General features: G+C 59.5%; 56 protein-coding genes, 6 tRNA genes and 2 pseudogenes (2 of these 64 cut by a window edge). 37 read left to right on the top strand and 27 right to left on the bottom strand.

Annotation, left to right across the window (positions count from 1 at the left end):
* The 11 genes from FHT84_RS19415 to FHT84_RS19365 all read left to right on the top strand — a co-directional run.
* A protein-coding gene (locus FHT84_RS19415) for an SPOR domain-containing protein (protein WP_183763485.1) crosses the window boundary here: on the top strand, positions 1–1,355 show its 3' portion. 1,357 nt of this gene lie to the left of the window's left edge; 1,355 of the gene's 2,712 nt are visible here — the last part of the coding sequence; its start codon lies beyond the left edge, outside the window; its stop codon occupies positions 1,353–1,355.
* A 126-nt stretch (positions 1,356–1,481) separates the two neighbouring features.
* On the top strand, positions 1,482–2,495 hold the full coding sequence (gene nagZ, locus FHT84_RS19410; protein ID WP_113249862.1) for a beta-N-acetylhexosaminidase: 1,014 nt from the start codon (positions 1,482–1,484) through the stop codon (positions 2,493–2,495).
* Positions 2,496–2,569: 74 nt separating this feature from the next.
* Positions 2,570–3,367 carry a ScpA family protein gene (locus tag FHT84_RS19405; RefSeq protein WP_113249950.1) on the top strand — a complete coding sequence of 266 codons (798 nt, stop codon included), beginning with the start codon at positions 2,570–2,572 and terminating at the stop codon, positions 3,365–3,367.
* A gap of 37 nt (positions 3,368–3,404) precedes the next feature.
* Entirely contained in the window at positions 3,405–4,097 is a 693-nt protein-coding gene (gene scpB, locus FHT84_RS19400; RefSeq protein ID WP_112341072.1) for an SMC-Scp complex subunit ScpB, read from the top strand.
* A gap of 245 nt (positions 4,098–4,342) precedes the next feature.
* Positions 4,343–4,543, top strand: coding sequence for a twin-arginine translocase TatA/TatE family subunit (locus FHT84_RS19395; protein WP_113249863.1), 201 nt, complete (start codon positions 4,343–4,345; stop codon positions 4,541–4,543).
* A 55-nt stretch (positions 4,544–4,598) separates the two neighbouring features.
* A complete protein-coding gene (gene tatB, locus FHT84_RS19390; RefSeq protein ID WP_113249864.1) occupies positions 4,599–5,309 on the top strand; it encodes a Sec-independent protein translocase protein TatB in 711 nt (236 codons plus the stop codon).
* Positions 5,306–6,133 (top strand): twin-arginine translocase subunit TatC, encoded by an 828-nt coding sequence (gene tatC, locus FHT84_RS19385; RefSeq protein WP_112340953.1) that lies wholly within the window; start codon positions 5,306–5,308, stop codon positions 6,131–6,133. The genes tatB and tatC overlap by 4 nt, the downstream gene beginning before the upstream one ends.
* A 100-nt stretch (positions 6,134–6,233) precedes the next feature.
* Entirely contained in the window at positions 6,234–7,517 is a 1,284-nt protein-coding gene (gene serS, locus FHT84_RS19380) for a serine--tRNA ligase (RefSeq protein WP_113249865.1), read from the top strand.
* A gap of 15 nt (positions 7,518–7,532) precedes the next feature.
* Entirely contained in the window at positions 7,533–8,297 is a 765-nt protein-coding gene (gene surE, locus FHT84_RS19375) for a 5'/3'-nucleotidase SurE (protein WP_113249866.1), read from the top strand.
* A gap of 4 nt (positions 8,298–8,301) precedes the next feature.
* Positions 8,302–8,955 carry a protein-L-isoaspartate(D-aspartate) O-methyltransferase gene (locus FHT84_RS19370; RefSeq protein ID WP_112340950.1) on the top strand — a complete coding sequence of 218 codons (654 nt, stop codon included), beginning with the start codon at positions 8,302–8,304 and terminating at the stop codon, positions 8,953–8,955.
* A gap of 169 nt (positions 8,956–9,124) precedes the next feature.
* Entirely contained in the window at positions 9,125–10,828 is a 1,704-nt protein-coding gene (locus tag FHT84_RS19365; protein WP_183763483.1) for a LysM peptidoglycan-binding domain-containing M23 family metallopeptidase, read from the top strand.
* A 78-nt stretch (positions 10,829–10,906) separates the two neighbouring features.
* Here FHT84_RS19365 and FHT84_RS19360 read toward each other — a convergent pair whose 3' ends face one another.
* A complete protein-coding gene (locus tag FHT84_RS19360) occupies positions 10,907–11,779 on the bottom strand; it encodes an ATP-binding protein (protein ID WP_113249951.1) in 873 nt (290 codons plus the stop codon).
* A 204-nt stretch (positions 11,780–11,983) separates the two neighbouring features.
* Here FHT84_RS19360 and yajC point away from each other — a divergent pair, with 204 nt between their 5' ends.
* The 5 genes from yajC (at position 11,984) to FHT84_RS19335 (ending at position 16,838) form a co-directional block, all read left to right on the top strand.
* Positions 11,984–12,331 carry a preprotein translocase subunit YajC gene (gene yajC, locus FHT84_RS19355; RefSeq protein ID WP_047634659.1) on the top strand — a complete coding sequence of 116 codons (348 nt, stop codon included), beginning with the start codon at positions 11,984–11,986 and terminating at the stop codon, positions 12,329–12,331.
* 157 nt (positions 12,332–12,488) lie between these two features.
* Positions 12,489–15,032, top strand: coding sequence for a protein translocase subunit SecDF (gene secDF / locus FHT84_RS19350; protein WP_113249868.1), 2,544 nt, complete (start codon positions 12,489–12,491; stop codon positions 15,030–15,032).
* A gap of 4 nt (positions 15,033–15,036) precedes the next feature.
* Entirely contained in the window at positions 15,037–15,423 is a 387-nt protein-coding gene (locus tag FHT84_RS19345) for an Mth938-like domain-containing protein (RefSeq protein ID WP_069611981.1), read from the top strand.
* A 15-nt stretch (positions 15,424–15,438) separates the two neighbouring features.
* Entirely contained in the window at positions 15,439–16,299 is an 861-nt protein-coding gene (locus tag FHT84_RS19340) for a phytoene/squalene synthase family protein (RefSeq protein ID WP_113249869.1), read from the top strand.
* Between the two features lie 77 nt (positions 16,300–16,376).
* Positions 16,377–16,838, top strand: coding sequence for a hypothetical protein (locus tag FHT84_RS19335; RefSeq protein WP_112340945.1), 462 nt, complete (start codon positions 16,377–16,379; stop codon positions 16,836–16,838).
* A 33-nt stretch (positions 16,839–16,871) separates the two neighbouring features.
* Here FHT84_RS19335 and trmFO read toward each other — a convergent pair whose 3' ends face one another.
* The 4 genes from trmFO to FHT84_RS19315 form a co-directional block, all read right to left on the bottom strand.
* The gene (gene trmFO / locus FHT84_RS19330) at positions 16,872–18,308 is read right to left on the bottom strand and encodes a methylenetetrahydrofolate--tRNA-(uracil(54)-C(5))-methyltransferase (FADH(2)-oxidizing) TrmFO (protein ID WP_113249871.1); all 1,437 of its coding nucleotides are present in this window, start codon (positions 18,306–18,308) and stop codon (positions 16,872–16,874) included.
* Between the two features lie 113 nt (positions 18,309–18,421).
* Entirely contained in the window at positions 18,422–18,958 is a 537-nt protein-coding gene (locus FHT84_RS19325) for a VOC family protein (RefSeq protein ID WP_246698563.1), read from the bottom strand.
* A gap of 100 nt (positions 18,959–19,058) precedes the next feature.
* Complete coding sequence (locus tag FHT84_RS19320; protein ID WP_069611985.1) at positions 19,059–19,202, bottom strand: DUF1127 domain-containing protein; 144 nt, start codon at positions 19,200–19,202, stop codon at positions 19,059–19,061.
* 304 nt (positions 19,203–19,506) lie between these two features.
* The gene (locus tag FHT84_RS19315) at positions 19,507–19,653 is read right to left on the bottom strand and encodes a DUF1127 domain-containing protein (RefSeq protein ID WP_081615319.1); all 147 of its coding nucleotides are present in this window, start codon (positions 19,651–19,653) and stop codon (positions 19,507–19,509) included.
* Between the two features lie 875 nt (positions 19,654–20,528).
* Between FHT84_RS19315 and FHT84_RS19310 the strand changes: the two genes are divergently transcribed.
* From FHT84_RS19310 to tig, 4 genes are all read left to right on the top strand, one after another.
* The gene (locus FHT84_RS19310) at positions 20,529–21,668 is read left to right on the top strand and encodes a DUF2157 domain-containing protein (RefSeq protein ID WP_113249874.1); all 1,140 of its coding nucleotides are present in this window, start codon (positions 20,529–20,531) and stop codon (positions 21,666–21,668) included.
* Positions 21,665–22,279 (top strand): GDYXXLXY domain-containing protein, encoded by a 615-nt coding sequence (locus FHT84_RS19305; protein ID WP_113249875.1) that lies wholly within the window; start codon positions 21,665–21,667, stop codon positions 22,277–22,279. The genes FHT84_RS19310 and FHT84_RS19305 overlap by 4 nt, the downstream gene beginning before the upstream one ends.
* A gap of 144 nt (positions 22,280–22,423) precedes the next feature.
* Positions 22,424–22,508: transfer RNA gene (locus FHT84_RS19300), tRNA-Leu, on the top strand.
* Between the two features lie 279 nt (positions 22,509–22,787).
* On the top strand, positions 22,788–24,275 hold the full coding sequence (gene tig, locus FHT84_RS19295) for a trigger factor (protein ID WP_113249952.1): 1,488 nt from the start codon (positions 22,788–22,790) through the stop codon (positions 24,273–24,275).
* A gap of 143 nt (positions 24,276–24,418) precedes the next feature.
* On the opposite strand, the gene FHT84_RS19290 is transcribed toward tig, so the two are convergent.
* The 5 genes and pseudogenes from FHT84_RS19290 to FHT84_RS19270 all read right to left on the bottom strand — a co-directional run bounded on the left by FHT84_RS19290 (position 24,419) and on the right by FHT84_RS19270 (position 28,410).
* Positions 24,419–25,228 (bottom strand): phytanoyl-CoA dioxygenase family protein, encoded by an 810-nt coding sequence (locus FHT84_RS19290; protein WP_113249876.1) that lies wholly within the window; start codon positions 25,226–25,228, stop codon positions 24,419–24,421.
* 220 nt (positions 25,229–25,448) lie between these two features.
* On the bottom strand, positions 25,449–26,855 hold the full coding sequence (gene sthA, locus FHT84_RS19285; RefSeq protein WP_113249877.1) for a Si-specific NAD(P)(+) transhydrogenase: 1,407 nt from the start codon (positions 26,853–26,855) through the stop codon (positions 25,449–25,451).
* A gap of 109 nt (positions 26,856–26,964) precedes the next feature.
* Entirely contained in the window at positions 26,965–27,561 is a 597-nt protein-coding gene (locus FHT84_RS19280) for a dual specificity protein phosphatase family protein (RefSeq protein ID WP_113249878.1), read from the bottom strand.
* Positions 27,562–27,823: 262 nt separating this feature from the next.
* Positions 27,824–27,988: pseudogene (locus FHT84_RS19275) on the bottom strand (JAB domain-containing protein); the annotation flags it as partial.
* Positions 27,989–28,170: 182 nt separating this feature from the next.
* Positions 28,171–28,410, bottom strand: coding sequence for a helix-turn-helix transcriptional regulator (locus tag FHT84_RS19270; RefSeq protein ID WP_113249953.1), 240 nt, complete (start codon positions 28,408–28,410; stop codon positions 28,171–28,173).
* 286 nt (positions 28,411–28,696) lie between these two features.
* On the opposite strand from FHT84_RS19270, the gene FHT84_RS19265 reads away from it, so the two are divergent.
* Positions 28,697–28,888, top strand: coding sequence for a hypothetical protein (locus FHT84_RS19265; RefSeq protein ID WP_113249954.1), 192 nt, complete (start codon positions 28,697–28,699; stop codon positions 28,886–28,888).
* 702 nt (positions 28,889–29,590) lie between these two features.
* On the opposite strand, the pseudogene radC reads toward FHT84_RS19265, so the two are convergent.
* The 4 genes and pseudogenes from radC to phaC form a co-directional block, all read right to left on the bottom strand.
* Positions 29,591–30,304, bottom strand: a pseudogene (gene radC / locus FHT84_RS19260) (DNA repair protein RadC); the annotation flags it as partial.
* A gap of 3 nt (positions 30,305–30,307) precedes the next feature.
* Positions 30,308–31,144 (bottom strand): type I methionyl aminopeptidase, encoded by an 837-nt coding sequence (gene map / locus FHT84_RS19255; RefSeq protein ID WP_113249893.1) that lies wholly within the window; start codon positions 31,142–31,144, stop codon positions 30,308–30,310.
* Between the two features lie 2 nt (positions 31,145–31,146).
* Positions 31,147–31,893: a DNA/RNA nuclease SfsA gene (gene sfsA / locus FHT84_RS19250; RefSeq protein WP_113249894.1), complete on the bottom strand. Its 747-nt coding sequence runs from the start codon at positions 31,891–31,893 to the stop codon at positions 31,147–31,149.
* Positions 31,894–31,907: 14 nt separating this feature from the next.
* The gene (gene phaC, locus FHT84_RS19245) at positions 31,908–33,761 is read right to left on the bottom strand and encodes a class I poly(R)-hydroxyalkanoic acid synthase (protein ID WP_113249895.1); all 1,854 of its coding nucleotides are present in this window, start codon (positions 33,759–33,761) and stop codon (positions 31,908–31,910) included.
* A gap of 160 nt (positions 33,762–33,921) precedes the next feature.
* Between phaC and FHT84_RS19240 the strand changes: the two genes are divergently transcribed.
* The 4 genes from FHT84_RS19240 (at position 33,922) to recJ (ending at position 39,054) form a co-directional block, all read left to right on the top strand.
* A complete protein-coding gene (locus tag FHT84_RS19240) occupies positions 33,922–34,374 on the top strand; it encodes a hypothetical protein (RefSeq protein ID WP_112340933.1) in 453 nt (150 codons plus the stop codon).
* 222 nt (positions 34,375–34,596) lie between these two features.
* Positions 34,597–35,817, top strand: coding sequence for an LL-diaminopimelate aminotransferase (locus FHT84_RS19235; protein WP_112340932.1), 1,221 nt, complete (start codon positions 34,597–34,599; stop codon positions 35,815–35,817).
* Between the two features lie 57 nt (positions 35,818–35,874).
* Entirely contained in the window at positions 35,875–37,194 is a 1,320-nt protein-coding gene (locus tag FHT84_RS19230; protein ID WP_113249896.1) for a homoserine dehydrogenase, read from the top strand.
* Between the two features lie 57 nt (positions 37,195–37,251).
* A complete protein-coding gene (recJ, locus tag FHT84_RS19225) occupies positions 37,252–39,054 on the top strand; it encodes a single-stranded-DNA-specific exonuclease RecJ (protein WP_113249958.1) in 1,803 nt (600 codons plus the stop codon).
* A gap of 74 nt (positions 39,055–39,128) precedes the next feature.
* On the opposite strand, the gene FHT84_RS19220 is transcribed toward recJ, so the two are convergent.
* From FHT84_RS19220 to FHT84_RS19200, 5 genes are all read right to left on the bottom strand, one after another.
* Positions 39,129–39,203: transfer RNA gene (locus FHT84_RS19220), tRNA-Glu, on the bottom strand.
* A 138-nt stretch (positions 39,204–39,341) separates the two neighbouring features.
* Positions 39,342–39,416: transfer RNA gene (locus FHT84_RS19215), tRNA-Glu, on the bottom strand.
* 82 nt (positions 39,417–39,498) lie between these two features.
* Positions 39,499–39,573: transfer RNA gene (locus FHT84_RS19210), tRNA-Glu, on the bottom strand.
* Between the two features lie 173 nt (positions 39,574–39,746).
* Positions 39,747–40,535 carry a hypothetical protein gene (locus tag FHT84_RS19205; RefSeq protein ID WP_113249897.1) on the bottom strand — a complete coding sequence of 263 codons (789 nt, stop codon included), beginning with the start codon at positions 40,533–40,535 and terminating at the stop codon, positions 39,747–39,749.
* A 205-nt stretch (positions 40,536–40,740) separates the two neighbouring features.
* On the bottom strand, positions 40,741–41,181 hold the full coding sequence (locus tag FHT84_RS19200; RefSeq protein ID WP_113249898.1) for a VOC family protein: 441 nt from the start codon (positions 41,179–41,181) through the stop codon (positions 40,741–40,743).
* A 197-nt stretch (positions 41,182–41,378) separates the two neighbouring features.
* Between FHT84_RS19200 and FHT84_RS19195 the strand changes: the two genes are divergently transcribed.
* The 5 genes from FHT84_RS19195 (at position 41,379) to FHT84_RS19175 (ending at position 43,352) form a co-directional block, all read left to right on the top strand.
* Positions 41,379–41,957, top strand: a complete 579-nt coding sequence (locus FHT84_RS19195; RefSeq protein WP_015339721.1) for a cold-shock protein — start codon at positions 41,379–41,381, stop codon at positions 41,955–41,957.
* A gap of 1 nt (position 41,958) precedes the next feature.
* A complete protein-coding gene (locus tag FHT84_RS19190; protein WP_113249899.1) occupies positions 41,959–42,471 on the top strand; it encodes a DUF192 domain-containing protein in 513 nt (170 codons plus the stop codon).
* A 149-nt stretch (positions 42,472–42,620) separates the two neighbouring features.
* A tRNA-Pro gene (locus tag FHT84_RS19185) sits at positions 42,621–42,697 on the top strand.
* A 180-nt stretch (positions 42,698–42,877) separates the two neighbouring features.
* Positions 42,878–43,183, top strand: a complete 306-nt coding sequence (locus tag FHT84_RS19180; RefSeq protein WP_183763477.1) for an ETC complex I subunit — start codon at positions 42,878–42,880, stop codon at positions 43,181–43,183.
* A gap of 92 nt (positions 43,184–43,275) precedes the next feature.
* Positions 43,276–43,352: transfer RNA gene (locus FHT84_RS19175), tRNA-Arg, on the top strand.
* Positions 43,353–43,479: 127 nt separating this feature from the next.
* Here FHT84_RS19175 and FHT84_RS19170 read toward each other — a convergent pair.
* From FHT84_RS19170 to FHT84_RS19150, 5 genes are all read right to left on the bottom strand, one after another.
* Positions 43,480–43,641: a hypothetical protein gene (locus FHT84_RS19170; protein WP_169645987.1), complete on the bottom strand. Its 162-nt coding sequence runs from the start codon at positions 43,639–43,641 to the stop codon at positions 43,480–43,482.
* 225 nt (positions 43,642–43,866) lie between these two features.
* Positions 43,867–44,640, bottom strand: a complete 774-nt coding sequence (locus FHT84_RS19165) for an amino acid ABC transporter ATP-binding protein (RefSeq protein ID WP_095434785.1) — start codon at positions 44,638–44,640, stop codon at positions 43,867–43,869.
* A gap of 18 nt (positions 44,641–44,658) precedes the next feature.
* On the bottom strand, positions 44,659–45,813 hold the full coding sequence (locus FHT84_RS19160; protein ID WP_112340861.1) for an amino acid ABC transporter permease: 1,155 nt from the start codon (positions 45,811–45,813) through the stop codon (positions 44,659–44,661).
* Between the two features lies 1 nt (position 45,814).
* Positions 45,815–47,008, bottom strand: a complete 1,194-nt coding sequence (locus FHT84_RS19155; protein WP_113249901.1) for an amino acid ABC transporter permease — start codon at positions 47,006–47,008, stop codon at positions 45,815–45,817.
* A gap of 95 nt (positions 47,009–47,103) precedes the next feature.
* Positions 47,104–48,129, bottom strand: a complete 1,026-nt coding sequence (locus FHT84_RS19150; RefSeq protein WP_112340859.1) for an amino acid ABC transporter substrate-binding protein — start codon at positions 48,127–48,129, stop codon at positions 47,104–47,106.
* 371 nt (positions 48,130–48,500) lie between these two features.
* Here FHT84_RS19150 and FHT84_RS19145 point away from each other — a divergent pair, with 371 nt between their 5' ends.
* On the top strand, positions 48,501–49,688 hold the full coding sequence (locus tag FHT84_RS19145) for a cystathionine beta-lyase (protein ID WP_113249902.1): 1,188 nt from the start codon (positions 48,501–48,503) through the stop codon (positions 49,686–49,688).
* A 103-nt stretch (positions 49,689–49,791) separates the two neighbouring features.
* Here FHT84_RS19145 and FHT84_RS19140 read toward each other — a convergent pair whose 3' ends face one another.
* Positions 49,792–50,955, bottom strand: a complete 1,164-nt coding sequence (locus FHT84_RS19140) for an FAD-dependent monooxygenase (protein WP_113249903.1) — start codon at positions 50,953–50,955, stop codon at positions 49,792–49,794.
* 28 nt (positions 50,956–50,983) lie between these two features.
* Complete coding sequence (locus FHT84_RS19135) at positions 50,984–51,229, bottom strand: zinc-finger domain-containing protein (RefSeq protein WP_112340856.1); 246 nt, start codon at positions 51,227–51,229, stop codon at positions 50,984–50,986.
* A gap of 201 nt (positions 51,230–51,430) precedes the next feature.
* Here FHT84_RS19135 and FHT84_RS19130 point away from each other — a divergent pair, with 201 nt between their 5' ends.
* On the top strand, positions 51,431–52,216 hold the full coding sequence (locus tag FHT84_RS19130) for an alpha/beta hydrolase (protein ID WP_113249904.1): 786 nt from the start codon (positions 51,431–51,433) through the stop codon (positions 52,214–52,216).
* An 8-nt stretch (positions 52,217–52,224) separates the two neighbouring features.
* Here the strand turns inward: FHT84_RS19130 and FHT84_RS19125 are convergent, their stop codons facing one another.
* Complete coding sequence (locus FHT84_RS19125; protein ID WP_113249905.1) at positions 52,225–53,025, bottom strand: enoyl-CoA hydratase-related protein; 801 nt, start codon at positions 53,023–53,025, stop codon at positions 52,225–52,227.
* A 77-nt stretch (positions 53,026–53,102) separates the two neighbouring features.
* On the opposite strand from FHT84_RS19125, the gene cysE reads away from it, so the two are divergent.
* The 5 genes from cysE to clpA form a co-directional block, all read left to right on the top strand.
* The gene (gene cysE, locus FHT84_RS19120) at positions 53,103–53,966 is read left to right on the top strand and encodes a serine O-acetyltransferase (protein WP_112340853.1); all 864 of its coding nucleotides are present in this window, start codon (positions 53,103–53,105) and stop codon (positions 53,964–53,966) included.
* A 125-nt stretch (positions 53,967–54,091) separates the two neighbouring features.
* The gene (locus FHT84_RS19115) at positions 54,092–54,295 is read left to right on the top strand and encodes a DUF3126 family protein (protein ID WP_112340852.1); all 204 of its coding nucleotides are present in this window, start codon (positions 54,092–54,094) and stop codon (positions 54,293–54,295) included.
* A 350-nt stretch (positions 54,296–54,645) separates the two neighbouring features.
* A complete protein-coding gene (locus FHT84_RS19110) occupies positions 54,646–55,011 on the top strand; it encodes a phasin family protein (protein WP_113249906.1) in 366 nt (121 codons plus the stop codon).
* Positions 55,012–55,297: 286 nt separating this feature from the next.
* Positions 55,298–55,651: an ATP-dependent Clp protease adapter ClpS gene (gene clpS, locus FHT84_RS19105; RefSeq protein WP_069612294.1), complete on the top strand. Its 354-nt coding sequence runs from the start codon at positions 55,298–55,300 to the stop codon at positions 55,649–55,651.
* A gap of 10 nt (positions 55,652–55,661) precedes the next feature.
* Positions 55,662–55,933, top strand: the start of a protein-coding gene (gene clpA / locus FHT84_RS19100; protein ID WP_112340850.1) for an ATP-dependent Clp protease ATP-binding subunit ClpA. Its footprint extends 2,263 nt past the window's final position; only the first 272 of its 2,535 coding nucleotides appear in the window; its start codon is at positions 55,662–55,664; its stop codon lies off the right edge, out of view.

Genomic DNA, 55,933 nt, shown 5'->3' with positions numbered 1-55,933 from the left:
TTCTGGGGACGCCTGCCAAGGAAGCCGCATCCGAGCCGATCAAGCCGGCTGCCGCTGCCATGCTCGGCGGTGCCGCCGCTGCGGCCTCGTGGTCGAAGAACGCGGCTGCCCAACCCGCTGCACCCGTTGCCAAGCAGCCCATCGAGGAGTTCGACGAATTCGAGCGTGCGCTGGAAGAAGATTTCCGCCGCAGCTACCGCGAAGCGTCCAGCCCCGTCGAGAACGTCGCCAGAATGACGCTGAACCCGGCCGCAGGCGGCCGCCGCCCTGTGCGCTCCATGCGGGGCATGGCGACCGCCGCTGCCGTCATCGTGGTTCTCGGTGTCGGCGCCTATGGCGCCTATAGCTGGATCCGCCACGGTGCGCCGATCTCCAGCTTCTCCGGCGAGCCGCGCGTGATCACCGCCGATAGCGACCCGGTAAAGGTCGCCCCGGAAAATCCGGGCGGTACCGTGGTCCCGAATCAGGACAAGGCCGTGTACGACCGCGTGGCGGGCGACAGCACTGCAGCGCCGAAGCAGAAGGCTCTCGTCTCCTCCAACGAGCAGCCTGTCGATGTCGTGCAGAAGACCCTGATCCCGGAGGCGGTTTCTCCGGATGACGGCAGCGCCGATCAGGTCACGTCGACGCCGGTCGGCGAAACCGAGGATCCGCGCCTGTTGCCCAACCAGAACGGCGGAAACACCAATGTCGCCGCCAATGGCGACGATCAGGTGCCGGCTATTTCGCCGCGCAAGGTCCGCACGATGATCGTCAAGCCGGATGGCTCGCTGGTTCCGCGTGACGAGCCGGCCGTTGATACGACGACGACCGCTGTTGCGAAGCCCGCGAACAATCAGGTCGCGTCGGCCAATCCGCGCCCGTCTCAGGCAAACCCGCCGGCCGCAGCCCAGCCCGATAGCGGCGATGCCGCCAGCGCCGAAAGCACGCCGATCCGCGTCGTCAAGACGAACCCGGTTCCGACGGCACGTCCCGAGCCCGCCGCCAAGGCCAATACCGCTGCTCCGGCCCAGGAAGCCCAAGTTCAAGCTCAGCCCAAGGCTCAGCCGAAGCAGGTTGCATCGGCAAGTCCTGCTGCGGCAGCTCCGGCTGCGGCCTCTGCCGCGGGTGGCGGTGCTTACGGCGTCCAGATCGCATCCCTGCCGACCGAGGCCGATGCGCAGAAGTCGCAGGCGAACCTCAAGGTCAAGTTCGCCAGCGTCATCGGCAACCATCCGCTTGAGATCCGCAAGGCCGATATCGCCGGCAAGGGCACCTACTATCGCGTCCGCGTCGTCGCCGGCTCCAAGGATGAGGCCGCAGCCATCTGCACGCGCTATCGCGCCGCCGGCGGCACCTGCCTGATCTCGAAGTAAGGATCGGATACGGAACTGATAAAAACGGCGGGCCTCGGCTCGCCGTTTTCGTTTGAAATATGCTGTTCCTGTGTATCTCGGCTTGACGTCACTCGCATTTCCCGGCGCAAGCCTTATGATTCGGATATGACCGAATCGAAATCCATGATCCTCGGCTGTAGCGGCCACTCCATCACGCCCGAAGAGCGTTCCTTCTATCAGGGGGAGCAGCCATGGGGCTTTATCCTGTTCGGGCGCAATATTTCCGAGCCGGCGCAGATCGCCGATCTCGTTGCGTCCCTGCGTGACAGCGTCGGGCGCGATGCTCCTGTTTTCATTGATCAGGAGGGCGGCAGGGTGCAGCGCATCCGTCCGCCGATCCTGCCGCATTACCCCTCGGGGCAGGCGCTTGGCGATATCTACCGTCAGGATCGTGAACGCGGCCTGCGGGCCGCTTGGCTCATGTCGAGGCTGCATGCCTTCGATTTGCTGAAGTTCGGGATCAATGTCGATTGCCTGCCGGTGCTGGACGTGCCGGTGGAGGGATCGAGCAATGTCATCGGCAATCGCGCCTATGGCTCCGATCCGGTGACGGTGACGGAGATGGGGCGTGCTGCGGCGGAAGGTCTGAAAGCCGGTGGCGTACTGCCCGTGATGAAGCACATGCCCGGCCACGGCCGCGGCTTTGCCGATTCGCATCACGAACTGCCCGTCGTCTCGGTGCCGCGTGCGGAGTTGGAGGCGCATGATTTCGCCCCCTTCGTGGCCCTCAAGGACGAGCTGATGGCAATGACATGCCACGTTGTCTTCACCGATATCGATCCGGAAAACCCGGCCACAACCTCGCGCAAGGTGAATGAGGAGATCATTCGCGGGCATATCGGTTTCCAGGGGTTGCTCCTGTCGGACGATACCTCGATGAATGCGCTGAAGGGCACGATCGGCGAACGTGCAGCAAATATTATTGCGGGCGGATGCGATATCGTGCTGCATTGCAATGGCGTCATGGACGAAATGCAGCAGGTCGTTCGCAATGTTCCCGCTTTGGCGGGTGCGTCGCTGACAAGGGCCAAGGCGGTCGAAACGGCATTCGGCAGAAATGATGGCGCCGATGAAGCCTCTATTCGGGCGGAATTCGACGCGATGTTCGCAGTGGCGTAAAACCGGACTTCGAGGAACGGACGGGTGACAGAGTGAGCGGCAGCACGGACAAGCTTCAGCAGGCGGCAACGCCGATGGACAAGCTCTGGCAGGAGGGCGAGGCGCAGCGCGGCTCGCACGAGCCGTCGCTTGTCGTCGATCTTGCCGGCTTCGAAGGACCGCTCGATCTGCTGCTGCATCTGGCGCGCATCCAGAAGGTCGATCTGTCCCGCATCTCCGTTCTGGCGCTTGCTGAGCAATATCTTCAGTTCATCGAAAGCGCCCGGCGCATTCGAATCGAACTCGCGGCCGATTATCTCGTCATGGCCGCATGGCTCGCCTATCTGAAATCCAAGCTGCTGATCCCGCAGCAGAGCAAGGAAGACGGCCCGACCGGCGAGGAGATGGCGGCGACGCTCGCCTTCCGCTTGAAGCGCCTGGAGGCCATGCGCGATGCGGCCACCGACCTCGTCAATCGCAATCGTCTCGGCCGGGATATCTTTGCGCGCGGCGCACCGGAACATATTCCCGATCGACGTCAATCCGCCTTCGACGCCAGCCTCTATGATCTGCTCACCGCCTATGCGAGCCTGCGTCAGCGCCAGGCCGTGACCCAGGTGACGATCGAGAAGCGCCGTGTCTGGTCGCTCGCCGATGCTCGCGTCATTCTCGATCGCATGATCGGCGAGATCACCGATTGGACAGCATTGGAACATTACCTGCTGAGCTATATGACGACCGCCAGCGATCGCGTAACAGCCATCGCCAGCGCATTTGCGGCTTCGCTCGAACTGGTGCGCGAGGGGCAGCTGGAAATTCGCCAGGAAGGCGCGTTTCAGCCGCTCTATATGCGGCGCGGGCCGAAGCATTCGTCGCTGGAAGCAGCGGAATAGGGCAGGGACAGGCGTGAACGAACCGGACGACGAGCATATGGAAGCGGAGGCGGAAACGCTTGAGATCGACGAGCGCCGGTTGAGCGAGGCCGAGCGGATCGCCGAAGCGCTGGTTTTCGCCTCGGCGCAACCGGTTTCCGAGGCCTTCATCGCCGAGCGCGTGGCGCGCGGCGTCGATATTGCCGCCGTCATGCAGAAGCTCAAGGCCGATTATGCCTCGCGCGGCGTCAATCTCGTGCAGGTGGATGGAGCCTGGGCCTTCCGCACCGCCGCGGATCTCTCCTTCGTGATCCGGCGTGACGAGAGCGAGGTGCGAAAATTGTCCCGCGCCGCGCTCGAAGTGCTGGCCATCATTGCCTATCACCAGCCGGTGACGCGTGCGGAGATCGAAGACATCAGAGGCGTGCAGACCTCCAAGGGCACACTTGACGTGCTGATGGAGTCCGGCTGGGTTCGCTTTCGCGGCCGCCGCCGCACGCCGGGGCGGCCGGTCACGCTTGGCACGACGCGCGATTTCCTCGATCACTTCGGCCTCGAAGAGCTGCGCGACCTGCCTGGCCTCGAAGAGTTGAAGGGGGCAGGGCTACTATCCGGCCGCATTCCCGCCAATTTCAACATCCCGTCGCCCTTGATGAACGACGAGCTGACCGAAGACGAGGATCCGATTACCCAGATGGATCTGGAAGAGCTTGGCATCCTGCCGCCGACTGGCGCAAATTCCAGCGATTGAGCCGTTTGGTGACCGTTGGAACGGGTTGCTGCGCTCTCCGTAAATTTTCACGAAACCACCGGCAAAGTCTCTCTTTCGCCATCAGCGGATGCGAATATACAAATCATCCTCTCGACTTGGAGACGCTTGATCGCCCGCATGGGCGTTCATCATCCCGATATGCGTGGATGCAGTAAATTTTGGTGTTTGAAAAACATCCGCAAACGTCTTACATCGGAAAGACACTGTAATTGGGAGTTAAAGTAATGGGTTCTCTAAGCATATGGCACTGGCTCATCGTCCTGGCCATCGCGCTTTTGTTGTTCGGCCGTGGAAAGATCCCGGAGCTGATGGGTGATGTCGCCAAGGGCATCAAAAGCTTCAAGAAGGGCATGAACGACGACGAGGATACGTCGACGCAGACGACGTCCCGCACTGTCGAGCATAAGGCTGACGAAACGAAGTAATCATGTCGGGCGGGCGCCAAGCTGAGAGGCTTGCCGTTGGCCCAGGAGCCTTTGCATGTTCGATATAGGCTGGTCCGAGCTCGTGATTATTGCCGTCGTAGCCTTGGTGGTGATCGGCCCCAAGGAATTGCCGGCGACCTTGCGGACAATTGGCAAGATGACGGCCCGGGCAAGGAAGGTCGCTGGCGAATTCCGCGCCCAGTTTGACGAGGCCATGCGCGAAGCGGAGCTGGACGACGTGCGCCAGACGATCGCCGATGCGCAGAAGCTCAATCCGGTCAACACGTTGCGGGAAGCCATGAACCCGCTGCGCGAGATGGGCAATGAGATAAAGGCCGATCTGCAGCGCGCGACCAGCACTGACAAGGTTGCACCCGCTGCAACGCCCTTGCCATCCGAGCCGGTTCCGGGCGTTTCGTCCGGCTTGCCGGAGGCGCTCTCGGCCACATCGGCGCGGGGCGATCCTGCCCCACTTGTCGCGCCCGCTGCCCAGCCATCCGCTGCCGCGAGCGAAGCGGCGGCAAGTGCAGCCGTCGAAAAGCCGAAGGCCGTTCGCAAGCCGCGCCCGAAGCCGGTCGCCAAGGTCGACGATGTTGCGGCCGCCGCCGTCCAGACGCCCGTCGTAACGGAAAAGCCGAAACGAGCCGCAAGCAAAGTCGCGACCGCCGCTGCCGCAGAGAAGGCGCCTCCCGCTCCCAGGAAGCGCCCGACCGCTACCGCCAGCAAGGCGACGCCTAAAACGCCCAAGAAGAAGGACCAGGCATGACGGGTGATATCGATGATAAGCCGCAGCCGCTTATCGAACACCTTATGGAATTGCGCACGCGGCTCATCTGGTCGATCGTAGCCTTCTTCATTGCCTTCATCGGATGCTTTGCCGTGGCAAAGCATCTCTTCAACTATCTGGTCTATCCCTATAAATGGGCGGTCGAATGGGCGCATCTAGACCTCTCCAAGGCCGAGCTGATCTACACGGCCCCGCAGGAATTCTTCTTCACGCAGGTGAAGGTCGCCATGTTCGGCGCCCTGGTGATTTCATTTCCGATCATCGCCGCGCAAATCTACAAGTTCGTGGCGCCGGGTCTCTATAAGAACGAGCGTTCCGCCTTCTTGCCATTCCTGATCGCGTCGCCGATCCTGTTCCTGATGGGTGCCGCGCTCGTCTACTTCTTCTTCACGCCCATGGTCATGTGGTTCTTCCTGAAGATGCAGCAGGCGCCAGCCGATGGTCAGGTCGGCATCGCGCTGTTGCCGAAGGTCTCGGAATATCTGAGCCTCATCATGACGCTGGTCTTTTCCTTCGGCCTCGTCTTCCAGCTTCCAGTCATCACGACGCTGCTTGCGCGCGTCGGCCTGCTGACGTCGACTTGGCTGGCGGAAAAGCGCAAATTCGCGATCGTTTTCGCTTTCATCGTTGCCGCTGTGCTGACGCCGCCGGATCCGATGTCCCAGATCGGCCTTGCACTGCCGACGATCCTTCTCTACGAGATTTCCATCTACGCGGCGCGACTCGTGGAACGCCAGCGTACCCGGCAAGCGCTTGAAGAGACTGGCGGGACTTCCGAGATCACCAAGACGGATAACGTCTAGGCGAGGAAGTCTTCGCTTCGTTTCCCAGGTATTTGCCGTTTCGACCTCCGACCGAGACCTCGGTCGGAGCTGTACTCATGTCAAACGACCTGGAACGAAGATGCTTGATATCAGATGGATTCGTGAGAATGCCGAGGCTTTCGATGCGGCGCTTGCCAAGCGCGGTGTGGAGCCTCTGTCGCAAAGCCTCATTGCGCTCGACGAGAAGCGCCGCTCCGTCATTCAGTCCGTCCAGGATATGCAGTCCCGCCGTAACGCCGCCTCCAAGGAAATCGGCGCGGCTATGGCGCAGAAGAACAGCGAGCTTGCCGAGAAGCTGAAGGCCGAAGTCGCTGACATCAAGACCACGCTCCCGGCTGCGGAAGAGGAAGAGCGCGCGCTGACGGCGGAGCTCAACGACGCGCTGTCGCGCATCCCGAACATCCCGCTCGAGGACGTGCCCGTCGGCAAGGATGAACACGACAACGTCGTCAAGCGCGTCTGGGGCGCCAAGCCGACCTGGAACCATGAGCCGAAAGAGCATTTCGATATTGGCGAAACGCTGGGCTACATGGATTTCGAGCGTGCCGCCAAGCTTTCCGGTTCGCGCTTCACGGTGCTGACCTCGCAGCTCGCACGCCTGGAACGGGCGCTTGGCCAGTTCATGCTCGATCTGCACACCAGCGAGCACGGCTATACCGAAGTCAGTGCGCCGCTGATGGTGCGTGACGAGGCAATGTTCGGAACAGGTCAGCTGCCGAAATTCGCAGAGGATTCCTTCAAGACCACGGACGGCCGCTGGCTGATACCGACGGCAGAGGTATCGCTGACCAATCTCGTTTCTGGTGAAATTCTCGATCAGGAGAAGCTGCCGCTGCGCTTCACCGCACTCACGCCGTCCTTCCGTTCGGAAGCAGGCTCCGCCGGTCGCGATACGCGCGGCATGCTGCGCCAGCATCAGTTCTGGAAGTGCGAGCTGGTGTCGATCACCGATGCCGAAAGCTCCATTGCCGAACACGAACGGATGACGGCCTGCGCGGAAGAAGTGCTGAAGCGCCTCGGCCTACATTATCGCGTCATGACGCTCTCGACCGGCGACATGGGCTTCGGCGCGCGCAAGACTTATGACCTCGAAGTCTGGCTGCCGGGGCAGGATACCTATCGCGAGATTTCGTCCTGCTCGGTCTGCGGCGATTTCCAGGCGCGGCGCATGAGTGCACGCTATCGCGGCAAGGACGACAAGAACACCAAGTTCGTTCACACGCTGAACGGCTCCGGCACGGCAGTCGGCCGGTGTCTGATTGCCGTTCTCGAGAATTATCTCAATGCCGATGGTTCCGTCACTGTTCCGGACGCACTGCTGCCATATATGGGTGGTGTGAAGAGGATCGAAAAAGCAGCATGATCGAGCGGTGGGGCGATGCGTATTCTTCTGACCAACGATGACGGCATTCATGCCGAAGGATTGGCTGCGTTGGAGCGCATCGCCCGCACCTTGTCTGATGATGTCTGGGTTGTCGCGCCCGAGACGGATCAGAGCGGTCTCGCACATTCGCTGAGCCTTTCCGAGCCGCTGCGCATGCGCAAGGTTTCCGACAAGCACTTTGCGCTCCGGGGAACGCCGACCGATTGCGTCATCATGGCCATCCGCCAGGTTATGGACGGCAAGCCGGATCTGGTGCTTTCGGGCGTCAATTCCGGCTCGAATGTCGCCGACGACGTGACCTATTCCGGAACCATAGCCGGCGCGATCGAAGGTACGCTGCAAGGTGTGCGCTCCTTTGCGCTGAGCCAGGCCTATCTCTATGAAAACGGCGCGCGCGTCGTGCCCTGGGACGTGGCCGAGGCGCATGCACCGGCCCTGCTCGGCAAGCTCATGGATGTCGACCTGCCCGAAGGTACCTTTCTCAATCTCAATTTTCCGAATTGTCGTCCCGGCGAGGTCGATGGGACGGAAGTGACGGCGCAGGGCAATCTCGCTTTCAACGTGCAGGTGGAGGAGCGGGCTGACGGTCGCGGCTTCCCTTATTATTGGCTTCGCTTCGGCGAACGCAGTGGTATCTTCCGTCCGGGAACCGATATTCAGGCGTTGAAACAAAATCGTATTTCGGTAACGCCTTTGAAACTCGATCTGACGGATTATTCGGCGCAGGACCGCGTGGCGCGGGCGCTCGGTATGGAGTAGCGGATTGACACCTCGTTTGGTGGAAAAGGAAGGCTTTGCGGCCGTGGTTCTGCGGCTGCGGGCGGAAGGCATATTGGATATCGATCTGATGACGGCGGTCGAGCAGACGCCGCGCCTGCCTTTCGTGCCGCCGCAATTTACCGATGATGCCTATTCCAGCCGCACGATCCCGATCGATTGTGGTTCCTTCATGGAGGGCATCGATCTGGTCGTGCGCATTCTTCACAGTCTGAAGATCAAGCCGGGACACCGTGTTCTCGAAATCGGGACGGGGAGCGGTTTCACCGCTGCGGTCATGGGGCGAATCGTCGAGCGTGTCCTGACGATCGACCGCTACAAGACGCTGACCACCTCGGCGCAGCAGCGCATGGATACGCTCGGGCTGCGCAATGTCGTCATCCGCCAGGCAGATGGCAGCGCCGGCCTGCCGGGCGAGGGCACCTTCGACCGCATTCTGGTCACCGCCGCATTTCCGACCATGCCGCGCTTTTATGCCGAGCAGCTGGTATCGGGTGGATCGATGATCGCGCCGCTGATGGTATCGGACGATGTCTGCCGGTTGGTGCGGCTGACAAAGACGGGCAGCCGCTTCGAGCGTGAAGAGCTGTTCGATGTTCCCTATCAGCCGATCGTGCCGATGCTCGCCTCTTATCTTTGAGGCTCAATTCGGGATAATGCCTGTGAAACATGGCGTCTCGGCGCCGTTTCATCTTCTATGGTTAGCAATTCCTCAAAAAAACACATGCCGCACCAGTGCTTTAACCGCATGGTAAGATTAACGCGCTTTAATCGACCCATAATCGGTTGCGTCTCAAGTGGGTCGAGTCATGGGTTTCAGTCTTTCTTCGAATTTCGGTAAATCGGCAGGGAAAGTCCTGGTGGCCATTCTTCTGGCGAGCACCGCGACGGCTTGTAGCTCAGACACGACCCGGTTCAGCGGGCTCTTCAACAAGACGGACAATGTGACGACCGGTTCGATCAACCGGCGCGGCTTGAATGGTCCGAATGGCGATCCGGTGCCGCGCGCCGATGTCGCGCAGGCCGGCGGTTACGGTCAGCAGGATTATTCGCAGCAGAGTGCACCGGTGTCGCAACCCTATCCGAATTCGCCGGCTCGCTATAACCCGTCCTACTCCAGCGCTCGTGCATCAACTGCACCTGTCGCAATTCAGCGCACCGAACTTGCTCCTCCCAGCGCTTCCGCCAGTGCCGCTCGTCCCCGCGGTGGTTCGCGCGCCGAAACCGAGGCGCTTGCTCAGCCGTTCCCGGCATCGCGCAGCAATAACGGCTCGCGCGCGGCGCCGGCTCTCGCACCCGATGCGATGTCGACCGGCACGATCAAGACGGCGGCGACACCTGAGATGTCTCCCGGCTGGACGACGGTCAACGCGCCAAGCGTAACGCTGCGCCAGGGCGAAAACATCGCGCTTCTGTCGCGCCGCTACGGCGTTCCGGAAAAGGAAATCCTGCGCGCCAACGGCCTGCGTAACGGCGCCGGTGCTCAGCCGGGTCAGCAGATCATCATCCCGACGATGAATGGCGCCGGTGCCTCAAGTCCAGCGAAGATGGCGTCTGAAGCAACGGACCTTTCCAAGGGCGGCAAGATGCCGGCCCCGGTCAAGGCGCCGCAGCAGGAAGCCCTCGCGCTGCCTTCCGGCAATCAGATGCGCGGCAAATCCCAGGCGGGTCTCGCCGATCCTAACAAGCTTGCAGCCGGCAACGGCAAGGGTCCGACGCCGAAAGGCGCTGGCACTTACGTCGTCAAGCCGGGCGATTCGCTTGCTCGCATCGCCAAGGAGAGCGGGGTTACCGTCGCCGAGTTGAAGCGCGCGAATAACATGCAGGCCGGCGACGGCATCCGCATCGGCCAGGCGCTGGCATTGCCGCACGGCGCCGTTGCCGCCGCGGACCCGGTCAAGACCGCTTCCATCGAGCCGCAGAAGGTTTCGGCCAAGCCCACCGCTACGCCGGTTGCAGAGCCGAAGCAGGCGGCCGCCGAACCGATCGCAAAGCAGGCTCCGAAGGTTGTCGCTCATGCGGATACCACAAGCGATGCATCTGCCAAGCCGAAGGAAGTTGCCTCCGCTTCTCCGAGCCAATCCATCAATGATGCCGCCAAATCGGATGCGCAGGCCGATGCGCCGGAAGCAACCGGCATCGGCAAGTACCGCTGGCCGGTTCGCGGTGCCGTGGTTGCCGGCTATGGCTCCAACGTCAACGGCAGCCGCAACGATGGTATCGACATCTCCGTTCCCGAGGGCACGCCGGTCAAGGCTGCTGAAAACGGTGTCGTTATCTATGCCGGCAACGGCTTGAAGGAGCTCGGCAACACGGTTCTCGTCCGTCACGACGACGGCACCGTTACGGTCTACGGCCATGCCGATGCGCTCAACGTAACCCGCGGCCAGAAGGTTCAGCGCGGCCAGACGCTGGCAACGTCCGGTATGAGCGGCAATGTCAGCCAGCCGCAGCTGCACTTCGAAGTCCGCAAGAATTCGGCTCCGGTCAACCCAATGACGTTCCTTGAATAGGTAGTGCGTCTCAAGGACTCTGCAAAAAGCCCGGTCAATGCCGGGCTTTTTGTCGTTCAGGGCCTTATTGGTCGAAGATCAATCCCGTTCCAGCACGATGCGCTGCCGTCCGGCGAGATCCTGGATATATTGCCAGGCGACACGACCGGAGCGGGCGCCACGGGTCGTCGCCCATTCGAGTGCCTCGTGATGCATTTGTGCACGATCGAGCTCTAGCTTGAAGTGATCGGCATAGGCATCGATCATCTGCAGATAATCTTCCTGGCTGCATTTGTGGAAGCCGAGCCAAAGGCCGAAGCGGTCGGAGAGCGAAACCTTCTCTTCCACGGCTTCCGAAGGATTGATGGCTGTCGACTGTTCGTTTTCCATCATATGACGTGGCAGCAGGTGGCGCCGATTGGAGGTCGCATAGAACAGCACATTGTCCGGCCGGCCCTCGACGCCGCCATCCAGCGCCGCCTTCAGCGACTTATAGGCCGTATCGTCGTGATCGAAGGAGAGATCATCACAGAAGATGATGATGCGGTGCGGAACGGCTTTCAGGATATCAAGCAGCACCGGCAGCGAGGAAATGTCTTCGCGATGGACTTCGATCAATTTCAGCGAAACGCCGGTCGTCCGACGTACGTCTTCATGCACGGACTTGACGAGAGACGATTTGCCCATACCGCGCGCGCCCCAGAGCAGGACGTTGTTGGCGGCGAAACCTTCGGCAAAGCGAAGCGTGTTTTCATGCAGAATGTCGCGCACATGATCGACGCCTCGAATGAGGGTCAGCGCCACACGGTTCGGTCGTGGCACCGGCTGCAGATGAAGCCGGGCGGGGGCCCAGACGAAACAATCGGCGGCGTTCCAGTCATTGATGGCCGGAGCCGGCCCGGCAAGGCGTTCAAGCGCATCGGCAAGGCGGCGGACTTCGGCAAGGATCAGGGCATTTTGGTCTTCAGTCACCATTTCCTCCTGAATATTGAACAAGAAAGTCGTAGAATGCGCGCTGTCTTGCCGGGTATCATGCTCCTTCGGGGGCTGAAAGGCTAACAGACCGGGAAAACGGTACGGTTGACGGCTGTTTTTGTTGCATTCGTCATGCGCGTAACTATATTCCGGCCACCTGACGCGGGGCCTGTTCCCGCTCGGAGTTCAAGGGAGTTCTCGATGTTTATCACCAACGCATATGCGCAGAGCGCGACAGATTCGGCCGCGAGTGCCTTCGGCGGTTCCGGCTTTGAAATGATCATCCTGTTTGTGCCGCTGATGGTCGTTTGGTATTTCCTTCTTATTCGTCCGCAGCGTGCTCAGGCGAAGAAGCGTGACGAGATCCTGAAGAACATCCGTCGCGGCGATCAGATCGTCACCAGCGGCATCGTTGGTAAGGTCACCAAGGTCATCGACGAGAAGGAACTGGAAGTCGAGATCGCCGAAGGCGTGCGCATCCGCGTCGTCCGCAGCGCCATTTCCGAAGTTCGCGTCAAGGGTGAGCCGGTCAAGGCAGACGCCGCTTAAAGCCTTGGGCTGAGAGCAGCGCCCGTCGCCGCTCGGGATCCTCGAAATTCGGGATCGACTTTCCTGAGGGATTGTGCACAATTTCAATATGTTACTGCGCCCGTTCATTTTCTTTTGAAGATGGGGCGCGGTAGGGAAGCCCTAAATCGAGAGAGCGATGCTGCACGTCTCCTGGTGGAAGACCGCCCTGATCTGGTTCGTCGTTCTCTTGAGCGTGCTTCTGGCCGCTCCCAATTTATTCGGTGAGCGCGCGCTTTCGTCCCTCCCGGCATGGTGGGCGCATCGAAAGATCGAGCTAGGTCTCGATCTGCGCGGTGGATCGCATCTGCTGCTGAAGATCGAACGGAGTGACGTCGAAAAGGATCGTCTGGAAAGTATAGTCAGCGATATCTCGACGCGCTTGCGCACCGTCAATGTCGCTTATTCGGGCCTGACAGGCACTGGCCGCAAGATCCAGCTTCGAATCAACGATTCCGCACAGGTTCAGGCTGCTTTGACGGCGTTGCGACCGTTGACTGCCGGACCGGACAAACCGTCCGTGGTTCTGTCCCAGGGGGATAACGGTGCGCTGACGCTCGATATCACCGATGCCGACATCAATAGCCATGTGTCAGCGGCGATCGCACGCGCGATCAAGGTCATCCACGCCCGCATCGCCCAGCTCGGCGTGGGAGAGCCGCTGATCCGCCGACAGGGATCCGATCGTATCATCGTTCAGGTGCCCGATCTCGCCGATGCGCAGCGGCTGAAGAACCTTCTCGGCCAGCCCGCCAAACTTAGCTTCCGCCTGATCGATCAGTCGATGTCGGTCCAGGACGCCATGGACAAACAGCCGCCGGCCGGGTCCGACGTGCTGTTTTCCGAAGATGATCCCCCGGTCGGCTATCTCGTACAAAGACAACCTCTGCTCTCGAACGTCGATTTTTCCGACGCGGTCTCCGTTACCGACGACCAGACCGGCGAGGGAACGGTTTCCGTCAAGCTGACGCCGGAGGCCGCCCACCGCTTTGCACAATCGACGGCCAGCAATCTCGGCAGGATCATCGTCGTCGTGCTTGACGATCAGGTCATCTCCGCTGCATCCCTGAAGACCGTCATCGCAACAGGCGAGATCGACGTTCCCGGAGACTTCACGGTCCAGGGTGCGCAGGACCTGGCCGTCATGATCAAGAGCGGACCGCTGCCGGCAACGCTGACGACGGTCGAGGAACGGACCATTCAGCCGGGCCTCGGCGGCGAAACGGCGCGTTACGGCCTGATTGCCTGCATCGCCGCCGCAGTCTTCGTGGCCGCCTTGATGATCGGCTTCTATCGCCTGCTCGGCATCATCGCGACCATCTCGCTCATCATCAACATGATCATGGTGGCAGCGCTCATGGGTGTGCTCGGCATCACGCTGACGCTGCCGGGCGTGGCTGCGATCGTCTTGATCATCGGTATCGGCCTCGATGCGCTGGTACTGATCTATGAGCGCGTGCGTGAAGAGGAAAAGAAAACTCATCTTCTCGTCGATGCACTGCGCCACGGTTTCAACCGGGCAGCCGCGACCGTGGCCGACGCCAATCTGACCGTGCTCATCGTCGCAGCCATTCTCTTCTATGCAAGCACCGGCGCGGTTCGCGGCTTTGCCGCCACTCTCATGGTCGGCGTCTTCACCACCTTCTTCACCTCCTGCTTCGTTACGCGGTCGCTGGTGAATATGTGGATATCGCGCCGCAAGCCGCGCACGTTGCTGGTCGGCGTGCGAAGCGGCGTTTTCGACAACGCCAACATCCGGTTCATGGGCATCCGCCGTTACACTTTCACGGTATCGGCGGCTCTGTCGGTCATCACACTTGTCGCCTTCGCGACGGTCGGCATGCATCTCGGCATCGATTTCGCCGGCGGATCGATCATCGAGGTCCGCGCCAAACAGGGTGTTGCCGATGCGGTGGATATTCAATCGCGCCTTGAGGCCGTCGTTCCGGGCGATGTGCGCGTCGAGCGGCTTGCCGATCGCCTCGGCGCCGTGATTCGCGTCCATGCACAGGAGGGCGGTGAAAATGCCGAACAATCCGCCGTATCCCTCGTGCGGGACGAATTGGGCAAGGACTATAATTTCTCACGCGTAGAGGTCGTCGGTCCCGCCGTATCGGGTGAAATCACGACGACGGCCTCCCTTGCCGTACTGGCGGCTCTCGTTGCAATTCTCGTCTACATTTGGCTGCGTTTCGAATGGCAGTTTGCGGTCGGCGCGATCATTGCGACGCTGCACGACGTCATTCTGACGCTCGGCCTCTTCGTGCTGACGGGCATGGAATTCAACATGACCGGTATTGCCGCGATTTTGACCATCGTCGGCTACTCGCTGAACGACACGGTTGTCGTCTACGACCGCATGCGTGAAAATCTGAAGCGCTATTCCCAGATGCCGCTGCCGATTCTGATCGACGCCTCCATCAATCAGACACTATCTCGTACCATTCTGACATCGGCGACGACGCTTCTGGCGCTCTTCGCTCTCTACATCTTCGGCGGCGAAGTGATCCGTGCCTTCACCTTCGTCCTGCTTTTCGGCGTCGCTGTCGGCACTTTCTCGTCGATTTATATTGCGGCGCCCGTGCTGATCCTGTTCAAGCTGCGTCCGGACAAGTTCCAGACCGGCGGCGAGAGCAATGGACCCGCGGCCGGCAACATCCAGTCAGGCAAACCAGCGGTGTGATACAGTGGCTAAAGGAATAGAAATCCGTAACGCGCATTTCCCGGGGCGCGCACCGATCGACGCTTACGGCAATGGCGGCTTCCGCTTCGCCGACATGTCGCATCGCGGCTCGCTGCTGTGTCTGCCCTCGGGCATCTACGGATGGGACATGCTGCAGGGCGATGCGCTGACGCCGGATCGCTTCCAGAAGGTTCTCGATGAGGCTGCCGAGATCGAAGTGCTGCTCGTCGGCACCGGCATGGAGCTGCGACCGCTTCCCGCCGAGCTGAAGGCCGCCCTGCGTGGAAAGCAGATTTCGTCCGACCCGATGAGCACGGGAGCGGCGGTGCGCACATTCAACATCATGCTGTCCGAATCGCGTGCCGTGGCTGCGGCGCTGATCGCCGTCTGACCTTCGGATCCACGTATGACGATAACAGCTGCGCCCCGTAGCAACCGGGACATCTGCCTCGCAACGCTTCGCGACACCGATCGCGATCGTTATCTTGCCTGCCTGCTGGCACCGGAAGAGAAGCGCCCGGCACTTGCCGCGCTCTATGCCTTCAATGCCGAGCTGGCGCGCGTGCGCGATCTTGTGCATGAGCCGCTGCCCGGTGAAGTGCGTATGCAATACTGGCGCGATCTTCTTGAAGGGCAGGCCCATGGCTCGAGCGAGGCCAATCCGCTGGCGTCCGAGCTTCTGACCGCGATCGAAGAATACCGTTTGCCGCGCCAGACGCTGATCGACATGATCGACGCGCGCATCTTCGATCTCTACGATGACCCCATGGAGAGCCGCAGCAGCCTCGAAGGCTATGCCGGCGAGACGGCTTCGGCCCTGATTCAGCTGGCAAGCCTGGTCTTGTCCGCCGATGAGGCGAAGCGTTCTGCGGACGCCGCAGGCCACGCCGGTGTCGCACAGGCGGTTGCCGGACTGCTGCTGTTGATGCCCCTCCATCGCCATCGCGGCCAGCTTTACCTGCCGCTTGAGATTCTGACGGCGACGGGTCTCGACCGCGATTCCTTCCTTGCCGGCGAGGATATTCAGCGCATTTCAGCGGCCATCGAAGCATTTGCCGGTCTGGGCCGGGAGCACCTCGCCAAGGCGAGGGCGGCAGGGGCCATATCGCAGGCGGTATTCCCGGCCTTTCTGCCCGTCACGCTGGCCGAGCCGGTCTTGAAGCAGGCTCAGAAGCTCGGCGCTGGTCTCTTCGATCGATCCCTTGCATTGCCGCAATGGCGCCGGCAGCTGCGCATGGCGATGGCGTCGATTACAAAGAAAATCTAAAATACGACAAGCTCGCGCAAGTCTCGGCCTGTATGGAGAGTGCCGGCACTTGAATTTGCATTTCCGGGGGAGCTGCCATGGGTATTATCGTCTGGTGCATATTGTTCGCGATCGTCATCTTCATTGCCTATTACGCGACGCGTATGGCATCGCAAAACAAGGAAGACGGCCTGCACGATACCGGCCTCGCCATTCTGGAGTTCGGCCGCGCCTTTCCAACCGAGGCGATCCGCCAGTTGCAGACGACGGCCGACGGACAGGCGGTTTTCGTACGGCTGCATGACGACAAAGCGGGCTTTATGCGCAATGTGCGCAATCACTTCAGCGTCCATTTGATCGAGCCCGGTCGGGCGCATGCCAAGATCTCGGCAACCGGTCGCGGCTTGACCGTCGATTTTCTGGATGCGCCCCACCACAACGGCACGTTCGAATTCAAGACGCCTGCCGAAGCCGCGGAAGTGTCGCTCTGGCTGCTCGGCAACTATGTTGCCGGTGAGGACGCCAAGCTGCAGGATCAGGCGTCGCCGGCTAAGGCTTGAAAATCCCGAAAGCTCGGCCTCAAGCTCAGATGGTCAGGCGCTCTCCGCGAGAACCGGCGCCTGCACGCCGAGCCATTTCGCGCAGTCGGCAAGCGCACGCTTGGCGATAAGCTGACGCTTCATGATGGTTTTGTCCTTGCCGCGGAAGCGCTTGACGCCTTCCGGCTTGACGATCGATCCGGGTTGCAGCTCCGGGAAGAGCCCGAAATTGATGTTCATCGGCTGGAAGGAGCGCTTGCCCGGCTCCTCGTCCGAAACGATATGGCCGCCGGTGATGTGGTTCAGTAGCGAGCCGAGCGCCGTGGTGGACGGCGGCAGCGAGGGTACTTCGCCCTTGCGCTCGGCAGCGGCGAAGCGGCCGGCGAGCAGGCCGATGCTGGCGCTTTCGACATAGCCTTCACAGCCGGTGATCTGACCGGCAAAGCGCAGGCCCGGGCGCGACTTCAAGACCAGGGAGCGATCGAGCAGGGTCGGCGAGTTGATGTAGGTATTGCGGTGCAGACCGCCGAGGCGCGCGAATTCTGCATTCTCAAGGCCGGGGATCAGCCGGAAGATCTCTGCCTGCGCGCCGTATTTCAGCTTCGTCTGGAAGCCGACCATGTTGTAGAGCGTGCCGAGCGCATTGTCCTGACGCAGCTGCACGACGGCATAGGCCTTGACGGTGGGATTATGGGTATTGGTGAGCCCCATCGGCTTCATCGGCCCGTGGCGCAGCGTCTCGCGCCCGCGTTCCGCCATGACCTCGATCGGCAGGCAGCCGTCGAAATAGGGTGTGCCTTCCCATTCCTTGAAACCGACGGCATCGCCGGCGATCAGGGCATCGACGAAGGTATTGTACTGGGCTTCGTCCATCGGGCAGTTGATATAATCCTTGCCGGTGCCACCGGGGCCGACCTTGTCGTAGCGCGACTGATACCAGCAGATGTCCATATTGATGCTGTCGCGATAGACGATCGGTGCGATGGCGTCGAAGAAGGCGAGCGCATCGGCACCGGTTTCGGCCTGGATGGCGTTCGCAAGGCCGGGCGCCGTCAGCGGGCCCGTGGCGATGATTGCCTGGTCCCATTCCCTCGGAGGCAGGCCCTGGATTTCCTCGCGGACGACGGTGATCAGTGGATGATTTGCGATCGCCTGCGTTACCGCTGCTGAAAAGCCATCGCGGTCGACGGCAAGCGCACCGCCGGCCGGCACCTGGTGCTTGTCCGCACATGCCATGATGAGAGAGCCCGCCATGCGCATTTCCGCATGGATGACGCCGACGGCATTGCTGGTGGCATCGTCGGAGCGGAACGAGTTGGAGCACACCAACTCGGCAAGATCGTTCGTCTTGTGTGCTTCGGTGCCGCGCACGCCGCGCATTTCATGCAGGATGACGGGTACGCCGGCATTAGCGATCTGCCATGCGGCTTCCGAGCCGGCGAGCCCGCCGCCGATGACGTGGATGGGGGAGTGGGGATTGGTCTGTGTCATGCGCGCGTCATTATCACGAGCGGGGCGGCGATCCAATCGCTTTGCTAAAGCATGCCGCGCAAAACTGCGCCGCGGTCTTACGGCAATTTAATCTCGGGTCCTGCCGAGGGGCACTACGTATCGAAAGGCCTCGAGGGCGGCTCTGCAAGAGTGATGCGATTTCCGTCAGGATCCGCAAGATGGGCGATCTTTCCGTAGTCGCCTTCCGATTCACCTGTGAGCTTCATGCCAAAGTCTTCGAGCGATTTGCGGGCCTGATCCATTTTCGGCACGACAATGGTTAGTCTGCCGAACCCCGCATTCTCCTTGTCATGGAAGATTTGAATGTTCGCGCCTGCGACATCGCGCCATTGGATCAACCCATCCATGGGGCGATCGTCAGGCCCCCGGTCGAAAAGTTGGGTATAGAACGTCTCTGCCCTAGCCATGCTTGCCGTCGCGAGCGCGGCGTAAATTCCTTGGATCTGCATTCTTACGCCTCCTTGCCAAAAGGTCTCCACCTGTAAATGAGAAAAGACGCGGTTCCGTTCCCAAATCGCGCGTGACGGCGGCAGCGGCGATGTCCGCTTGTGGCGCATAAGTTGCTGCGGTGCTCTATGGCTGGTGGCATTGATATCCGGCGCCAGTGGGGAGGGCTCGCTGCTGATCACTGAAGCTCTACGAGTCGATTAAATCGAACGGTGCTTAGTCGCTGGAATCAAAAACGGCGCCGAAAGGCGCCGTCTTGAAGCAGTCTGCAATTCCCAACGATTAACGGAAGGAACGTGCAGCGATGTTGCGGATCTCGTAGCGGCTGACGCCGATGTCCGAAAGGGTCTGGCTGGAGAGGTTGCCAAGTTCGTTCAGGGTACGGCGGTAGCTGATCCAGTTCTTTGCAATGCGAATCGGGTTCATGATCTTATCCTCGGTATCTTGGTTGCGAGCGGTACGATTACCGTCTCAGCGCTTGCACTCTATATAGGCGCGAGGAGGTCGGTTGTGCAGTGCAAAGAAAAGGCGTCTGCTATGCATTTGTGCAATATGACGCCCAAAAAGCAGTCGATGCTCAAAATTTGTGTGCTTTGCAGATAAGGAATAGCTCGCGGCGGATCGGTTATGCTGCGCTTGCTCAGTCGATGGGCAAAAAAGAACGCCCGCCGCGGAGGTCCGCAACGGGCGTTGAGAAGGCTTTCGCTGTTGGGCGAAGCCTATCCGGCGATCAACGGCCGGTGGCTTCGCGGGCAACGCGATGGATGTCGGCGCGGTCGATGCCGAGGTCGTGCAGTTCACGAGCGCTCATGCGGCCGAGTTCGTTGACGGTCTGACGATACTTGCGCCAGTTGTTGAAAGAGCGGGTCAGGTTCATTTTAAGTCCCTTTCGAGGATCTGTGATCGAGCGGTTCCGCGATTGGTTCCGTCGTCGATCTAATGGATTTAAATATATGCTGCGCCGCGAAAACTAAAAGAGCGAATGCTTCATGTCACCTATGCATAACATGCAAGCCTTGTGGGTAATCTGCCTAAGATGATGGCTGCTTTATGTGCATATCGCGGCCGAATGAAGAGCTACTTCAGAGGCTCGCTTCGAGGGAATGCCGGCTTTCGCTGGCGCTTCCATTTGTTGCCCGCATTCGACCATGTTTTGGCCAGCCATGCCGTATCGGGAGGGCTGCATGAGCTGTCTTCCGCCCACGAATCGTCACTCGACTGTTTGCGCATCAGGTTCCGGCATTTGCCAGTCCTTCCGGCACCAGAGGCATATGAGCCGATTTGAGATGAGAAAAATAACGCCCACCGCGGGAGGAGGATGCGGTGGGCGTCATTTGAGGTGATTGACGACTGGGAGGAGGAGTGTCGTCAATCTATCGGAGCGCACTGGGAGGAGGAGTGTCGTCAATCTATCGGAGCGCACTGGGAGGAGGAGTGTGCGGCTCCGAATTCCGTGTCGGGATGCAAATCCCTAGGCTTTTCCGACCAGAGCTGGCCCGGCGCGCCATCGCCGTGTCTTGTTGCCCTAGTAATAGTATGACTTTTTAATTTTGTGCAGCGCAATAATTTCATGGGAGGTATGCCGAATGCGCATGTCTTGCACCGGTATCTGAATACCTGACCATATCATGCAAGGTCAGCGCTTAATTCTGTATTAATGTGAGACATATTTGTGCGGAAGGCGCCGGCGGCATAGATGGCTGAATTGTGGTATTTCTCCTATGCAAGGGGAGTCGCAGCTAGGGAGCCGGGATGTACAGAGGCAGGCTGGAACGGGATCTGAAAATCTGGATCGAAAAAGGTCTTGTCGATGCAGGTGCTGCAGAGGCGGTGCTGCGTGAATATGACGGTCGCCAAACGAGCTTCAGTGCGGGGCGGGTGCTGGCAATCATCGCCGCGGTGCTTCTTGGCCTGGCGATACTGCTTTTTATTTCCGCCAATTGGGAGGCGATTCCGAGGATCGCGCGCCTCGTAGGGCTCGTCGCGATGATATGGGCTTTCTATCTCGGCGCGGCGCATCTTCTTACTCTTGGTCGTTCGATTGTCGCATCGGGACTTTTGATCCTGGGGACGCTAAGTTTTGGCGGCGCCATGGCGCTTGTCGGCCAGATGTACAATCTGTCTGGTGACGAACTGACGATGATGCTCGTCTGGTTCGCTGCGGCCTGCATCGTGGCGGCGCTGTTTCGTTTAAGCGCGCAGGTCGTGCTGGCCGGTTTTCTCGCTTGGGCATTCTGCGGCGTCTATCTATGGGATCATTTCGATCAGTGGCATGGCATCATGCCTTGGATGCCGCCTCTGATGGGCGTCATCCTGATTGCGCTCGTTCGCTATGTCGACGCACCGGGTGCGCGGCATCTCGCCTACCTCATGATGGTGGGATGGTTCACCTGGCTTTTCGCCCGGCATGAGAGCCTGAACACGGCGATCCTCTTTGCCGGGCTCGGGATGGCGGCCTTTCTTCTCGTCAGCATTCCCGTGTCGCCGTTGATGTCGCTTGTGCGGACGGCTGGAGCGGCCCCGGCCTTCTATACTTTTCTGATCGCCTCGATCGGCTTCTTCCTCGTCCATGCCGAGATCGGCACTGGATCCTTCGAAAACAACGTCTGGGTGGAAGACAAGCTGCCGCTCATCTTCGTCGCCGCGGCGACGCTGGCGAGTTCGGTGATCGCCATCGCCCTTGCCGGTCGTGACAATGGTGCGGTGCGCTATCTCGCCTATTTCGTCTTTGCCTGCGAGATCCTCTATCTTGCCGGCGAGACGATCGGCTCCATCATCGGTACAGCCGGCTTCTTCCTTGCGGCTGGTATATTCGTGGCCATTGCCGCCTGGCTGGTCATCCAGCTGGAACGGCGTTTTTCCGATAATGGCAGGCAGGGGACGCGGGCATGACCGATATTGCCGAGAAGAGCCCGACCATTGGCTCCCGCCGCCTGTGGATTGCCGCTATCGTCGTTGCGGCTCTGCAGACCGCCGTGCTGGGCTATATGGTCGGCGAGCGGGCCTGGGGTCTGCGGAGCGGTGTCGAGATTCTCTTGAAGACGGCGCCGGTCGATCCGCGCGATCTTCTGCGCGGCGATTACGTGACCTTGAACTACGACATCTCACGGGTTCCGTTCTCGACGATGGTCGAAGGACCACCGAAAATGAGCCGAAACGCCGCTACATTGTCCGTTCGCCTGAAGAAGCAGGACGACGGTTACTGGGGTATCGTCGAATCATCCTTCGGAGCACTCGATGCGAAACCCGATACGGTCGTGCTCAAGAGCCTGCCCGTCGACTATGTTTTCCATGGCGATGCGACCGATCCCTCGCAGGCGGTGATCGGGGTCACCTATGGCATCGAGCGCTACTATGTGCCCGAGGGGCAGGGGCACGATATCGAGAGCGCTCGCAATGACAATCGGGTCGCCATCGCGGCGCGCGTGTCTTCCGATGGCGTTGCCCATATCAGAAGCCTGCTTCTCGACGGCAAATCCGTCTACGAGGAGCCGCTTTACTGACGATATCTGCCGCAAGATGCCGATAAGCTTTCGGCCTCGTCGCGGAACCGTCATTTTTCCTTTGCGTGGTTTGAAACGGGTGATATAGAGACGCCGCGCTCCGGAAGCCCCCATGGGCAGGCATCGCCATGCGGTTTTGGGAACGCGGGTATGGTGAAATTGGTAGACACGCCAGATTTAGGTTCTGGTGCCGCAAGGCGTGGGAGTTCAAGTCTCTCTACCCGCACCAACACTGTCTTGTGGACGGGGGGAGGCTCGCGAAGCCTGTCTTCCGATATGCCGCAGGACGCGCATCTTGCCCAAAGCATCCCGCTTTCGATGAGGAAAGGGGATAAGATGTTTTGGCTCGTGACGGGATAGAGCTGCCTTTTGCGCGTTCATTTGAAGGCGCGGCGCTCTGGCAAGATGAAAGAGAATTGCATCCAAGCCACGCTCGGGATTTTCCGGCGTCGTGCTCATCGAAACGAACGGCAGGCTGGGCACGGCCGCCATGAATGAAGGTAGGACAATGCAGGTTATCGAAACGCTCGCTGAAGGGCTGAAGCGCGAAATCAAGGTGGTCATCCCGGCCAAGGACATGGAAGTGCGCATGAACGAGCGCCTGGCCGAGGTCAAGGACAAGGTCCGCATCAATGGCTTCCGTCCGGGCAAGGTGCCGGTCTCGCACCTGAAGAAGGTCTACGGCAAGTCGATCATGGCCGATCTGGTGAACGAAATCGTTCGCGACCAGCCGCCGGCGATCCTGACCGAGCGCGGCGAAAAGTCGGCAACCCAGCCGGAAGTCGCCATGACCGAAGACAAGGACGAGGCAGAAAAGATCCTCTCCGCTCAGGCCGATTTCGAATTCACGCTCTCCTACGAAGTGATCCCGGCAATCGAGCTGAAGCCGGTCAACGGCATCAAGGTGACCCGCGAAGTCGCTGAAATCAGCGAAGACGAAGTGACCGAGCAGATCCTCAAGATCGCCGAAAGCGCCCGCAGCTACGAGACCAAGAAGGGCAAGGCCGCCAATGGCGACCGCGTCACCATCGACTATCTCGGCAAGGTCGACGGCGTTGCCTTCGACGGCGGCAAGGATGAAGATTCGCAGCTCGTCCTCGGCTCCAACCGCTTCATCCCGGGCTTCGAAGAACAGCTCGTCGGCGTCAAGGCTGGCGATGAGAAGGTTATCACCGTAACCTTCCCGGCCGACTATCCGGCCAAGAACCTCGCCGGCAAGGAAGCCACCTTCGACATCAACGTCAAGGAAGTTGCAGCTCCCGGCGAAATCGAAATCAACGACGAACTCGCCTCCAAGCTCGGCCTGGAATCGGCTGACCGCCTGAAGGAAATCGTTCGTGGCCAGATCGAAAGCCAGTACGGCTCGGTGACCCGCCAGAAGGTCAAGCGCCAGATCCTCGACCAGCTGGACGAAATGTACCAGTTCGACACCCCGCAGAAGCTCGTCGACGCTGAATTCGCTAGCATCTGGCGCCAGATCGAAACCGATCTCAGCGAATCCGGCAAGACTTTCGAAGACGAAGACACTACCGAAGAGAAGGCTCGCGAAGAATACCGCAAGCTCGCCGAGCGCCGCGTTCGCCTCGGCCTCGTTCTCTCCGAAATCGGCGAGAAGGCCGGCGTCGAAGTCAGCGAAGACGAACTGCAGCGCGCACTTTACGCACAGCTCCAGCAGTTCCCGGGCCAGGAAAAGGAAATCCTGGAATTCTTCCGCAACACGCCCGGCGCTTCCGCCAACCTGCGCGCGCCGATCTTCGAAGAAAAGGTCATCGACCACCTGCTGACCGAGGTCAACGTCACGGACAAGACCGTCTCCAAGGAAGCGTTGTTGGCCGACGACGAAGCCGAAGATAAGCCGGCTGCCAAGAAGGCCTCTCCGAAGAAGAAGGCTGCCAAGGCTGAAGCAACCGAAGCTGCCGCCGAAGGCGAAGAAGCTGCTGCCCCGAAGAAGAAGGCTCCTCCGAAGAAGAAGGCTGCTGAAGACAGCGCCGAATAATCGGTCTTTCTTCTGGACTGACATTGAGCCCTGCCGGAAACGGCGGGGTTTTTTGTTGTGTCGCCATAATGCGCCCTCTCCCCGCAAGCGGAGAGAGGGCTGGGGTGAGGGGCTCCAGGCTATCAGCAATCAGTTCGGCGCGATTATTCCTTACCCAAGGCGCGGCGAATGGCTGTCTCGACCGGGCTATAAGCATTATCCGCTCGCTCCAGCCGATAGGGCTCAGCAAGGCCGATCGAAGGCTGCGCCATGAATCGTGGCGTGGCGCCTCGATGCTTCTGGGCGGCGTGGATCAGGAAGGGATGGCAGATGTAGACCGTACCAGCCTTTCCCGTTGCCAGTGCTTGAGGGCGGTCGGCTCCCATCTGCTCGAGCATCATATGAGAACGCCCGTGCTCTCCGGCAGGCTCGAGATAGCGCGCCATATCCATGTGAGAGCCGACGCGGATGCGGGTCGGCGCATCGTCTTCGCCGACATCGGAAAACAGGAATAGCGTAAGCAGAGCGCACCCTCGCGAGGTGACATTCACGCGCCAGGCCGAGAAGTCCGTTTTCTCGTTCGGATCGCCGTCGTCACCCGGAAAGCTGAGGTCGACATGCCAGCCGGCGTCGCCGGGATCGTCCGGATGCGGGAAACGCACGGGGAAGGTGCCAAGCCCATCTCTTGGAAGCCATCGCCCGTGCCCGACCAGTTGATCGAAAGCAGCGTGCAAAATGGCCATGTTGGCGATGGTGCGGAATGGCTCGCCACCATAGCCCGGCAACCGGACGACCGGAAATCTCCAACTTGCCGGATCGTGCTCACTGCAGGGAATATCGCGCCACATGATGGCGCGGGCTTCTGCAGCCTGTTCCTGTGAAAACGCATCATCAATGCGTATAAAACCATGTTCAATGAAATCGTTCACCTGCGCGTCGGAAAGCGCAGCCGGATACTGTTTTTCGGATGGCATGAAATCTCTCTCAATCATCGCCGTCTTCACCCTTCTTGTGCGGGCATCACGGCTGTTTCGGCAAAGACCTGCCGCGGCCTTGCGGCCGTTGAGGCGGTCTCGTCTTCATTTGGCTGAAAGCCTAGGGATCAGCGGCTTATGAAGAAGACCGAAGCGATGTTGAGAATGCTCATCATGCCGACAGAGTAGTGAGCTCCGCCGGCATGTCAATATTGACCTATTAGAGTTCCGACTTGATATCGCCCATGCGGTTCCAGGCGTCGAGCCCGGCGATCTTGTAGGCTTCGGCGAGCGTCGGATAGTTGAAGGTGTTCTCGACGAAATATTCGACAGTGCCCTTGAGGTTCAGCACCGCCTGGCCGATATGCACGAGCTCGGTCGCGCCTTCGCCGACGATGTGGACGCCGAGGAGGCGGCGGGTCTTCAGCGAGAAGATCATCTTCAAGAGGCCCGTGTCGAGGCCCATGATATGACCGCGCGAGGTCTCGCGGAAGCGCGCGATGCCGCATTCATAGGGGATGTGCCGCTCCTTGACCTCTTCCTCCGAGAGGCCGCAGGTGGAAATCTCAGGCACGGCATAGATGCCGTAAGGGAAGTATTTCGGCGGCTCCTTGGCGATGGCGCCGACGGCAACGCGGGCGGCGATGCGGCCCTGTTCCATCGAGGTGGAGGCGAGGCTCGGGAAGCCGACGACATCGCCGGCGGCAAAGATATGCGGGACTTTCGTGGCAAAGGTCTCCGGATTGACGCTCAGGCGGCCGCGCGCGTCGGCTTCGAGGCCGGCAGCAGGGAGATTAAGGGTATCGGTCGCGCCCATGCGGCCGGCGGCAAACAGCACCATGTCGGTGGTGATGCGACGACCGTTGTCGAGCGTCAGCTCCACCTTGCCGCTCGGCAGGCGCTCGACTTTCTCAGCCTTCTGGCCGAGCAGCAGCTTCATGTTGCGATCGCGCAGCTGGTAGGTGAAATCCTCGACGATTTCCTTGTCGATGAAATCGAGCATGGTCGATTTCGGATCGATCAGCGTCACCTGCGTGTCGAGTGCGCTGAAGATCGTCGCATATTCGATGCCGATGACGCCGGCGCCGATGACGACCATTGATCGTGGCAATTCCTCGATATCGAGCAGCTCGTCGCTGTCCAGGACGATCTTGCCGTCGAAGGTCATGTAATCCGGACGGAACGGTTTGGTGCCGACAGCGAGCAGAATGCTTGTCGCTGTGACATTGATGACTTCGCCGTCGTCCTTGACGACCTGCATGGTCTGCGGATCGATGAAGCTTGCCTTGCCGCGCATATGCTGCACGCGATTGCGGGCGAACTGATGCTCGAGCACCTCGACTTCGTGGTCGAGCGTGATCAGCAGGCGGCGGCGCAGGTCCTCCGCGCTGATTTCCTGCTTGACGCGGTAAGCCCGGCCATAGAAGCCGCGCTCGCGCCAGCCGGAAAGGTTGAGCGCGGTTTCGCGCAGCGTCTTGGAGGGAATGGTGCCGGTGTGGACCGAGACGCCGCCGACGCGTTTGCCTTGCTCGATGACGAGCACCCTCTTGCCGAGTTTGGCGGCCTGGATAGCGCCTCTGCGGCCTGCAGGGCCGCTACCCACGACTAGGAGATCGAATTGGTCCATCGGGAAGCCTCGGATGACTGGATAGGGAATCAATGTCGCAACGCAACATGCACTCCGTCAACCGGTAGCTGCTCAATGTTACAGATTATCTAACGGGAAGAGCCCATACTCAGGATGCGGAAAAGCCGAGCCAGGGTTCCAGCTTCTCAAATGTCCGATCCATGGCGTAGGCGCGGGTAAAGGAAAATGAAAGATGGCCATAGAAGATCGACATCTGGTTTTCTGCCGTCGACTCATTCGTCTTGGCAATGGCGGCGAGATAGAGCGCCGAAGCTAGCCCTGTGCGGTCCGCTCCCGCCTGGCAATGAATGAGAAGTGGTTTCGGCGCGTCCCGCATGATTTCGATAAGCTGTGCGGCTTGCTGCTGCGTCAGCTCATGAGCGGACGACATGTGGAAATCGATGTGGTTGATGTTGAGCTGCTTGGCCTCGGCGACTTCCTTGTCATACCAGCCATGACCGCTATTGTCGCCGCGCAGGTTGATAATGGTCTTGATGCCATATTGCTTTTGAAGCTCCGCAATCGTGGCGGCCGATGGCTGAGAGGAGCGATAGAGTTCGCCGGCGATGACCGGGTGAAAGTTCGTCGTCCAGAGCATATGAGCGTAGAAACCGACTGCCACCGCCGTGAAGGCTCCCAAGGCGACAAGCGCGCCGCGGCCAACACGAAGGAGGCGATGGGAAAGCATTGGCGATGTCTTCGGCATGCGATCTCCGTGCGGGCCAAACGCGCAAGCAGATTGGCCAAATCAAAACAACGACTTCCGCCAGCGGATTCGCCGACTGGAATGCGGCGATCCTTCTGCCAGATCATCCTGACGCTGAACTGAAAAACCAAAATGGAGATCGCTATGAACGATTCTCGGTTTTTTGAGGGGATGGGAATACGTTTTAATTCTATAAAATGATATTATATCAATATGATAAGATATGGTCTTAACTAGTTAAATCAACGCGTCTGCGGCAATTTCAGATCAAATGCAGTGCTCTGAAGCTGACATGACCGTTCTTGCCAATGATAACATGGTCGTGAACGGTAATGCCTAATGGTTTGGCGGTGTCGATAATCGTCTTGGTCATGTCGATATCGGCGCGCGACGGTGTCGGGTCGCCTGAGGGATGATTGTGCATCAACCTATTCAATCAGAAAAAGTCTTGTTTTCAAGTATGTTGCCATATCATCGAGATGAGATGGTGCCGGTATCTGGTATCTGTAACGTGTGCCAAATCATAGTAATGTGGTACAATCCGGGCAATACTTCAAGAGCCCAGATTTGCATGCTGTCGCACGAATTCCGCACGGTCAAGCTCCGCCGTTATCCAAAGGACGAGATTTTATGAAGCGCGTCGAACGCATCGAAGTCCAAGATTCTGGATAGCTCTAGGAATTCGATAACATCCACTCTACGTTGCCCGCTCTCAAGCCGAGCAACGAACGACTGATATTCTCCAAGCCTTTTAGCAAGTTCGGTCTGTGTCAGGCCTGCGGCCTCCCGTTTCGCAATCAACAGAGCAATCAGCGCTTTGTGTCGTTCGCTGCCTAGGGTCTTCGCCACCTGTGCCACCCATCTAATAAGAGATGGGCTCTTCCCCTATATCTGATTTTCAGTTATCTTAAATTCAGATAATTCGCCTTTTACTGCCGATACCCTCATGCAACTATGCCGGCGTTCTCATTTCGTAGCGATTGCCGGAAAGCCATAAGGTGGCCGCTGTGACGGTATGGATTACCCGGCCGGCAGCTGGTGACCACAATGAGGCAACAAACCAGCGAGACCTTGCGGCCGCGGAAATGATTGATAGACAGTGAGGAAGCAGATCATGAGCACGGACTGCATCGTGATTGAGGATTGGTATGCCCTGACCGAAGCCGAAGCAATCGAGGTTGCCATCGACCGATATGGTCAAGATGAAACCACGTCGGTTGCCTATTGTGCGCTTGAGACATGGGGCGATCGTTGTGACCCGGAGTACCGGTTTTGGTTTGACCTGTTTCTAAAACTGACGCAGCGTGAGCATGTCGGCTGGGCCTAGAAATTGGAGAGCTCGCCGTCGTTCCCTCTACTCAGGCATGTCTCGCATGTCGTGTGTCAATGCGCTTCTGCATTCCAGTGAGCGATTTGAAGGCTGCTAAAAGATGGCCGCCGTCGAGCAAGGGCTCGCGTTTAACCTACTTCTAGTTCAAGTTTGCTCTTACAAGCGGCAAAGACGCAAAATGAAACCAGCGCTAATCAGGACGGATGCGGTCGTTGCTGAAGGCTATGCAGATCGCGACAAGTGCCTCGCTGGAAGCGATGTTCGCAGCCGTTTGCTTCAATAGGCATGAGCCCCTCGACAACGGGACGAGGCTCCGGGCGAATTCATCCGCCAGGTGCATGTTCATCCGTCGCCGGAATTCATGCAGTTGGCGGATTGCGCCGATTGGTATCGACCGCTCTAATCAGAGCGACGCAGCTCGAACATTGCCTGAGCATCAACAAGAGCATGTGCTCGGAGAATTGGTGGAACGGCACTCGTCATTTAGGTTTGCGGGAATGGTATTCTTATTGGGAAAATTCCATAAGTTGCTGATTTGTACGAGTAATAATGGAAATTTGTGGGCGACGTTATTTCGAGGAAAAATGGTAATCTATCATCCCACTCGGATAAGAGCGCTTATTATTTAAGTTATTGAAAATAAACCGTTTTCGTGATTATGCGGTACTGTGCGTGATCCACAATGCCCGTGGGGTATCGAGCGGGATTATTGTGCACGAGAATCACGGCTGAAGCGGAGAGTTCCAGCGCGCGTTTGACGACTTCACGCGGATAGACTGGCGTATGATCGACAGTACCGAAACCTTGGACTTCATCTGCAATCAAGGCATTGCGCTTGTCGAGAAACAGCAAGCGAAACTGCTCGCGCGCTTCATGCGCCATGGCGGCATGACAATAGTCGATGAGGGCTTTCCAGGAAGAGAGCACCGGCTTGCCCGTCAGCTCGCTTTTCAGCATGCGCTGCGAGACGCTCGCCACCAGCTTCAGGTCGAGCGCGACCGCATCGCCGACGCCGCTGACCTCGGTCAACAGGCTGACCGGAGCACCGAACACGCCGCCGAGCGAGCCGAAGCGGGCTAGCAGAGCCTTGGCGATCGGCTTCGTGTCGCGACGCGGGATCAGCCGGAAGAGCAGCAACTCCAGGATTTCATAATCGGCCAGTGCCGTATCGCCGCCGTCGCGATAGCGATTGCGCAGCCGCTCGCGGTGCCCATGATAATGGACTTCGGCGTTTATTGTGGCAGGTTTTGCCGTCGGCGCGGATTTGGTGGCCCGTGAGGCGGGCTTGGTGGCTTGTGGTGCGAAGAACAGTCGTTCGTCCAGAAACGGGGCCTCTTCCAAAGCCTCCGTCTCCCCGCTTCTGTCGAGGGGCATGTCGCCATGTCCATTGGAAGAAGCGGGACGTTTTGCCATAGATTATCCCTGCAGGGGCGGTAGGCCGGGACGGTCGACACCGCCGGGCGACAGGGTAAAGATCTCGCAGCCCGTCGCGGTGACGCCGACCGTGTGCTCATACTGCGCCGAAAGCGAACGGTCACGTGTCACTGCCGTCCAGCCGTCACCGAGAACTTTCACATGCGGCTTGCCGAGATTGATCATCGGTTCGATGGTGAAGATCATGCCCTCGCGCAGCTCCGGGCCGTCATTGAGGCGGCCGTAATGCAGGATATTCGGCGAGTCATGGAAGAGGCTGCCGACGCCGTGGCCACAGAAATCGCGCACGACCGAGCAGCGCTCGCCCTCGGCATAGGTCTGGATCGCCTCGCCGATGGCGCCGGTGCGGGCACCGGGGCGCACGGCGGCAATGCCGCGCATCAGGGATTCGTAGGTGACTTCAAGCAGCCGCTCGGCCGAGCGCTTGATTTCGCCGACCGGATACATGCGGCTGGAATCGCCGTGCCAGCCATCCAGCACATAGGTCACGTCGATATTGACGATATCGCCCTCGCGCAGCGGCTTGTCGTTGGGAATGCCATGGCAGACGACGTGATTGATCGACGTGCAGGAGGATTTCATGTAGCCGCGGTAGTTCAGCGTCGCCGGATAGGCGCCGTGATCCATGCCGAATTCGAAAACGAAGCGGTCGATGACGTCGGTCGCCACACCGGGTTTGACGATTGCGGCCAATTCATCGAGGCAACGGGCGGTCAGCTGGCATGCCTTGCGCATTCCGGCAAAGGCATCCTGCCCGTAAATGCGGATAGCGCCCGTATTCTTCGCCGGCGCTGTTGCCGCTTCGATGTAATTCACCATGACTAGCCTTTGGTAGAGATCTTAAACTGTTGTAATGCAGCTATGCCGGGTTCGTCTATCGGGATCAACCCGGCAGGCACGATTTCCGTCGGCGAGACCCTGCATTTCAGCGCGTAGACTTCGACGCCGCGTGCCAAAGCCCGCTCATAGGCCCTGGCATAGACCGGGTCGAGATCACCGCAAATTCGGAAGCGATCGCAATCGTACCGCTGGATCACGAACAGCATGACGGCGCGATAGCCGGCCGCGGCCATATCGCCGAGCTCTTCCAGATGCTTGGCGCCGCGCGCCGTCGCCGTATCTGGGAATTCCGCAACGCCCGGCCGCCGCATGAAATGGACGTTTTTCACCTCGACATAGGTGGTTGTCCGTAAAGGGTCGGTCAAGAGCAGGTCTATGCGTGAGTTGCGGCCGTAATTCTGCTCGCGCTTGACCATCGCGTACTCGCCGAGATCGGAAACCTGTCCAAGCGCAATCGCTTCCGCCGCGATCCGGTTCGGCATGGCTGTATTGACGCCGACGGTCGTGCCGTCCGCCTCGATCAGTTCGAAGACATGGCGGTATTTTCGCTTTGCTCCTTCGTGCTCGGAAAGCCATATGCGTGAGCCGGGCGCCGTCAGGCCGAGCATCGAGCCTGTATTCGGGCAGGAGCCAGTTATGAGGGTGCCGTCCTCCAGCTCCGCATCGAAGAGGAAGCGCTTGTAGCGCGCGATCAGACGGGCAGGGACGAGAGGCGAATGGAAGAGCATGGTTCGGCGATCGTCTAAGCCCGTTCCATGACGAAGCTGCCGGGTGCCTCTTCAAGCGCGTTGAGGGCCTTGCCGCCGGGCTGGCGCGCTGCCGCCATGCGATGGTCTTGCGCGAGGATCCAGGCATGCCAATGAGGCCACCAGGAGCCGGGCGTCTCTTTTGCCCCGGCAAGCCATTCCTCATAGTCGCCGCCGGTCGGGCCACCCGTCCAGAACTGGTATTTATGCTTGTCGGGCGGATTGACGACGCCGGCAATGTGACCGGAGCCGGTCACCACAAACTCCACCGGACCGCCGAAATACTGGCTGCCGACGAAGACGGATTTGGCCGGCGCGATATGATCCTCGCGCGTTGCCAGATTATAGACCGGGATGCGCACATCCTTCAGCGACAGCGTCTTGCCGTCGAGCACCATCTTGCCCTGGCTCAGTGCATTGTTGAGGTAGCAGTTGCGCAGGTAGAAGGAATGGTTGGCAGCTGCCATGCGTGTGGAATCGGCGTTCCAGAACAGGAGGTCGAAGGGCAGGGGCTCCTGACCCTTCAGGTAATTGTTGACGAAATAGGGCCAGATCAGTTCGGAGGCGCGCAGCATGTTGAAGGCCGTCGCCATCTTCGAGCCTTCGAGATAGCCGAGCACGTTCATCTGTTCTTCGAGTGCTGCAATCTGCTCTTCGTCGACGAAGACCTTCAGGTCACCGGCGAAGGTGAAATCGACCTGCGTCGTCAGGAAGGTTACCGTTCGGATGCGCTTGTTCTTTTCCTTGGCATGGAGGGCGAGGGTGGCGGCCAGCAGCGTGCCGCCGACGCAATAGCCCACGGCATTGACCTCCTGCTCGCCTGTCGCCTTTTCGATCGTTTCGAGTGCGAAATCGATGCCTTCGCGGGCATAGGAGGTCCAGTCCTTCGCCGCATGACGATGGTCGGGGTTCACCCAGGAAATGACGAAGACGGTGTGACCCTGCTCTACACACCATTTGATGAAGGATTTCTGTGGGTTGAGATCGAGAATGTAGAATTTGTTGATCCAAGGCGGGCAGATCAGCAGCGGCCGCTTCAGCACCTTGTCCGTCGCCGGCTCATATTGGATCACCTGGCAGACATCGCTTTGTGCGATCACCTTGCCTGGTGTCAGCGCCATGTCGCGGCCGACGGCGAATTTCGTCATGTCGGTTTGACGCAGGCGCAGCTCGCCATGGCCGAGGCTGATATCCTCCGCCAGCATCTTCATGCCGCGCACCAGGTTCTCGGCGTTGGAGGCGATGGTTTCGCGGTAGACCTGCGGGTTGGTCGCGACGAAATTGGTCGGGGAGAAGGCGGCGGTTATCTGTTTCGTGTAGAACGCCGCCTTGTGACGCGTATGCTCGTCCAGCCCTTCCGCTTCGCCGACCAGCTTTTCCGCCCAGTCCGACGTCAGAAGATAGGTCTGCTTCAGGAAATCGAAAAAGGGGTTCTTCTGCCAGTCCTCATCGGCGAAGCGCTTGTCCTTGTCCTTGACCGGTTCGGCTTCGGCCTCGGCGGACGAATCGCCGCTGAGGCGCTGCATGGTTTTCGTCCACAGGCCGAAATAGCCGGAAAGCAGGTGAGTCTGCGCCTCCAGTGTCCGGCGGGGATCGGAAAGCCAGTATTCGCCGACCTTGGACAGCGTCTTGACCATGTCGGTGAAGGGATCGGCAACCGTGTCGACCTTCTCGCCGCGTTCGCGCGGTGCAAGCCAGGCCGAGGCCGCCTTGCCGAGATTTTCCAACGCGCGGGCAAAGTTGACGGCCATCGCTTCGGGATCCCTGACGATGTAAGGCTCGACTGACTTTGGATCGAAGCCGGGAAAGCCGCCGTTGCCTTCATTATTGTCCCGCTTGCTGTCGGTCACGCATCATCCTCCCGGCGGCAGCTCGTGTCTTGTTTTCCATTTGTACATCTTGCGGGAAAAGGAATACAAGTCGAATGAAACGCAACCCTGCTCTTGCTTTGCTGCTGCGACAAATTTAACAGTCGCAACCCACAGCAAGGAATAGCGCAGGAAGACAATTATGGGCGGCGGCATGGTGGCAAGACTGAACCGGTATTCCGTACTCTGCGGTGCAATGTGCGGGATTCTCGCATTGACGCTGGCGGGCTGCTCGACGCCCGAAGAAAAGGCGGCCTACGCCAAGCGCAAGCAGCCGCCTCAGGCGGTGATCGTAAAACCCGCCAAGGGCACGCCGATCGTGGAAACCAGCACGCAGCAATATTACAAGGATGGCTATCCTTCCTTCAACGCGCCGCCGACGGCTGCAAACGTGCAGATCAACGATCAGCAGGCCGGTGACATGGTCAAGCAGTTGACGGCGCTCGGTGCCCAGCGCAAGGCCGGCACCATATCGGAGGCCGAGTACCAGAAGCGCGTTGCCGAGATGCGCAAGCTTGCCGCCGAACATGGCCAGGATACGCTGCAGGAGATCCAGAAAGAGGGCGGCGCCCAGCCCGCCCCAACGCAGAATTAGCCTTGCGTTTCAGGCGATTTGGACGCAAAGCGTTCGTATAGGCCGAAATTGGATGTATCTGACCGGCGAATTGCACTTTGCGTGCATAGCCGCCCAAGATTCACCTTATCTTTCGAGATAGCATGACTACGGCGCCGCGAGTCCCAAGTTCGTATCGCGGCTGGCCGGGAAATCGACGAACTTCAGCGCGGTTTTGAGGGCCGCTGTCCCATGGGGAAAGAAATGGAAGAGTTTCATAAAGTCCGGCGTTTGCCGCCCTACGTTTTCGAACAGGTCAATCGTTTGAAAGCGAGCGCGCGAGCGGGCGGGGCGGACATTATCGATCTCGGCATGGGCAATCCAGATCTTCCGACTCCCAAGGCGATCGTCGACAAGCTGTGCGAAGTGGTCCAGGATCCGCGCACGCATCGCTATTCCTCCTCCAAGGGCATTCCGGGCCTTCGCCGTGCGCAGGCCGCCTATTATGCCCGTCGCTTCGGCGTGAAGCTCAATCCGGATACGCAGGTGGTCGCCACCCTCGGCTCGAAGGAAGGCTTTGCCAATATGGCGCAGGCGATCACTGCGCCCGGCGACGTGATCCTCTGCCCGAACCCGACCTATCCGATCCATGCCTTCGGCTTCCTGATGGCCGGCGGCGTCATCCGCTCGATACCGGTCGAGCCGGATGACAGCTTCTTCCCGCCGCTGGAACGGGCCGTGCGCCACTCGATCCCGAAACCGCTCGCGCTGATCCTCAACTATCCGTCCAACCCGACGGCCTATGTCGCGACGCTGGATTTCTATAAGGAAGTCGTCGCTTTCGCGAAGAAGCACGACATCATCGTGCTTTCGGATCTGGCCTATTCGGAAATCTACTTCGACGACGCGCCGCCGCCGTCGGTGCTGGAAGTTCCGGGCGCCATCGACGTGACGGTCGAATTCACCTCGATGTCGAAGACCTTCTCCATGCCCGGCTGGCGCATGGGCTTTGCCGTCGGTAACGAGCGGCTGATTGCGGCGCTGACGCGCGTGAAGTCCTACCTCGATTACGGCGCGTTCACGCCGATCCAGGTGGCGGCGACCCACGCCCTGAACGGCGACGGTTCCGATATCGCGGAAGTGCGCAACATCTACAAGCGCCGCCGCGACGTCCTGGTCGACAGCTTCGGCAAGGCCGGCTTCGACGTGCCGCCGCCGGCTGCGACCATGTTTGCCTGGGCGAAGATCCCGGAAAAGTTCCGTCATCTCGGCTCGCTTGAGTTCTCCAAGCTTCTGGTCGAGAAGGCGGACATCGCGGTAGCTCCCGGCATCGGCTTCGGCGAGCAGGGCGATGATTATGTCCGCATCGCGCTTGTTGAAAACGAACACCGCATCCGGCAGGCTGCACGCAATCTGAAGCGTTTTCTCTCCTCCGTGGATGAGACGATGCATAATGTTATTTCGCTGAACGCCCACCGTTCATAATATCGCGCGGCAGCCGTTCCCGCGGCTGCCGTTCCCAATACTGATCAGGAATTTTCCATGGCAGATGCCCTCAAAATCGGCATTGCGGGCTTGGGCACGGTTGGTGCCTCGCTCGTCCGCATCATCCAGAGCCGCGCTAACGAGCTTGCCGTTACCTGCGGTCGTCCCGTCAAGATCGTCGCCGTCACGGCGCGCGATCGCATGCGGGATCGCGGCATCGATCTGGCAGGCATCGAATGGTTCGACGGTCCTGTCGATCTCGCGCAGAAGGCCGATATCGACGTCTTCGTCGAGCTGATCGGCGGCTCCGAGGGTGCTGCCAATGCGGCGGTGCGTGCGGCTCTTGCCCGCGGTCTGCATGTCGTAACCGCCAACAAGGCGCTGCTCGCCTATCACGGTGTCGAGCTCGCGCAGATCGCTGAAGAAAAGGGTGTGCTGCTGAATTTCGAAGCAGCCGTTGCCGGTGGCATTCCGGTCATCAAGGCCCTGCGCGAATCGCTGACCGGCAATACGATTTCCCGCATCTACGGCATCATGAACGGCACCTGCAACTACATCCTGACCCGGATGGAGAAGGAGGGCCTGTCCTTTGCCGATTGCCTGAAGGAAGCACAGCGTCTCGGCTATGCCGAAGCCGATCCGGCTTTCGATATCGAGGGCAACGATACGGCTCACAAGCTCGCCATCCTGACGACGCTTGCCTTCGGCAATCGCATCGCGGCCGACGACATCTATCTTGAAGGCATCACCAACGTCTCCATCGAGGATATCCGCGCCGCTGCCGATCTTGGCTATCGCATCAAGCTGCTCGGTGTTGCCCAGCGCACCGAGAGCGGTATCGAGCAGCGCGTGCATCCGACCATGGTGCCGCTCGATTCGGTCATCGCCCAGGTTGATGGCGTCACCAATGCCGTCGCGATCGAATCCGATATTCTCGGCGAATTGCTGATGGTCGGCCCCGGCGCCGGCGGCAATGCGACGGCCTCGTCCGTCCTCGGCGATATCGCCGATATCGCCAAGAGCCGCCCGGGCGAGCAGCGCGTGCCGGTGCTCGGTCATCCGGCCAAGGCGCTGGAGCCCTACCGGAAGGCGCAGATGCAGAGCCATGAGGGCGGTTATTTCATTCGCCTCACCGTACTCGACCGCACCGGCGTTTTTGCAAGTGTGGCGACCCGCATGGCGGAAAACCATATTTCGCTGGAATCGATCGTCCAGCGCTCCAAGCAGCATCTGGCGCCTTCCGATCACCAGACGATCATCCTCGTCACTCATGCGACGACTGAGGACTCGGTGCGCAAGGCGGTTGCCTCGATCAAGAACGAGGGCTATCTCGTCGGCGAGCCGCAGGTCATCCGCATCGAGCGGCCGAAAGAATAATCTGAGCAGCGGCGGCGTGCCTCAAAGGGACGCCGCTCTCAAATTCCGGGAGAGATGGTGGAGCAACCGGTCGATCCAGTTCAGCGGGCATTTCTGGGTGTCGAGCGCTCGGTATCAGGCAATCGCTGGGTTTCCAGGCTCGATCAGGCTGGCCAGAACAGGGCGCTGGCCATCGCGCAGACACACGGCTTGCCGGAGCTGATTGCCCGCGTTCTTGCCGGGCGCGGCGTCGGCCAGGACGAAGCCATGGCCTTTCTCGACCCGACCATCCGTGGCCTGATGCCGGACCCGCATCTGCTGACCGATTGCGAAAAGGCCGCACAGCGTCTCCTGCACGCCATCAGGAAGGGCGAGACGGTCGCGATCTTCGGAGACTACGATGTCGACGGTGCGGCCTCCTCGGCGCTCCTCTATCGCTTCCTGACGCATTTCGGCGTTCCCGCCAGCATCTACATTCCCGATCGTATCTTCGAGGGTTACGGCCCCAATCCCACCGCCATCGGCCAGCTCATCGACAATGGCGCGACATTGATCGTGACCGTCGATTGCGGCTCGACCAGCTTCGAATCGCTTGAGGTGGCGAAGGCACGCGGTATCGATGTCGTCGTCATCGATCACCATCAGGTGGCGCACGAGCTGCCGCCTTGCCACGCCCTGGTCAATCCGAACCGAGAGGATGATCTGTCGGGGCAGGGGCATCTCTGTGCCGCCGGCGTCGTCTTCATGGTTCTGGTCGCGGCCTTGCGGCTGCTGCGCGAGGCCGGCGATTCCCGCGTGCGATCCATCGACCTGCTTGCCTGGCTCGATATCGTCGCGCTCGCGACCGTTTGCGATGTCGTGCCGCTGAAAGGTCTCAATCGGGCCTATGTCGTCAAGGGGCTCATTGCCGCCCGTCATCAGGGCAATCTCGGGCTTGCAGCGCTCTTTCGTAAGGCCGGTCTCAATGGCCCCGTCACGCCCTATCATTTCGGTTTCCTGATCGGTCCGCGCATCAATGCCGGCGGCCGCATCGGCGATGCAGCTCTTGGCGCACGCCTGCTGACGCTAGCCGATGGTAGCGAAGCCGACACGATCGCCGCGAAGCTGGACGAACTCAATCGCGAGCGGCAGGCCATGGAGGCCGCCATGCTGCAGGAGGCGGAGGCCGAGGCCCTGGCGGAGTACGGCAATGGCGACGGTGCCTCCGTCATCGTCACGGCGCGCGAGAACTGGCATCCGGGGATCGTCGGCCTTATTGCATCGCGCCTCAAGGACAAATTCCGCCGGCCGGCCTTCGCCATCGCCTTCGATCCGATGGGCAAGGGTACAGGCTCCGGCCGCTCCATCAACGGCTTCGACATGGGCCGCATGGTGCGTGCAGCCGTCGATGCCGGTCTGCTGGTCAAGGGCGGCGGCCATGCCATGGCCGCCGGCCTGACGGTGGAGCGGAGCAATCTCGGAAAGCTGCGCGCCTTCTTCACGGAGAAGGCGGAGAAGCAGGTGGCCGGGCTGGTTGCCAATGAAACGCTGAAGATCGACGGCGCGCTCGGCGCAAGCGGCGCGACCGTCGAGCTGATCGACAGGCTGGAGACCGCCGGTCCCTATGGTTCGGGCCATCCACAGCCCGTCTTCGCCCTTCCGAGTCACAGGCTGCGCGATTCCCGCCTTGTCGGCCAGTCGCACATCAAGATCACGCTCGAAGCGCAGGATGGCGGCCGGGTTGATGGCATCGCCTTCCGCGCGGCGGAGACGCCTTTGGGCGATCTGCTGATGTCGTCGCGCGGGGCGCAGATCCATGTCGCCGGCACGCTCGGCGCCGATCACTGGCAGGGCAGCCGCCGGGTGCAGCTGCGCGTTACGGACGCGGCGAAAGCTCCGTAACGCAGATCGCGCCGGATACGTGTCTGCATAGCAGCGTTTAGCAAGCAAAAACATCAATTTAAGGGGAAGAACAGTGGCACGCCCTAGGGGAGTCGAACCCCTCTTTACAGAATGAAAATCTGTCGTCCTAACCGATAGACGAAGGGCGCGTGCTGTGGCGCCCTTATAGTCAGCACCTTTCATTCCCGCAAGCGGAAAAACGAGAAAAATCGCAGAAAAATCCCAGAAAAATCGATGACTAAGCGAAGATTTTCGAGGTGCTTGTGGAAAACGTCGAGCCACGCGATTGGCACGCCCTAGGGGAGTCGAACCCCTCTTTACAGAATGAGAATCTGTCGTCCTAACCGATAGACGAAGGGCGCGTGCTGCATGGTCTAGATAAGAATAGCCCATTGCGTCCGCAAGCGGTAGGTCAATGAATTCATGACGGGGGAAGAACAACAGTGGCACGCCCTAGGGGAGTCGAACCCCTCTTTACAGAATGAAAATCTGTCGTCCTAACCGATAGACGAAGGGCGCGTTCAGCTGTTGTGTGGCGCGCTTATAGCGGGGTGATTTCATTCCCGCAAGCGGCAATTTTGCTTTTTTGTGGAAAAAATGACAGATGGGTGAAACTGCCGCCGGCCATGAATAAGTGAGACTTAACAGGCTCTTGCCGGCGGTATCGGAGATTCCCTGGAAACGCGGGCTCTTTACTGGCCGCTCGCGCCCTGCACCGGTTGCACCAGCAGCTTCCCGTTCTGGGGCTGGTTTTTCGATGCGATGAACTGCGCCAGCGCGGCCGCCTGTCTGCCGTTCAATTCGTGGACGTTCGGGTTCGGCATTGCGGCAGCTCCCGACGCCGTCACCTGGGCAATCGGCTGCGGCGAACCCACAGCCGGCGAGGTTGCATTGCGGATGACGGGCGGCGGCAGCATATCGGCCGAGGTGCGGCCGTTCCCTGCGGCATCCATCGCCTGCGGTGCCATAGTCTGCATTGCCGTCGGCGGCGTGCTGTAGACACTGCGCATCATCGGCGTGATGGTCTGGCCGCCGTCAGGCTGGGTCTTGGCCAGCGTCCCGTCCGGGTTGACGGCGATCGGCGGTGGGGCTGAAAAGATGCTGCTTCTGTTGGCATTGACGCCAGTCGGCTGCGTGACGAGGCCGGCAATGCCGGTCTGTCCTTCAGCGGGGGCTGCCGTCGGGGCAGGGTAGAGTGCCTGATTCTGCTGGGCGACGATCTGCTGGCGCGTGCCGTTGACGCTATGCACCAGCGGATCCCGATAGGTGCCATCGGCTTTGCGGCGGCTGGCGTCGGCTCTGCTGTTCATGTCGGCCGCGAGCTGTTCGGCTGCCGTCGGCTGCGCGGCAGGTGCTGCGTCCGATGTCTCCGTCGGCTTCTTGGCCGTGGTCGCGCAGCTGGCGATCATCACAAATGAAGCGATGACGGCAATAGTGCTTGCGAGCTTCTTCCCGCCGTATAAAATCTGTTGATCGCACATGGGACGTTCCCCGCAAAAGGTTTGCATCGGAACGGCCCTCCTGCGAGGGGACGATGATATCGCATGCGCCGACTGGGAACGATGGCCGCGCGATATCCGATGCATGATGCTTCGAGTCGTCCAAGCATGCCGGAGGATGGGCATGGGCGGCAAGCGCGAAACGGATGGCTCCGCGCGTGCCGTAAGCCTCGCGAAAGCTTGGCTCCTACCAGGAGCCGGTATTGGGCATCGAGGCCCAGGGCTCGGCAGACGGAAGGTTGGCGCCTTTCTGCAGGATCTCGATGGAGATGCCGTCCGGAGAACGTACGAAGGCCATGTGACCGTCGCGCGGCGGGCGATTGATGATGATGCCGTTGTCCATCAGCTTCTGGCAGGTTGCGTAGATATCGTCGACCTCATAGGCGAGGTGGCCGAAATTGCGTCCTCCGCTATATTCTTCCGGGTCCCAGTTATAGGTCAGTTCCAGGCTGGGGGCACCGTTGCTGCGGGATGATTCGGCGTCCTCGTCGGCTGCAAGGAAAACGAGCGTATAGCGACCTTTCTCGTTTTCGTAGCGGCGGGTTTCGGTAAGCCCGAACAGGGTGCTATAAAAATGCAACGAAGCGTCGAGATCGGTGACGCGGACCATCGTATGGAGATAACGCATTCTATTTCCTCTCTTAATGTCGAGCTGGTCGGATCTTTGACCGGGGCACCAGCTTCGCGCAAGTCTTGGAGCAATAATCTTAGGGTGGGAATAAACGAAAACTAGGACTTGCGCTTTTCCGTTACCAAGATGTTAATCTTGATATCAGGGAATCAGTTAACCGTAACAGTGTGACGCGTAATCGAGGGCTGGCTAGGATGGGTGACAGAATTTCATCGAAGGGAGTTGTCGACTTCGAGGAGATGTCGGGCGATACCGTCGAGCTCATCGAAATCTCAGGCGTCGTGAAGTGGTTCGATGTCGCCAAGGGATTCGGTTTCATCGTGCCCGACAATGGCATGCAGGACGTATTGCTGCATGTCACGTGTCTGCGCCGGGACGGTTATCAGACGATTCTCGAAGGAACCCGCATCGTTGCGCTGATCCAGCGCCGGGAGCGTGGCTATCAGGCCTTCAAGATCCTCTCCATGGATCAGTCGACCGCCGTACATCCCTCGCAGATGCCGCCCGTGCGCACGCATGTGCAGGTGACGGCGACGAGCGGTCTGGAGCGCGCGCTGGTCAAGTGGTTCAACCGCACCAAGGGCTTCGGCTTCCTGACGCGCGGCGAAGGCACAGAGGATATTTTCGTGCACATGGAAACGCTGCGTCGCTTCGGTCTGGCCGAGCTGCGGCCGGGGCAGGTGGTGCTTGTTCGCTTCGGGCCGGGTGAAAAGGGTCTGATGGCGGCGGAAATCCATCCGGATGCGCCGAGCCCGGTCACGCGACCGCACTGATATGAATAGAGATATGTTTTTTGGAGTTCTGAAAAGCGCCATCTTGGCGCTTTTTCTCGTTGTGGCCATAGGCCCGTCGTCCTTCGCGGCACAAACTGCAAGCCAGCAGCTGATGGCTTTCGACTCGGAGCCGCTGACGATCGTATCGGCCAAGGGGCAAACCCATAAATTCACCGTGGAGCTGGCGCTGACGCCGGCACAGCTTGAATATGGTCTGATGTATCGCGACAAGATGCCGGTCGACCATGGCATGCTGTTTGATTTCGGCACAGTGCGGCCGGTGATGATGTGGATGAAGAACACCGAGCTGTCGCTCGACATGCTCTTTCTGGACCAGAGCGGCACCGTCACCCATATCCAGGAAAATGCCGTGCCATATTCCGAATCGATCATCAATTCCGGCGGACCGGTCGCCTATGTGATCGAACTGAATGGCGGGATAGTCAGGAAGCTTGGCCTTGCCGTCGGAGACAAGGCGACGAGCCCCACGATCTCGGCAAAGCTCGGCAAGTAGCTTTTCGTCGGGGAAGAGTCTGCCCAGCGTGATTTTACCTGTTGCAGCGGAGAGGTGAACCGTGTATCTCCCCACTCGTTCCGCAAACGGGTATCCGGCGGTACAGAAATCAGATCGCGATTGCCTGTGAGCAAATCGTGCTGATGGTTCGGAGTGTAGCGCAGTCTGGTAGCGCATCTGGTTTGGGACCAGAGGGTCGGGAGTTCGAATCTCTCCACTCCGACCATTTAAAATCCCTCCATCGATGTCGTTGAATTTGTCCTGGTAGCGGCTGCCTTTTTGCTTGAAAACAAAGGGATTCGCGGCTAAGCAAAAGTCGTGTTCGCGCGGCCTGCAAAGGATCGCGTCGAGGCAAGAGAAGCAAAGTAAGCGGATCGTTCCCGCTCGATTCGGAGGCGCTGCAGCAATGCCTGCCAAGATTTATCGTCCCGCAAAGACCGCCATGCAGTCCGGCAAGGCCAAGACTCATCTATGGGTTCTGGAATTCGATCAGGAAACTCCGCGAAAGATCGATCCGATCATGGGCTATACGTCATCGGGCGATACGCGCCAGCAGCTCAAGCTGACATTCGAGACGCAGGAGCAGGCGGAAGACTACGCCAAGCGTAACGGCATCGACTACCGCGTCATCCCGCCGAAGGATCCGATCCGGCAGACCGTGTCCTATTCCGACAACTTCCGCTTCAATCGTATCCAGCCCTGGACTCACTGAAGCCCAAGTACTTATTGAACGTCGACCATTGAGTTTGACGGCGGTTTCAGGCATGTGTTGCCCGCCGCACGTAAGGTGCGGCCAGGCCGTACGGCCCCTTAGCTCAGCTGGATAGAGCACTTGCCTTCTAAGCATGTGGTCGCAGGTTCGAATCCTGCAGGGGTCGCCACTTTCTCGTTGGTCCGTTCTGGACACATAGGTTACGGTTTATTCCTGAGACATAGGTAACAGATTGTCCCTAAGGCATGGGTAACAATCTGGTGCCGTTAGCCGAGTGATATCAGGACCATTCCTGTTCAGTTTGCCGCCGTCGGCCAGCCGCCGGCATCCGCAGGCCTTGTGGCGTCGACCGTCATCTGGATGAGGTCGTAGCCGAACATCGATCCGGCCAGTTTGATGGCGATGATGGCTGCGCTTAAAAGTGCAAGGCCACCGATGATTCTGTCGCTTTTCTTCACGGCCCGCTTCCCCGACGTTTCGTGAACGCCGCGTTATTCACGGCGGCAGAAAGTATATCGCGTTTTATGAGAAGCGCTACAGGGCTTGCTCATGCTGCCAATCGCCAGACTTATGTCCGCCGTTACGCCGATTGCTTGTCATTGCCTCGGACAATATTGCGCCCCATAAAAAAACCCGCCGGCTGCGATGCAGGGGCGGGTTTTGTTCATGCGATCTATTCCAAATCAGTGCAGGATCTGGCTGAGGAATAGTTTGGTGCGCTCATGCTGCGGGTTGTCGAAGAATTCCTTCGGCGAATTCTGCTCGACGATCTGGCCCTGGTCCATGAAGATGACGCGGTTGGCGACCTGGCGGGCGAAGCCCATTTCGTGGGTCACGCAGAGCATGGTCATGCCTTCCTCGGCAAGGCCCACCATCGTGTCGAGCACTTCCTTGATCATTTCCGGATCGAGTGCCGAGGTCGGCTCGTCGAACAGCATGATCTTCGGGTTCATGCAGAGCGAGCGGGCGATCGCCACGCGCTGTTGCTGACCGCCGGAAAGCTGGCCGGGATATTTCTTGGCCTGCTCCGGGATCTTGACGCGCTTGAGGAAGTGCATGGCGATTTCTTCCGCCTGCTTCTTCGGCATCTTGCGCACCCAGATCGGCGCCAGCGTGCAGTTTTCCAGAATGGTCAGGTGCGGAAAGAGATTGAAGTGCTGGAACACCATGCCGACTTCGCGACGCACTTCGTCGATCTTCTTCAGATCATTGGTGAGCTCGACGCCGTCGACGATGATTTGGCCCTTCTGATGCTCTTCCAGGCGGTTGATGCAGCGGATCATCGTCGACTTGCCCGAGCCCGAGGGGCCGGCAATGACGATACGCTCGCCGCGCATGACCTTGAGGTTGATATCGCGCAACACATGGAAGTCGCCATACCACTTGTTCATGTTGATCATATCGACCGCGACCTCGGTCTCGGAAACGGTCATTTTCTTCGATTGGGCTTCAGCCATTTTATATTTCCCTCAATTTTATCGCTTGTGGCCGGTGTCGAGGTGGCGTTCCACGAACCCTGAATAGCGCGACATGCCAAAGCAGAACAGCCAAAAAACGAAGCCGGCAAAAACAAGACCCGTCACCGGCGTCACCGCAGTTGCCCAATTGGCATCCGAGAAATTCTGACGGACGATGCCGAGCAGGTCGAACATGCCGATGATCGCAACGAGTGATGTGTCCTTGAACATGCCGATATAGGTGTTGACGATGCCGGGAATGACCAGCTTGATCGCCTGCGGCAGAATGATCAGCCGCATCTTCTGCCAGTAGCCGAGGCCGAGCGAGTCGGCGCCCTCGAATTGGCCCTTCGGTATCGCCTGCAGACCGCCGCGAATGACCTCCGCCATATAGGCCGAGGTGAAGATCGCAACGCCGACCACGGCGCGCAGCAGCTTATCCACTGTCCAGCCCTGCGGCATGAAGAGCGGCAGCATGTAGCTGGCCATGAACAGCACCGTGATCAGCGGCACGCCGCGGATGATTTCGATGAAGGTCACGCACAACATGCGAAGGATAGGCAGCTTCGACCGGCGTCCCAGCGCAAGCAGGATGCCGAATGGAAAGGACACCGCGATTGCGACGAAGGCGATCACCAGCGTCACGAGCAGACCGCCCCATCTCTCTGTTTCTACGGTTTCAAGCCCGAAGCCGCCATGCAGCAGGAAGAACGAGATAACCGGCAGCACGAAGAATGCCAGGATCGCATTCAATCCTTTTCTCGGAACCGACGGTATCAGAAGCGGCACGAAGGCGATGACCGTCAGGATGATGACGAGCACCGGCCGCCAGCGCTCGTCCGGCGGATAGAGGCCGAACATGAAGACGACGAATTTCGCGCGAACGAAGGCCCAGCAGGCAGCGTTCCAGCCATCCGGCTGCGTTCCGCCCTGAACCGTGGTGGCGCAGAATGTGCGGTCGGTTCCGTTCCATACCGCCTGTATGAACAGCCAGTTGACCAGATGCGGGATCGCCCAGGCAAGGAATGCGATGGCAAGCACGGTCAGAACGATGTCCTTCGGCGTGGCGAAGAGGTTCTTTTTCAACCAGTGCCACACGCCTCTTTCGCTGGCGGGTGCCGGCTGTGCCGTCAGAAGCGACTTGCTGACGAAGTGTTGATCTACGCTTGACATCCTATCTCTCCACCAGGGCCATCTTGGCGTTGAACCAGTTCATGAACAGCGACGTTACGATGCTCAAGGCGAGATAGATGACCATCCATATGATGACGACCTCGACCGCTCGGCCGGACTGGTTGAGGATCACGCCGCCGACGGCGACGAGATCGGCATAGCCGATAGCGATGGCGAGAGACGAGTTCTTGATGAGGTTGAGATATTGGCTCGTCAGCGGTGGAATGATGATGCGCAGCGCCTGCGGAATGACGACAAGCCGCGTGACGGCGGTTGCGCGGAGGCCGAGTGCGCCCGCCGCCTCCGACTGGCCCTTCGGCACGCCGCGAATGCCGGCGCGCACGATCTCGGCAATATAGGATGCGGTATAGAGCGAAAGCGCCAGCAGAAGCGCGATGAATTCCGGCCCTACCACCGTTCCGCCCGTAAGATTGAACTTGCCGGCGACGGGATAATCGAAGGAAAGCGGCATGCCCGTCGCCAGGAACACGAGCAGCGGCAGGCCGATCAGGATACCGAGCGACACCCAGATGGTATGGAATTGCTGCCCGGTTGCCGCCTGACGCCTATGTGCCCAGCGCGCCACGAAAAATACGGCCGCTATGGCGACGAGGAAGGCAACGCCGACGGCCCACATGCCCGCGGCGAATATCGGGCTCGGAAAGGCGAGGCCGCGATTGCTGAGGTAGCTGTAAAACGGCAGATGCACGGCATCGCGTGCCTGCGGCAGCAACACCAGAACGCCGCTGTACCAGAAGAAGATGACGAGCAGCGGCGGGATATTGCGGAAGATTTCGACATAGGTATGGGAAAGCTTCGCAACGAGCCAGTTGCTCGAAAGTCTGCCGATACCAACGACGAAGCCGACGATGGTCGCAGCGATGATGCCCACAAACGATATCAGAAGCGTGTTGAGCACGCCGACGATGATAGCGGTGCTATTGGTGGAGTCGCTGGAATAGGGGATCAGGGCCTGTCCCAGATTGAAGCCGGCACGACCTTCGAGAAAGCCAAATCCGAAGGAGCGGTTCAATGCGTGCAGATTGTCGATCGTATTCGTGACGATGAACCAGCAGAGGCCGGCCAGAATGATGATCGTGATGGCCTGATAAAATGCACCCCTGACTTTGGGGTCGTATAGCGCCGCCGATAAGGGTGAGCGCTCGCCTTCAGGCGAATTTGCGGTAATTGCCATGCAGATTTTTCCCCAATGTGCCCGTTTCAGGCTTGTTTTCTTGAGGTGAGAAAGGCGGTTTGCCGCCTTTCTCCGATAGTTAGGCTATTTCCGGCTTAGCGGACCGGAGGCGCGTACTGGATGCCGCCCTTGTTCCACAGAGCATTGAGGCCGCGAGCGATCTTCAGCGGGCTGCCTGCACCGATGTTGCGGTCGAAGATTTCGCCGTAGTTGCCGACGCCCTTGATGATGTTATAGGCCCAGTCGTTGGTGAGGCCGAGATCGGTGCCGATGGTGGAACCCTGCTCGGCGCCGAGGAAGCGCTTGATATCAGGATTTGCCGAACCCTTCATCTCGTCGACATTCTTCTGCGTGATGCCGAATTCTTCGGCATTAACAAGCGCGTAGGCCGTCCAGCTGACGATATTGAACCACTGGTCGTCACCCTGACGAACGGCCGGGCCGAGCGGCTCCTTGGAGATGATTTCGGGCAGAACGACGTTATCGTCCGGGTTCTTCAGCGTCAGGCGCAGCGAATAGAGGCCGGATTGGTCCGTCGTGTAGACGTCGCAACGGCCGGAGTCATAGGCGGTATTGACTTCCTCGAGCTTGTCGAAGACCACCGGATTGTACTGCAGGTTGTTGGTCTTGAAGTAGTCGGCAAGATTGAGTTCGGTCGTCGTACCGGACTGGACGCAGACGGCAGCGCCGGAGAGTTCGAGCGCCGACTTCACGTTCAGCTCCTTGCGGACCATGAAGCCCTGGCCGTCATAATAGGTGACGGGGCGGAACTTGAGGCCAAGCGCGGTGTCGCGGTTGATGGTCCAGGTCGTGTTGCGAGAAAGCACATCGATTTCGCCCGACTGCAGGGCCGTAAAGCGGTCCTTTGCGCTGAGAGGCGTGTACTTGACCTTGGTCGGATCGCCGAAGACGGCCGAAGCCACTGCCTTGCAGAAGTCGATGTCGAAGCCGGCCCAGTTGCCGGATGCGTCTGGCTGCGCAAAGCCGAGAAGGCCGGTATTCACGCCGCATTGAACAAAGCCCTTGGCCTTTACGTCGCTCAGCGTCGACGCCGAAGCGCCCGACGCGGTGTAGGCCAATGCTGCGGCTCCGAGGAATGCGGAGAGAGCAAACTTTTTCATCTTTCCCAACCTTTGTCTCTTTGTTTTATAGTAAAATGTAATCGCTTCCGAAGCAGGCTCTTGGAGAACCACGTTCCTTCCCCTCCCGGTGCGAGTGGTCCTATCACAGTCGCAAATGGTGTAGCGGTCAAGAGATCGCCTCAATAATTGCGGATTTATTCGGCATTTTTGCCTTTCGCGGCTGAAAAAATGGCGTTTGGCGCCAAAATGGGCGGCATTTTGCCGAAAAACTGCGCGAAATTGGAGTTTTTTCAATGGTTTCGTTATTTTAGCCTTCGAATAAAAAGCACTGCGGGAAGGATCGGGGTTGACCCCACCGGACTTGCCCGCCACAACTCCGGTTTCCTACAGCGCCAAAGGCATATCCGGACATGAAAGACAAAGACACATTGCTGCAGAACGCCGGCATCAACACGCGTTTATCCCATATCGGCAACTCGCCCTTTGATTTTCACGGATTCGTCAATCCGCCCGTCGTCCATGCCTCCACGGTGCTATTCCCCAATGCGCGGGTCATGGAGACGCACGACCAGAAATATACCTATGGCACACGCGGCACGCCGACGACGGATGCGCTCTGCGAGGCGATCGATGCGCTGGAAGGGTCGGCTGGAACGATCCTCGTGCCGTCCGGGCTTGCGGCGGTCACCGTGCCATTCCTCGCTTATTTGTCTGCCGGTGATCATGCCCTGATCGTTGATTCGGTCTACGGTCCGACACGCTTCTTCTGCGACACCATGCTGAAGCGCTTGGGTATCGAGGTTGAGTACTACGATCCCATGATCGGAGTCGGCATCGAACAATTGATCAGACCGAATACCAGGCTGGTTCACACCGAAGCGCCGGGTTCCAATACTTTTGAGATGCAGGATATTCCCGCCATCTCGGCGGCGGCTCACCGGCATGGCTGCGTGGTAACGATGGACAATACCTGGGCGACGCCGCTCTATTTCAAGCCGCTCGATCACGGTGTCGACGTCTCCATTCATGCGGTCACAAAATATCCGGCCGGCCATTCCGATATTCTGATGGGAACCGTCTCCGCCAATGCGGCGCATTGGAAGCAGTTGATCGGCGCGCATGGGCAGCTCGGCCTCTGCGGTGCGCCGGACGATGCCTATCAGGTGCTGCGCGGTCTGCGGACCATGGGTGTGCGCCTGGAGCGGCATCAGGAGAGCGCGCTTGCGATCGCTCAGTGGCTCGAGGGTAGGGAAGAGGTCGCACGCGTACTGCATCCGGCACTACCGAGCTTCCCTGGCCACGAATTGTGGAAGCGCGATTTCAAAGGCGCAAGCGGGATATTCTCTTTCGTTCTCGCAGTCGACGATGCGCAGAAGTTCAAGGCGAAAGCCCATACCTTCCTCGATGCCTTACGCATTTTCGGTCTCGGCTATTCCTGGGGCGGCTTCGAAAGCCTTGCCCTGCACGTCAATCTCAACGACCGGCGCGTCACCAAGGTTCCGACGGAGGGTCCGGTCATCCGCCTGCAGATCGGCCTCGAAGACGTCGCCGATATCAAGGCGGATATCGAGAAGGGCTTCGCCGCAGCTGCTGCATAATTCCTTAAATCGGGATCGATTTAAGGATAAAATTATGCAGCAGGTTGAAAGTGTTACAGCGCCGCGCGTCACATGTGACGCGCGGCGCTGTGGGGAGGCTTGATCAGCCGATGGCGCGATAGCCGTAGATCCAGTCCATGTCCGCCGCGAGGCTTTGCGGCGGACGGAACGAAAGGACGAGGTCGCGCGCCATCCGGATCGGCCCGCGCGCGTGATAGGCGAATTGATTGAAGGCGGCGCGCTGGCGCAGGCGGGCGATACGCGGAGCCCGATGTTTCTCGTAGAGATCGAACGCTTCCGCCAGCGGACGTGTCGCCAGCATACCCGCCAGCTCGAAGGCATCCTCAATCGCCATGGCCGCGCCCTGAGCCGCAAACGGCATCATCGCATGCGCGGCGTCGCCGATCAGGATCGTGTCTTTGCCGTTGTGCCAGCGGCCGGCACCCATCTCGTAGAGTGGCCAGAAGCTCGCCTGTTCCTGTCTTTCCAGCATGTGCAGGATCGCGTCGTTCCAGCCGGAGAAGCCGCGCAGCATACTTTCTCGCTGAACCTTGCTGCCGGTGGCGTTCCAGTCGTGGCTGGCGCTGCTGCCGGAAACGATCGCAACCATATTGAACGCAGCATTTTCCCTGATCGGGTAGCAAACGAGATGGCTGGAGCGGCCGAGAAAGGCCGTGACGCTGGTGCGGTTCAGGATCGACGGCGCGGATGCTTCCGGCATCGTGAAACGCCATGCGATGTTTCCGGAAAAGAGTGGCGAGGGGGCGCCGGGCACGAATGCGCGAGTTTTCGACCAGACGCCATCGGCGCCGATGACGAGATCAAAGTCGCGGTCAGCAATCGCGTCCGGTATCGCTTGGTCTTCAATATCGATGCGTCGGCCAAGATGCAGTCTGCACAGCGCATTGGCGGCGACGGCTTCGAGAAGCGCCTTCTGCAGCGTGGCGCGATGCGCCGTCCCGTAGGGTGCGCCCCACCGGTGTCTTGCAAAATTCCCGCAAGGGACGGATGCGATTTGCCGTAGCGAGGAGCCGGAAACCAGCCGAACCTCGTCAGGCTCCAGCCAGACGGGCCGAAGCGCATCGAGCACGCCAAGCGTATCGAGGATGCGGGAAGCGTTCGGGGATATCTGCAAGCCGGCGCCGACTTCGGTCAGCGCTCCGGCCTGTTCGAAAATGTCCGATTCTATGCCATGTCTTGCCAGCGCCAGCGCTGCCGTCAATCCGGCTATTCCGGCGCCGACGATGGCGGCTCTTTTGACCGGCATCGATTGTGTCCGATCGCAATCGACGGGATTAGGCTGCCTTGAAGTGGAAGACGCAGCCGGCGGGGTTGGTCTGATCCGCCTTCAGCGACGGATTGTAGCGATAAAGCGTCGAGCAGTAGGAGCAGACCTTTTCCGTCTCGTCGCCGAGATCGATGAAGATGTGCGGATGATCGTAGGGAACCGAAGCGCCGGTGCACATGAATTCCTTCACGCCGATTTCGATGACGCGATGTCCGCCGTCGTTCTGGAAATGGGGAATATTGTGGCCGGCCATGATGATCTCCGAATGCGTCCTGCCGTGAGCGGCATGAATGTTGCGCCAGACTTGGTAGCCCCTCTTTATAATCCTTCTTCCCGATTGTGTAGTGCGAAAGTCCGGCTTGATGCAGAGATTTTCGCAGGCATAGGGTTCATTTGATACTGCCGATAAAATATGGTCCGGCGCCAACAGAACCAAGCTTGTAAAGACGAAGCCATGAATTTGAATGCTCCCCGGATGTCCAATTTCGTCAGAGATGGATTGAAGCTTGCCTTTTTCGATGAAGGCGATCCCAGCGGCGCCCCGGTGCTGCTGATTCACGGTTTTGCCTCGACGGCGATTGCGAACTGGGTCAATCCGGGCTGGCTCAAGACATTGGGCGAAGCGGGTTACCGTGTGATCGCCATCGACAATCGTGGCCACGGCTTGAGCGACAAGCTTTATGACGCCGATGTCTACCACCCCTGGATCATGGCCGAGGATGCTGTGGCACTGCTAGACCATCTGGCTATCCCCGAGGCACACGTGATGGGTTATTCCATGGGCGCGCGCGTTGCCACTTTCATGGCGATCGCGCATCCCGATCGTGTCCGCTCGCTGGTGCTGGGGGGCCTTGGCATCGGCATGGTCGAGGGGGTCGGCGACTGGGATCCGATCGCGGACGCTCTGGTGGCGCCGTCGCTCGATGACGTCACGCATCCGCGCGGGCGCATGTTCCGCGCCTTTGCCGAGCAGACCAAAAGCGACCGACACGCGCTGGCCGCCTGTATTCAGGGCTCGCGCGATCTGGCGGCGAGGGAAGATGTGGCAAGGATCGAGGCGCCGGCTTTGATCGCCGTCGGCACCAGGGACGATATTGCCGGCTCCGGTCAGGAATTGGCTGCACTGATGCCGAATGCAGAGGCCATCGACATCCCGAACCGCGATCATATGCTGGCGGTCGGCGATAAGATCTTCAAGGCAGCGGTTCTGGAATTCTACCAGCGCTTGGACAAGCGTTAGGTTTCAAGTCACCTGCCGGTGAAATGGGGTCTGCGCCGCTCGGCAAAAGCAGCGCGGCCCTCGGCATAATCGGCGCTGTCGAAGGTCTCCGCGCCGATCACCTCCGCTTCCCGCAGCAGGTCGGGGTTCTGCTCGATGGCGGCGCGGATCGCGAGTTTCGAGGCGTGCAGCGCGATCGGCGCATTGGCAGCGATCGCGTGGGCGAGGGCGGAGACTTCACTGTCGAAAGCACTTGCGTCGATTTCCTCAAGAAGAAAACCGGCAGCAACCATCTTCTCGCTCGACATGGGCGCGCCCGTGAACAGCGTGACCTTGGCCATCTGCGCTCCGAGGGCATTGATGATGTCCTGCACGGCATCAGCTGGATAGGCGATGCCGAGGCGAACGGCGGGGACGGAAAACCGGGCGCCTCGTTCGGCGATCCGCAAATCGCAGGCCGCCGCCAGTCCGAAGCCGCCGCCATAGCAGATGCCGCGGATTGCAGCGATCGTCGGCACGCGGCAATGCCGGATTGCCTCGAAAGCCCGGCTGTTCAACGCCTCGTAGGAGACCGCTGTCGCGGAGTTCTTGCGCACGCTGTCGAATTCGCTGATATCGGCGCCGGCGGAAAAATCCGCGCCGCTGCCGCGAAGGACGACCACATGCGCGTGCGCTTCGTCGGTCAGGATGCGCACGGCTTGGGGGATGGCGCGCCACATGGCGGCGGTCACCGCATTTTTCCGATCGGGGTTGCTGATCGTGATGGTGCCGATGGCATCGCCGCACGTCGCGCGGATGAGACCGCCGGCAAAATCATGCTCGAAATTCATTACCTGTCCGACCCATTTGTCTTGTGTGGCATTTATTCTATATAATGCACCCCTGACAGAAAATCGGGAGGCCGCCAATGGTCGCAGCAACGGACATTCGCCCAGTAGAGGGCTTGGGCGCGGTTAAGGTCATGGATCCTATCTGGGACAGCATGCGCGAGGAAGCTCGCGCCGCTGCCGAGCGGGATCCGCTGCTTGCCGCCTTCCTCTATTCGACGATCATCAATCACCGTTCGCTGGAGGAATGCGTCATCTATCGCATCTGCGAGCGCCTCGACCATCCCGACATGCAGGCAATCCTCCTGCGGCAAACGTTCGAGGAGATGCTGGCCGACTGGCCCGAATGGGGGTCGATCCTCCGCGTCGATATCCAGGCCGTCTACGACCGTGATCCCGCCTGCCTGCGTTTCCTGGAGCCCGTGCTTTATTTCAAGGGATTCCACGCGTTGCAGACGCATCGCCTCGCGCACTGGCTCTACAATCACGGCCGCCGCGATTTCGCGCTCTATCTGCAGAGCCGTTCCTCCAGCATCTTCCAGACAGACATCAATCCGGCGGCGCGCATCGGCAAGGGAATCTTTCTCGACCACGCGACCGGCCTCGTTGTGGGTGAAACGGCCGTGATCGGCGACAACGTCTCGATCCTGCACGGGGTCACGCTTGGCGGAACCGGCAAGGAAGGCAGCGACCGTCATCCGAAAATCGCCCATGGCGTATTGATCGGCGCCGGCGCCAAAATTCTCGGCAATATCCAGATCGGCCATTGCTCGCGCATAGCCGCCGGCTCCGTGGTGCTGAAGGAAGTGCCGCCGAAGACGACGGTTGCCGGCGTTCCGGCCAAGGTGGTCGGCGAGGCCGGTTGTTCCGAGCCGTCGCGCTCCATGGATCAGTTGCTCGCCGAACGCATGGTCGTCGATCAGATCTTGGGCGCGGGAATCTAGGAAAAATTCAGCCTGACTTTCGGAGGCTTACGCTATCGGCGGAAAGGTATGCACGCCTCCGGTCTTTACACCGCCGCTTTTCCTATGCAAGAAGCAGCCAACCGAGATCCTCACGGAGAAGCATTGTGAAGCCTGAAGAAATCAAGAAGCTCGACGCCTATTTCAAGCGCACGTTCAACCCGCAGATGGTGGTGAAGGCCCGTCCACGCAAGAACGATTCTGCGGAAGTCTATCTCGGCGAAGAGTTTCTGGGCGTCGTCTATATCGATGATGAAGATGGCGATCGCTCCTATAATTTCTCGATGGCGATCCTGGACGTCGATCTCTGATTTTGTCGATCTCGTATAGTGATTGAACATTCGGGCCGTATTTCATTGAAATGCGGCCTTTTTCTTTGGCAATTGCCGATTTAATCATTCCGTAGCCGTTTTGAATCGCTGCTGCTTTTCCAGTCTAGCTGCCAATATTTTGACCAAAGCCTGTGGTTGCAAGGACGATGATATATATTAGAAAAAACAAAATGATGCGGCGCACTCATCGTCGCCGACACCGTATTGTTATCGGAAATGCAACCAAAGGAAGATATTGCGTCGCACAAGACTACTTGACTAATTGTGCGTCGCATTTAAGCTTTACCCTGTAAACCGGCCGTCGGCCGGCCAACAAGGGACGGAGAAGCATGTTCAATTTCGATGAAGCGAACAAGAAGGGCAAGGAAGCCATGGACACGGCGCTGAAGAGCTATTCCGATGTCACCAAGGGCTTTCAGGCGATTGCTGCCGAAGCTGCAGAATATTCCAAGAAGTCTTTCCAGGATGGTGTTGCACACTTTGAAACGCTCGCCGGCGTCAAGAGCTTCGAAGCTGCCTTCGAACTGCAGAGCAGCTATGTGAAGTCCTCCTATGAAAACTTCATCGCCGAAGCCACCAAGCTCGGCGAAATGTATGCCGATCTCGCCAAGGCTGCCTATAAGCCGTATGAAGCGCCTGTCGCTGCCGCGACCAAGGCTGCCGGCAAGGCCGCCGTAACGGCAACCGCCGCTTAAGTTCTCGCCGAAAGGCAAATTTCCGGAAGGACCGGCTACGCGACGCGTGGCCGGTCTTTTGCGTTTTGGCGCGCCGAACCTGAGCCAAGGATATGCAGCGACTTTTTTGGCCGCAGCCCGCTTTGTCAGCGAATTGTGATTGCAGTGTCCAGCAAGGGGCTTAAAATCACGCCAATATGAACTAAGTTAGAGGTTCGGATATCCGGCCCGACCAAGTGAAGAACCCAACCCCAGTGCCAAGTCGGAATGCGATAGCTTCTGCCGGATGATTTGAGGAATGAATGAAATGATCGCTGAGCCGATCCGGATGCAAAACAACAGCGAAAGGAACGGGGACAACGGAAATCGCGGGACCTCGGTGATTACGCGCACCAAGCCCAAAACCAAGAAACCCAATCTATACCGCGTGCTGCTTCTGAATGATGACTATACGCCCATGGACTTCGTGATCCATATCCTGGAGCGTTTCTTTCAAAAGGATCTCGAGAGTGCCACCCGCATCATGCTTCATGTCCACAATCACGGCGTGGGCGAGTGCGGGATATATACATATGAAGTAGCCGAAACGAAGGTGAGCCAGGTGATGGATTTTGCCCGGCAGCACCAGCATCCGCTGCAATGTGTTATGGAAAAGAAGTGAGGATCTGAACGTGCCAACATTTTCGCCTAGTCTTGAGAAGGCGCTGCATCAGGCACTGACCTACGCGAACGAGCGGCATCACGAGTATGCCACGCTGGAACATCTGCTTTTGGCGCTGGTAGACGACGCCGATGCCGCAGCTGTCATGGGCGCGTGCAATGTTGATCTCGACGCGCTCCGTAAGACTCTGACTGAATACGTCGATAATGAACTTTCCAACCTGGTCACGGGCTATGACGAGGACTCGAAGCCGACCTCCGGCTTCCAGCGCGTCATCCAGCG

This window comes from Rhizobium sp. BK289 (genome assembly GCF_014193575.1).
Taxonomy (GTDB): Bacteria; Pseudomonadota; Alphaproteobacteria; order Rhizobiales; family Rhizobiaceae; genus Rhizobium; species Rhizobium tropici_C.
The sequence above is the reverse complement of the archived record's forward strand: the minus strand, read 5'-3'. Positions and strand labels throughout refer to the sequence as shown.

Excerpts from the sequence above, each read along its gene's own strand:
- FHT84_RS19305 (WP_113249875.1), top strand. The coding sequence starts at position 21,665 with ATGACCGATATTGCCGAGAAGAGCCCGACCATTGGCTCCCGCCGCCTG.
- FHT84_RS19290 (WP_113249876.1), bottom strand. The coding sequence starts at position 25,228 with ATGCCATCCGAAAAACAGTATCCGGCTGCGCTTTCCGACGCGCAGGTG.
- serS (WP_113249865.1), top strand. The coding sequence starts at position 6,234 with ATGCTTGATATCAGATGGATTCGTGAGAATGCCGAGGCTTTCGATGCG.
- FHT84_RS19195 (WP_015339721.1), top strand. The coding sequence starts at position 41,379 with ATGGGTGACAGAATTTCATCGAAGGGAGTTGTCGACTTCGAGGAGATG.
- FHT84_RS19135 (WP_112340856.1), bottom strand. The coding sequence starts at position 51,229 with ATGGCCGGCCACAATATTCCCCATTTCCAGAACGACGGCGGACATCGC.
- secDF (WP_113249868.1), top strand. The coding sequence starts at position 12,489 with ATGCTGCACGTCTCCTGGTGGAAGACCGCCCTGATCTGGTTCGTCGTT.
- cysE (WP_112340853.1), top strand. The coding sequence starts at position 53,103 with ATGGTCGCAGCAACGGACATTCGCCCAGTAGAGGGCTTGGGCGCGGTT.
- FHT84_RS19130 (WP_113249904.1), top strand. The coding sequence starts at position 51,431 with ATGAATTTGAATGCTCCCCGGATGTCCAATTTCGTCAGAGATGGATTG.
- FHT84_RS19190 (WP_113249899.1), top strand. The coding sequence starts at position 41,959 with ATGAATAGAGATATGTTTTTTGGAGTTCTGAAAAGCGCCATCTTGGCG.
- sthA (WP_113249877.1), bottom strand. The coding sequence starts at position 26,855 with ATGGACCAATTCGATCTCCTAGTCGTGGGTAGCGGCCCTGCAGGCCGC.
- nagZ (WP_113249862.1), top strand. The coding sequence starts at position 1,482 with ATGACCGAATCGAAATCCATGATCCTCGGCTGTAGCGGCCACTCCATC.
- FHT84_RS19340 (WP_113249869.1), top strand. The coding sequence starts at position 15,439 with ATGACGATAACAGCTGCGCCCCGTAGCAACCGGGACATCTGCCTCGCA.
- scpB (WP_112341072.1), top strand. The coding sequence starts at position 3,405 with ATGGAAGCGGAGGCGGAAACGCTTGAGATCGACGAGCGCCGGTTGAGC.
- map (WP_113249893.1), bottom strand. The coding sequence starts at position 31,144 with ATGGTGAATTACATCGAAGCGGCAACAGCGCCGGCGAAGAATACGGGC.
- surE (WP_113249866.1), top strand. The coding sequence starts at position 7,533 with ATGCGTATTCTTCTGACCAACGATGACGGCATTCATGCCGAAGGATTG.
- FHT84_RS19315 (WP_081615319.1), bottom strand. The coding sequence starts at position 19,653 with ATGAACCTGACCCGCTCTTTCAACAACTGGCGCAAGTATCGTCAGACC.
- FHT84_RS19145 (WP_113249902.1), top strand. The coding sequence starts at position 48,501 with ATGAAAGACAAAGACACATTGCTGCAGAACGCCGGCATCAACACGCGT.
- FHT84_RS19405 (WP_113249950.1), top strand. The coding sequence starts at position 2,570 with ATGGACAAGCTCTGGCAGGAGGGCGAGGCGCAGCGCGGCTCGCACGAG.
- FHT84_RS19200 (WP_113249898.1), bottom strand. The coding sequence starts at position 41,181 with ATGCGTTATCTCCATACGATGGTCCGCGTCACCGATCTCGACGCTTCG.
- tatC (WP_112340953.1), top strand. The coding sequence starts at position 5,306 with ATGACGGGTGATATCGATGATAAGCCGCAGCCGCTTATCGAACACCTT.
- FHT84_RS19365 (WP_183763483.1), top strand. The coding sequence starts at position 9,125 with ATGGGTTTCAGTCTTTCTTCGAATTTCGGTAAATCGGCAGGGAAAGTC.
- FHT84_RS19395 (WP_113249863.1), top strand. The coding sequence starts at position 4,343 with ATGGGTTCTCTAAGCATATGGCACTGGCTCATCGTCCTGGCCATCGCG.
- FHT84_RS19230 (WP_113249896.1), top strand. The coding sequence starts at position 35,875 with ATGGCAGATGCCCTCAAAATCGGCATTGCGGGCTTGGGCACGGTTGGT.
- tatB (WP_113249864.1), top strand. The coding sequence starts at position 4,599 with ATGTTCGATATAGGCTGGTCCGAGCTCGTGATTATTGCCGTCGTAGCC.
- FHT84_RS19125 (WP_113249905.1), bottom strand. The coding sequence starts at position 53,025 with ATGAATTTCGAGCATGATTTTGCCGGCGGTCTCATCCGCGCGACGTGC.
- tig (WP_113249952.1), top strand. The coding sequence starts at position 22,788 with ATGCAGGTTATCGAAACGCTCGCTGAAGGGCTGAAGCGCGAAATCAAG.
- FHT84_RS19180 (WP_183763477.1), top strand. The coding sequence starts at position 42,878 with ATGCCTGCCAAGATTTATCGTCCCGCAAAGACCGCCATGCAGTCCGGC.
- FHT84_RS19110 (WP_113249906.1), top strand. The coding sequence starts at position 54,646 with ATGTTCAATTTCGATGAAGCGAACAAGAAGGGCAAGGAAGCCATGGAC.
- FHT84_RS19140 (WP_113249903.1), bottom strand. The coding sequence starts at position 50,955 with ATGCCGGTCAAAAGAGCCGCCATCGTCGGCGCCGGAATAGCCGGATTG.
- FHT84_RS19155 (WP_113249901.1), bottom strand. The coding sequence starts at position 47,008 with ATGGCAATTACCGCAAATTCGCCTGAAGGCGAGCGCTCACCCTTATCG.
- trmFO (WP_113249871.1), bottom strand. The coding sequence starts at position 18,308 with ATGACACAGACCAATCCCCACTCCCCCATCCACGTCATCGGCGGCGGG.
- FHT84_RS19335 (WP_112340945.1), top strand. The coding sequence starts at position 16,377 with ATGGGTATTATCGTCTGGTGCATATTGTTCGCGATCGTCATCTTCATT.
- FHT84_RS19240 (WP_112340933.1), top strand. The coding sequence starts at position 33,922 with ATGGGCGGCGGCATGGTGGCAAGACTGAACCGGTATTCCGTACTCTGC.
- clpS (WP_069612294.1), top strand. The coding sequence starts at position 55,298 with ATGATCGCTGAGCCGATCCGGATGCAAAACAACAGCGAAAGGAACGGG.
- yajC (WP_047634659.1), top strand. The coding sequence starts at position 11,984 with ATGTTTATCACCAACGCATATGCGCAGAGCGCGACAGATTCGGCCGCG.
- FHT84_RS19150 (WP_112340859.1), bottom strand. The coding sequence starts at position 48,129 with ATGAAAAAGTTTGCTCTCTCCGCATTCCTCGGAGCCGCAGCATTGGCC.
- FHT84_RS19310 (WP_113249874.1), top strand. The coding sequence starts at position 20,529 with ATGTACAGAGGCAGGCTGGAACGGGATCTGAAAATCTGGATCGAAAAA.
- FHT84_RS19160 (WP_112340861.1), bottom strand. The coding sequence starts at position 45,813 with ATGTCAAGCGTAGATCAACACTTCGTCAGCAAGTCGCTTCTGACGGCA.
- sfsA (WP_113249894.1), bottom strand. The coding sequence starts at position 31,893 with ATGCTCTTCCATTCGCCTCTCGTCCCTGCCCGTCTGATCGCGCGCTAC.
- FHT84_RS19165 (WP_095434785.1), bottom strand. The coding sequence starts at position 44,640 with ATGGCTGAAGCCCAATCGAAGAAAATGACCGTTTCCGAGACCGAGGTC.
- FHT84_RS19205 (WP_113249897.1), bottom strand. The coding sequence starts at position 40,535 with ATGTGCGATCAACAGATTTTATACGGCGGGAAGAAGCTCGCAAGCACT.
- FHT84_RS19235 (WP_112340932.1), top strand. The coding sequence starts at position 34,597 with ATGGAAGAGTTTCATAAAGTCCGGCGTTTGCCGCCCTACGTTTTCGAA.
- FHT84_RS19280 (WP_113249878.1), bottom strand. The coding sequence starts at position 27,561 with ATGCCGAAGACATCGCCAATGCTTTCCCATCGCCTCCTTCGTGTTGGC.
- FHT84_RS19320 (WP_069611985.1), bottom strand. The coding sequence starts at position 19,202 with ATGAACCCGATTCGCATTGCAAAGAACTGGATCAGCTACCGCCGTACC.